Source organism: Pseudomonas sp. 30_B (assembly GCF_017491605.1).
GTDB lineage: Bacteria > Pseudomonadota > Gammaproteobacteria > Pseudomonadales > Pseudomonadaceae > Pseudomonas.
In genome coordinates this window covers 113215-170336 of the sequence record NZ_JAFGYY010000002.1, presented here as the reverse complement: position 1 = coordinate 170336, position 57122 = coordinate 113215, and the positions used below count along the sequence as shown (strand labels likewise).

The window sequence follows — 57122 nt, the reverse complement described above, 5'->3', positions numbered from 1 at the left end:
AATCTCAGCCGGCGCCTGTCCAGCTACTGCCAGATCCGCCGGATCAACCCCGACTATCCCAGCGAAGAGCATGCCTTCGTGCTGGCCGACGACTGCGGCCTGCTATTGCGCCCGGAACCGGGTGACCATGCCGGCTATGCCCACTACAACAACCCTGGCCGCACCCGCCAGCTGCTGGAACAGTTCGAACAGACCTGGAATACCAGCCTCCTCGACCCGAACCTGCGGAGCTTCCTGCTTTGACCCGACACCCTCTCGCCCTGCTCCTCGCCTGCGGCATCAGCCTGGCTGCCATTGCCGATCCGCGCACCGAGGTCATCCCGCTCAACTACCGCACCGCCGAAGAGATGCTGCCGGTAGCGCAATCGGTAGTGGGCAACGAAGGCCGGGTCACCGCCTATGGCAACCAGCTGATCGTCAATGCCGAGCTGACGAAGATCCGCGAGCTGCAAGGCGTTCTCAGCCAACTGGACACCCGCCCCCACCAGCTGCTGATCAGCGTCGACACCAGCGACGGCAGCCGGAGCGACCAGAGCGGCTACTCGGTGAACGGCTCGGTCAGCGCCGGCAACGTGGAAATCCAGACCGGCCGAGGCGAGGTGAATGGCCGCGACCAGGTGCGCATCATCAACCGCTCCACCAACAGCCGCGGCGGCGGCACCCAGCAGGTGCGCGCCACCGAGGGCTCGCCGGCGTTCATCCAGATCGGCCAGAGCCAGCCCGTGACCAACGCCGGCATCGGCCCCTACGGCCAGGTCTACAGCCAGACCGAGTACCGCGACGCCAACCAGGGCATGTACGTGACCGCCAGCCTCACCGGCAACCTCGTGCACATCACCCTGAGCACCCGCAACGACCGCTTCAACGGCAACTATCAGGGTTCGATGAACACCAGCTCGACCGAGACCAGCATCAGCGGCCCGCTCGGCCAGTGGATCGAAGTCGGCGGCGTCAGCCAGAGCAACCAGAGCACCCAGAGCGGCTTCGCCCGCCAGTACAGCACCCAGGGCCGCAACGACAGCAACCTGCGAGTGAAGGTCGACGTCGTCGACTAAGCCTTCCGTAGGTGACTTGCCAGTCCCCCTTAGACCTTCGTGTAGTAGTCCAAAAAAAACACTACAAAACGTTTGACGAACGCTCGTTTGAACGTGCATGATGGCCTCGCTCCCGCTAACCAGAGGGCCTCAAAGCCCTCCGGACCGCGCCAGCGACGTACCTGTCGCGCCGGTTCGTGTTGTTAAGCCCACAAGGCGGATCGACGAGGTTGCGACTGGCAAGAGGTTGTCCTGAGGGACGGGGAAGCAAGCCTGAGTAACAGCACGACGTGACGGATTCAGCCGTCCACCATCGCCCAACGGCTGCCACGAGCCGGCAAGCGATTCTGGATGCCACCGCTGCAGTCACCCGTCTGTACCGCCGCGCCACCCCACTCCTCCAGCGTCACTCCTTCTTTCGGTCGCCCCTTCGCCATCCCGCGGCGAGCAACCCGCAGTCAGTACCGTTCAGGTGCGGTTTCATGTGGGTAGTCGGTGCTTAACCAAACACATTCTTTTGAAGGATTGGCCATGTCCGCATATCAGAACGAGATCAAAGCAGTCGCCGCGCTCAAAGAGAAGAACGGCAACAGCTGGAGCGCGATCAACCCCGAGTACGCTGCCCGCATGCGCGTCCAGAACCGCTTCAAGACCGGTCTGGAAATCGCCAAGTACACCGCAGCCATCATGCGCAAGGACATGGCTGAGTACGATGCGGACGCTTCCGTCTACACCCAGTCCCTGGGCTGCTGGCACGGCTTCATTGGTCAGCAGAAGCTGATCTCCATCAAGAAGCACCTGAAGACCACCAACAAGCGCTACCTCTACCTGTCCGGCTGGATGGTTGCCGCCCTGCGCTCCGACTTCGGCCCGCTGCCGGACCAGTCGATGCACGAGAAGACCGCTGTTGCCGGCCTGATCGAAGAGCTCTACACCTTCCTGCGCCAGGCTGACGCCCGCGAACTGGACCTGCTGTTCACCGCCCTGGACTCCGCCCGCGCTGCCGGCGACAAGGCCAAGGAAGCCGAAGTACAGGCCCAGATCGACAACTTCGAAACCCACGTGGTACCGATCATCGCCGACATCGACGCCGGTTTCGGTAACGCCGAGGCGACCTATCTGCTGGCCAAGAAGATGATCGAAGCCGGTGCCTGCTGCATCCAGATCGAGAACCAGGTTTCCGACGAGAAGCAGTGCGGCCACCAGGACGGCAAAGTGACCGTTCCGCACGAAGACTTCCTCGCCAAGATCAACGCCGTTCGCTACGCGTTCCTCGAGCTGGGCATCGACGACGGCGTGATCGTCGCTCGTACCGACTCCCTGGGCGCCGGCCTGACCAAGCAGATCGCCGTGACCCGCGAGCCGGGCGACCTGGGCGACCAGTACAACGCTTTCCTGGATTGCGAAGAAATCTCCGCTTCCGACCTGCAGAACGGCGACGTGGTGATCAACCGCGGCGGCAAGCTGCTGCGTCCCAAGCGCCTGGCTTCCAACCTGTTCCAGTTCCGCAAGGGCACCGGTGAAGACCGTTGCGTCCTCGACTGCATCACCTCGCTGCAGAACGGCGCCGACCTGCTGTGGATCGAAACCGAGAAGCCGCACGTTGGCCAGATCAAGGGCATGGTTGACCGCATCCGTCAGGTCATCCCGAACGCCAAGCTGGTGTACAACAACAGCCCGTCGTTCAACTGGACCCTGAACTTCCGCCAGCAGGTGTTCGATGCGTTCGTCGCCGAAGGCAAGGACGTTTCCGCCTACGACCGCGCCAAGCTGATGAGCGTCGAGTATGACGAGACCGAACTGGCTCAGATCGCTGACGAGAAGATCCGTACCTTCCAGCGTGACGGCTCCGCCCACGCCGGCATCTTCCACCACCTGATCACCCTGCCGACCTACCACACCGCCGCGCTGTCCACCGACAACCTGGCCAAGGGCTACTTCGCCGACCAGGGCATGCTGGCCTACGTGAAGGGCGTGCAGCGTCAGGAACTGCGTCAGGGCATCGCCTGCGTCAAGCACCAGAACATGGCTGGCTCGGACATCGGCGACAACCACAAAGAGTACTTCGCTGGCGAAGCCGCTCTGAAAGCCTCGGGTAAAGACAACACCATGAACCAGTTCCACTAAGAACTGGCTCACCGGCCCCTCGGGGCCGGCAGGCACCGCAGAACCCCGGCTTCGGCCGGGGTTCTGCTTTTTGCACTTGGCCCAGTTGCCAGCAGCCCTCCTCCCGCCCGCCAAGGGCATATCCGCGACGACATGCCAGCCTCGGGCCCCCTTTCACAAGAACTGGAAAGCCCATGCCCACGCGCAACCGCCTTGCCCTCGCTGCCCACCTCATCCAGCGCCTGCCGCGCCAGTTTCACGAGCCACTACTGAGTCGCCTGTTCTGCTCTCAGGTGCGCTTCGCCGGCACTGCCAACGTACGCATCCAGAAGCTCTCCTGCGATGAAGTGCGGATGAGCCTTGCCAACCGGCGCCGCGTGCGCAACCACATCGGCGGCGTGCACGCGGCCGCCATGGCACTGCTTGCCGAATCCGCCAGCGGCTGCATGGTCGGCATGAACCTGCCCGATCACAAGCTGCCGCTGATCAAGCACCTCAAGGTCGACTACCTGCGCCGCGCCAGCGGCGGACTGCGAGCCATTGCCACGCTGACGACGGACCAGCGTCGCGCGATGCTTGAGGAGGACAAGGGCGAAGCCGTGATTCAGGTAACCGTGATCGACGCCGCCGGCGGCGAGCCGATTCGCTGCGAAATGCACTGGGTATGGGTCACAAAAAAGAAATGAATCCACCCCAAATGAGGGGCGACGGACAAAACCGCACGGAGATAATTGAATGCCGCAGAAGTGGCGAAAGAAAAGGCTCGCCGCTTATATGTAGTAAAGTTACGGATATACGACACTGCAAATGATAATATTTATCATTTATGGAATTCCGATTTATTACTGCCGTATACCTCCAAAGTACCATTCGACCAAAGCCCAAGTGCCGGCACACTAGGCGCCCAGGACCGCACGAGCAAAGGGCTCACGGAAATGCAAAAGCCTTTTGCCCGTTTTAGAAGCGTCTGTTTGTGTTGGAAAAATTTACTTGCAGAAGGCTTTGGGCATAAAATTGGAAAGATGACCTGAACCCTTAGCTCACTATCCTTGAGTTGTCGGGTTCGCGCAGTCGGGCCATTGCAGCCCGGAACCCAAGACAATCGTTTTTGTAGGAAGGAGTATCGGCATGCCCAATCCAGCTGAACTTGCAGCTCAACACTGGGGACTCGCCGCCTTCCTTTTAGGAGTGCTGGGCCTGCTCGGCTTCATGCTAGGGGTTTCCAGCCTGCTTGGCAGTAAGGCATTTGGTCGCAGCAAGAACGAACCCTTCGAATCCGGGATCGTTCCTACCGGCAGCGCACGCCTGCGCCTGTCGGCAAAATTCTATCTGGTCGCGATGCTCTTTGTGATCTTCGACGTCGAAGCCCTCTTCCTCTTCGCCTGGTCCGTGTCCGTCCGTGAAAGCGGTTGGGCAGGTCTGATCGAGGCAACCATTTTCATAGCAATTCTGTTGGCAGGTCTTGTCTACCTGTGGCGTATCGGCGCGCTCGATTGGGCACCGGCGGCACGTCGCGCACGGCAGGCGAAGCTAAAACAATGAGGCTTTGGCGATGCAATACAAACTTACCCGGATCGACCCGGATGCGCCCAATGATCAATACCCGATCGGACAGCGCGAAACGGTAGAAGACCCGCTCATCGAAGGGCAGGTCCACAAGAACATCTTCATGGGCAAGCTGGAGGATGTTCTCAACGGTGCAGTCAACTGGGGTCGCAAGAACTCCCTGTGGCCGTACAACTTCGGCCTGTCCTGCTGCTACGTGGAGATGACCACGGCGTTCACCGCGCCGCACGACATCGCCCGTTTCGGCGCCGAAGTGATCCGTGCATCGCCGCGTCAGGCCGACTTCATGGTCATCGCCGGCACCTGCTTCATCAAGATGGCTCCGGTCATCCAGCGCCTGTACGAGCAGATGCTGGAACCCAAGTGGGTGATCTCGATGGGGTCGTGCGCCAACTCCGGCGGCATGTACGACATCTACTCGGTCGTTCAGGGGGTCGACAAGTTCCTCCCCGTGGACGTGTACATCCCCGGCTGCCCGCCCCGTCCGGAGGCGTTCCTGCAAGGCCTGATGCTGCTGCAGGAATCCATCGGCCAGGAGCGTCGTCCGTTGTCCTGGGTCGTAGGCGACCAAGGCGTCTATCGCGCCGACATGCCTGCCCAGAAGGATCTCAAGCGCGAACAGCGCATTGCGGTCACCAACCTGCGCAGCCCCGACGAAGTGTGATCCGGCCCTCCACGAGAGGCCCGTTTTCACTCCACCGTTGACCGAGTGACTTAAAGACTATGAATGCAGACTCCGCTCTGTACATCCCGCCTTACAAGGCAGACGACCAAGACATCGTCGTCGAACTGAATTCCCGCTTTGGCGCCGAGACCTTCACCGTCCAGGCCACCCGCACCGGCATGCCGGTGCTCTGGGTTGCCCGTGAGCGCCTGATCGACGTCCTCACCTTCCTGCGCAATATGCCCAAGCCGTACGTCATGCTCTATGACCTGCACGGTGTCGACGAGCGCCTGCGCACTCACCGTCGCGGCCTGCCGGGCGCCGACTTCAGCGTGTTCTACCACCTGATGTCGCTCGAGCGTAATAGTGACGTGATGATCAAGGTGGCCTTGTCCGAGGGCGACCTCAACCTGCCCACCGCCACCCGTATCTGGCCGAACGCCAACTGGTACGAGCGTGAGGTCTGGGACATGTACGGGATCACCTTCAATGGTCACCCGCACCTGACCCGCATGCTGATGCCGCCGACCTGGGAAGGCCACCCGCTGCGCAAGGACTACCCGGCGCGCGCCACCGAGTTCGACCCTTACGCGCTGTCCGCCGCCAAGCAGGACCTCGAGCAGGAAGCCCTGCGCTTCAAGCCCGAAGACTGGGGCATGAAGCGCCACGGCGAGAACGAGGACTTCATGTTCCTCAACCTCGGCCCGAACCACCCGTCCGCCCACGGTGCGTTCCGCATCATCCTGCAGCTGGACGGCGAAGAGATCCTCGATTGCGTTCCGGAAATCGGCTACCACCACCGTGGCGCCGAGAAGATGGCCGAGCGCCAGTCCTGGCACAGCTTCATCCCCTACACCGACCGCATCGACTACCTCGGCGGCGTGATGAACAACCTGCCGTACGTGCTCTCGGTCGAGAAGCTCGCCGGCATCAAGGTGCCGCAACGCGTCGACGTCATCCGCATCATGATGTCGGAGTTCTTCCGCATCCTGAACCACCTCCTCTACCTGGGTACCTACATCCAGGACGTGGGCGCAATGACCCCGGTGTTCTTCACCTTCACCGACCGCCAGCGCGCCTACAAGGTCGTCGAAGCCATCACCGGCTTCCGCCTGCACCCGGCCTGGTACCGCATCGGCGGCGTCGCCCACGACCTGCCGCGCGGCTGGGACAAGCTGGTCCGCGAATTCCTCGACTGGATGCCCAAGCGCCTGGACGAGTATGAAACCGCCGCCCTGAAGAACAGCATCCTGCGTGGCCGTACCATCGGCGTTGCCCAGTACAACACCAAGGAAGCGCTGGAATGGGGCACCACCGGCGCCGGCCTGCGCGCCACCGGTTGCGACTTCGACCTGCGTAAAGCGCGTCCGTACTCCGGCTACGAGAACTTCGAGTTCGAAGTCCCGCTGGCCCACAACGGCGACGCCTACGACCGCTGCATGGTCAAGATGGGCGAAATGCGCCAGAGCCTGCGCATCATCGAGCAGTGCCTGAAGAACATGCCGGAAGGCCCGTACAAGGCCGACCACCCGCTGACCACGCCGCCGCCGAAAGAGCGCACGCTGCAGCACATCGAAACCCTGATCACCCACTTCCTGCAGGTTTCCTGGGGCCCGGTCATGCCGGCCAACGAAGCCTTCCAGATGGTGGAAGCGACCAAGGGCATCAACAGCTACTACCTGACGAGCGATGGCAGCACCATGAGCTACCGGACCCGTATCCGGACGCCCAGCTTCGCGCACCTGCAGCAGATTCCGTCGGTGATCAACGGCAGCATGATCGCTGACCTGATCGCCTATCTGGGCAGTATCGACTTCGTTATGGCCGACGTGGACCGCTGATCATGAGTACCCTTATCCAGACTGATCGTTTCGAACTCAGCGAAACCGAGCGCTCGGCCATCGAGCACGAGATGCATCACTACGAGGACTCCCGCGCGGCGTCCATCGAAGCCCTGAAGATCGTCCAGAAGCAGCGCGGCTGGGTGCCGGACGGCGCCATTCCGGCCATCGCCGACATCCTCGGCATTCCGGACAGCGACGTCGAAGGTGTTGCTACCTTCTATAGCCAGATCTTCCGCCAGCCGGTCGGCCGCCACATCATCCGCGTCTGCGACAGCATGGTCTGCTACATCGGCGGCCACGAGTCCGTGGTTGGCGAGATCCAGAAGCAGCTGGGCATCGGCCTCGGCCAGACCACCGCCGACGGCCGCTTCACCCTGCTGCCGGTTTGTTGCCTGGGCAACTGCGACAAGGCCCCGGCGATGATGATCGACGACGACACCTTCGGCGACCTGCGTCCCGACGGCGTCGCCAAACTGCTGGAGGCCTACGCATGAGTCGCCTCACCTCCTACGGCACGCCCAACCGCACCGCGCGCGCGGCCGAAACCCATCCGCTGACCTGGCGCCTGCGCGACGACGGCGCCCCGGTCTGGCTGGAGGAGTACCAGTCGAAGAACGGCTACGCCGCCGCGCGCAAGGCGCTGGCGCAGATGGCCGCCGACGACATCGTCCAGACCGTCAAGGACTCCGGCCTCAAGGGCCGCGGCGGTGCGGGCTTCCCCACCGGCGTGAAGTGGGGCCTGATGCCCAAGGACGAATCCCTCAACATCCGCTACCTGCTGTGCAACGCGGACGAGATGGAGCCCAATACCTGGAAGGACCGCATGCTCATGGAGCAGCTGCCGCACCTGCTGGTGGAAGGCATGCTGATCTCCGCGCGCGCCCTCAAGGCCTACCGCGGCTACATTTTCCTGCGCGGCGAGTACGTCGACGCCGCCCGCAACCTGAATCGCGCCATCGAGGAAGCCAAGGCCGCCGGCCTCTTGGGCAAGAACATCCTCGGCAGCGGTTTCGATTTCGAGCTGTTCGTGCACACCGGCGCCGGCCGCTACATCTGTGGCGAAGAGACCGCGCTGATCAACTCGCTGGAAGGCCGCCGCGCCAACCCGCGCTCCAAGCCGCCCTTCCCCGCCGCCGTCGGCGTCTGGGGCAAGCCTACGTGCGTGAACAACGTCGAGACCCTGTGCAACGTACCGGCGATCGTCGAGCACGGCGTCGACTGGTACAAGGGCCTCGCCCGTCCGGGCAGCGAGGACATGGGCACCAAGCTCATGGGCTTCTCCGGCAAGGTGAAGAACCCCGGTATCTGGGAACTGCCCTTCGGCCTGCCGGCCCGCGAACTGTTCGAGGACTACGCCGGCGGCATGCGCGACGGCTACAAGCTCAAGTGCTGGCAGCCGGGCGGCGCCGGTACCGGCTTCCTCCTGCCGGAACACCTCGATGCCCTGTTCTACGCCGGCGGCGTCGCCAAGGTCGGCACCCGTATGGGTACCGGTCTGGCCATGGCGGTGGACGACAGCGTCAACATGGTTTCCCTGCTGCGCAACATGGAAGAGTTCTTCGCCCGCGAATCCTGCGGCTGGTGCACGCCGTGCCGCGATGGCCTGCCGTGGAGCGTGAAGGTCCTGCGCGCACTGGAGAAAGGCGAAGGTGCCCAGGGCGACCTGGAAACCCTCGAGCAGCTCGTCAACTTCCTCGGCCCAGGCAAGACCTTCTGTGCCCACGCACCGGGCGCCGTCGAGCCGCTGGGCAGCGCACTGAAGTATTTCCGTCCCGAGTTCGAAGCGGGCATTTCCCGCCAGGCTCAGGCCGTACAAGCACCGCAGACCGTCGGCGCTTGATGCTTTGTTCGCCGGGCGCACGCGCCCGGCGTTGTTTCGTTGCAGTGCCGCGGCATGCCGACGGCCCGATGAAACCGTGATTTCTATTAGCCACGCCCGCTGACAACGGGCCAACGAAGACTTAGACCCATGGCCACGATTCACGTAGACGGCAAGACGTTAGAAGTCGATGGAGCGGACAACCTGTTGCAGGCCTGTCTCTCCCTCGGTCTCGACATCCCCTACTTCTGCTGGCACCCGGCGCTCGGTAGCGTCGGCGCATGCCGCCAGTGCGCGGTCAAGCAGTACACCGACGAGAACGACAAACGCGGTCGTCTCGTCATGTCCTGCATGACCCCCGCCACCGACAACACCTGGATTTCCATCGAAGACGAAGAGGCCAAGCAGTTCCGCGCCAGCGTCGTCGAATGGCTGATGACCAACCACCCGCACGACTGCCCGGTCTGCGAGGAAGGCGGTCACTGCCACCTGCAGGACATGACGGTGATGACCGGCCACAACCAGCGCCGGTACCGCTTCACCAAGCGCACCCACCAGAACCAGGAGCTCGGCCCGTTCATCGCCCACGAGATGAACCGCTGCATCGCCTGCTACCGCTGCGTCCGTTACTACAAGGACTACGCCGGCGGCACCGACCTGGGCGTGTATGGCGCGCACGACAACGTCTATTTCGGCCGCATCGAGGACGGCGTGCTGGAGAGCGAATTCTCCGGCAACCTGACCGAGGTCTGCCCGACCGGCGTGTTCACCGACAAGACCCACTCCGAGCGCTACAACCGCAAGTGGGACATGCAGTTCGCCCCGAGCATCTGCCAGGGCTGCTCCAGCGGCTGCAATATCAGCCCCGGCGAGCGCTACGGTGAAATCCGCCGCATCGAGAACCGCTACAACGGCTCGGTGAACCACTACTTCCTGTGCGACCGCGGCCGCTTCGGCTACGGCTACGTCAACCGCGAAGACCGCCCGCGCCAGCCGCAGCTGATGCTGAGCAAGCAGAAGCTCTCGCTGGATGGCGCCCTGGACCAGACCGCTGCCCTGCTGAAGGGTCGCAAGGTCATCGGTATCGGCTCGCCGCGCGCCAGCCTGGAAAGCAACTACGCCCTGTCCGCACTGGTCGGCGCGCAGAACTTCTACAGCGGCATCTCCGCTGACGAATTGCAGCGCCTGCAGCTGGTCCTGAAAGTCATGCAGGACGGCCCGCTGCCGGTGCCGACTATCCGTGACATCGAAGACCACGACGCGGTATTCGTGCTCGGCGAAGACCTGACCCAGACCGCTGCCCGTATCGCCCTGGCCCTGCGCCAGTCGGTGAAGGGCAAGGGCGAGGACATGGCCGCCGCGATGAAGATCCAGCCGTGGCTCGACGCCGCGGTGAAGACCATCGCCCAGCACGAAATGAACCCGCTGTTCATCGCCAGCCTGGATGAAACCCGCCTGGACGACGTTGCCGCCGAGTGCGTGCACGCCGCTACCGAAGACCTGGCGCGCCTGGGCTTCGCCGTGGCCCACGCCATCGACCCGAGCGCCCCGGCCGTGGCCGGCCTCGACGCCGAAGCCGCCGCCCTGGCCCAGCGCATCGCCGATGCCCTGGTGGCCGCCAAGCGTCCGCTGGTCATCTCCGGCACCTCGCTGGGCAGCAACGCCCTGATCGAAGCCGCGGCCAACATTGCCAGCGCGCTGAAGAACCGCGAGAAGAACGGCTCCCTGAGCCTGGTGGTTCCGGAAGCCAACAGCCTGGGCCTGGCCCTCTTCGGCGGTGAATCCGTCGAGAAAGCGCTGGAGCAACTGACCTCCGGCGCCGCCGATGCCGTGGTGATCCTGGAGAACGACCTGTACCGCCGCGCCGACGCTGCCGCTGTCGATGCCGCCCTGGCCGCCGCGAAGATCGTCGTGGTCGCCGATCACCAGCAGACCGCCACCACCGCCAAGGCCACCGTGTTGTTGCCGGCCGCCAGCTTCGCCGAAGGCGATGGCACCCTGGTCAGCCAGGAAGGCCGCGCCCAGCGCTTCTTCCAGGTCTTCGATCCGACCTACTACAACGCCGACAACCTGGTCCGCGAAGGCTGGCGCTGGCTGCATGCGCTGCACAGCACCCTCGAAGGCAAGCGTGTCGACTGGACCCAGCTGGACCACGTGATCGACGCTGTCGTCGCTGACAAGCCGCAACTGGCTGGCATCCGCGACGCTGCGCCGAACGCCGCGTTCCGCATCAAGGGCCTGAAGCTGGCGCGCGAGCCGCACCGCTACTCCGGCCGTACCGCCATGCGCGCCAACATCAATGTCAGCGAGCCGCGTCAGCCGCAGGACATCGACTCCGCGTTCGCCTTCTCCATGGAAGGCTACGCCGGCAGCGCCGAACCGCGTCAGCAGATTCCGTTCGCCTGGTCCCCGGGCTGGAACTCGCCGCAGGCCTGGAACAAGTTCCAGGACGAAGTCGGTGGTCATCTGCGCGCCGGCGATCCGGGCGTGCGCCTGATCGAGGCCAAGGGCCAGGCCCTGTGGTTCAGCGAGATTCCCGCGCCGTTCCACACCGCCGCCAGTCAGTTCAAGGTGGTGCCCTTCTATCACCTGTTCGGCAGCGAGGAGAACTCCGCCAAGGCCGCCCCGGTGCAGGAGCGCATCCCGCAGACCTACGTCGCCCTGGCCAAGTCCGAGGCTGACCGTCTGGGCGTCAACGAAGGCGCGATCATCCGCCTGACCGTCAAGGGCCAGGAGCTGCGCCTGCCGCTGCGCGTGAGCGAAGAGCTCGGCGCCGGCCTGGTCGCCCTGCCGATCGGTCTGCAAGGCATCCCCGCCGGTGTCATCGGCGCCGTCGCTGAAGGTCTGCAGGAGGCTGCGCAATGAGCTGGCTGACACCCGCCATCGTCGACATCCTGATCGAGGTCATCAAGGCCATCGTCATCCTGCTCGCCGTGGTCGTCTGCGGCGCGCTGCTCAGCTGGGTCGAGCGTCGCCTGCTCGGCCTCTGGCAGGACCGCTACGGTCCGAACCGGGTCGGCCCCTTCGGGGCCTTCCAGCTCGGCGCCGACATGCTGAAGATGTTCTTCAAGGAAGACTGGACCCCGCCGTTCGCCGACAAGATGATCTTCACCCTCGCCCCCATGATTGCCATGGGCGCGCTGCTGGTGGCCTTCGTCGTCATCCCGATCACCCCGACCTGGGGCGTGGCGGACCTGAACATCGGCATCCTGTTCTTCTTCGCCATGGCTGGCCTGACCGTCTATGCGGTGCTGTTCGCCGGCTGGTCGAGCAACAACAAGTTCGCCCTCCTCGGCAGCCTGCGCGCCTCGGCCCAGACCATCTCCTACGAGGTGTTCCTGGCCCTGTCGCTGATGGGCATCGTGGCTCAGGTCGGTTCGTTCAGCCTGCGCGACATCGTCGATTACCAGGCCGAGCACATGTGGTTCATCATCCCGCAGTTCTTCGGTTTCATGACCTTCTTCGTCGCCGGCGTCGCCGTGACTCACCGTCACCCGTTCGACCAGCCCGAAGCCGAGCAGGAACTGGCCGACGGTTACCACATCGAGTACGCCGGCATGAAATGGGGCATGTTCTTCGTTGGCGAGTACATCGGCATCGTGCTGGTGTCCGCGCTGCTGGCGACCCTGTTCTTCGGCGGCTGGCACGGCCCCTTCGGCATCCTGCCGCAGATCCCGTTCATCTGGTTCGCCCTGAAAACCGGCTTCTTCATCATGATGTTCATTCTGCTGCGGGCCTCCATCCCACGCCCGCGCTATGACCAGGTGATGGCCTTCAGCTGGAAGTTCTGCCTCCCGCTGACCCTGATCAACCTGCTGGTGACCGGCGCTGTCGTGCTGGCCAGCCAGTAAGGAGTACGACCATGATCAAGTACATTTTCGACGTGGTGCACGGCACCTACACCCAGTTGCGCAGCCTGGTGATGATCTTCGGTCACGCCTTCCGCAAGCGTGACACCCTGCAATACCCGGAAGAGCCCGTGTACCTGCCGCCGCGCTACCGCGGCCGCATCGTGCTCACCCGCGACCCCGATGGCGAGGAGCGCTGCGTTGCGTGCAACCTGTGCGCCGTGGCCTGCCCGGTCGGCTGCATCTCCCTGCAGAAGGCCGAGACCGACGACGGTCGCTGGTACCCCGAGTTCTTCCGCATCAACTTCTCCCGCTGCATCTTCTGCGGCCTGTGCGAAGAAGCCTGCCCGACCACCGCGATCCAGCTGACCCCGGATTTCGAGATGGGCGAGTTCAAGCGCCAGGACCTGGTCTACGAGAAGGAAGACCTGCTGATCTCCGGCCCCGGCAAGAACCCGGACTACAACTTCTACCGCGTTGCCGGCATGGCGATTGCCGGCAAGCCGAAAGGCGCCGCGCAGAACGAAGCCGAACCGATCAACGTCAAGAGCCTGCTGCCGTAAGGAGACGTCGCGTGGAATTCGCTTTCTACTTCGCCGCCGGCGTCGCCGTGCTGGCAACCCTGCGGGTCATCACCAACAGCAATCCGGTGCATGCCCTGCTCTATCTCATCGTTTCGCTGCTCGCCGTATCGATGACCTTCTTCAGCCTCGGCGCCCCGTTCGCCGGTGCCCTGGAGATCATCGTCTACGCCGGCGCGATCATGGTGCTGTTCGTCTTCGTGGTGATGATGCTCAACCTCGGCCCGGCCATCGCCGAACAGGAACGCAAGTGGCTCAAGCCCGGCGTCTGGATCGGCCCCGGCGCGCTGTCCCTGGTGCTGATGGTCGAGCTGCTGTGGATGTTGTCGCGCACCCCCAGCGGTGCCGGCATCGGCCATACCATCGTGGACGCCAAGGCCGTGGGCATCAGCCTGTTCGGCCCGTACCTGCTGGTCGTCGAACTGGCCTCGATGCTGCTGCTGGCGGCACTGGTCGCCGCCTACCACCTCGGCCGCCACGAAGCGAAGGAATAACACCATGAATGCAATCCCTCTCGAACACGGACTGGCGCTCGCCGGTGTGCTGTTCTGCTTCGGCCTGGTGGGCCTGATGGTACGACGCAACATCCTGTTCGTACTGATGAGCCTGGAAGTGATGATGAACGCCGCCGCGCTGGCCTTCGTGGTCGCCGGTAGCCGCTGGGCCCAGCCCGACGGACAGGTGATGTTCATCCTGGTGCTCAGCCTGGCCGCGGCCGAGGCGAGCATCGGCCTGGCGATCCTGCTCCAGCTGTATCGCCGCTTCCATACCCTCGATATCGACGCTGCCAGCGAGATGCGCGGATGAACCTGCTGCCCCTTACATTCCTGTTCCCCCTGGTCGGCTTCCTGCTGCTGTCTTTCTCCCGCGGCAAGTGGTCGGAAAACTTCTCGGCACTGGTGGGTGTCGGCTCCGTGGGCCTCGCGGCCCTCTCCGCCTTCTGGGCGATCTGGAGCTTCCACAGCAACCCGCCCGAAGGTGGCGCCTACAGCCTGGTGCTGTGGCAGTGGATGAACGTTGGTGACTTCAAGACCAACTTCACCCTCTACCTGGACGGCCTGTCGGTCACCATGCTCGGCGTGGTCACCGGCGTCGGCTTCCTGATCCACCTGTTCGCCTCCTGGTACATGCGCGGTGAAGCCGGCTACTCGCGCTTCTTCGCCTACACCAACCTGTTCATCGCCAGCATGCTGTTCCTGGTGCTCGGCGATAACCTGCTGTTCGTGTACTTCGGCTGGGAAGGCGTGGGCCTGTGCTCCTACCTGCTGATCGGCTTCTACTTCAGCCACGTGCCCAACGGCAATGCGGCGCTGAAGGCGTTCATCGTGACCCGCGTGGGTGACGTGTTCTTCGCCATCGGCATGTTCATCCTGTTCCAGCACCTGGGCACGCTGAACATCCAGGAGCTGCTGGTCCTGGCTCCGCAGCACTTCGCCAAGGGCGACCTGTGGGTCAACCTGGCGGCCCTGATGCTGCTCGGCGGCGCCGTCGGCAAGTCCGCGCAGCTGCCGCTGCAGACCTGGTTGGCCGACGCGATGGCCGGCCCGACCCCGGTCTCCGCGCTGATCCACGCCGCCACCATGGTGACCGCGGGCGTCTACCTGATCGCCCGCTGCCACGGCCTGTTCGAGCTGGCTCCGAACGTCCTGGAGCTGGTCGGCATCGTCGGCGCCGTGACCCTGGTGCTGGCCGGCTTCGCCGCCCTGGTGCAGACCGACATCAAGCGCATCCTCGCCTACTCGACCATGAGCCAGATCGGCTACATGTTCCTGGCCCTGGGCGTGGGCGCCTGGGGTGGCGCGATCTTCCACCTGATGACCCACGCCTTCTTCAAGGCCCTGCTGTTCCTTGCTTCCGGTGCGGTGATCGTCGCCTGCCACCATGAGCAGAACATCTTCAAGATGGGTGGTCTGTGGAAGAAGCTGCCGCTGGCCTATGCGAGCTTCGTGGTCGGTGGTGCGGCCCTGGCCGCCCTCCCCTTCCTGACCGCCGGCTTCTACTCCAAGGACGAGATCCTCTGGGAAGCCTTCGCCAGTGGTCACCAGAACCTGCTGATCGCAGGGCTCGTCGGCGCGTTCATGACCTCGCTGTACACCTTCCGCCTGATCTTCATCGCCTTCCACGGCGAAGCGAAGACCGAAGCGCACGCCGGCCATGGCATCAGCCACTGGCTGCCGCTGGGCGTCCTGATCGTGCTGTCCACCTTCATCGGCGCGATGATCACCCCGCCGCTGGCCGGCGTCCTGCCGGAAAGCGCCGGTCACGCCGGCGGCGAAGCCAAGCACAGCCTGGAAATCGCCTCGGGCGCCATCGCCATCGCCGGTATCCTGCTGGCGGGCCTGCTGTTCCTCGGCAAGCGCCGCTTCGTCAGTGCCGTCGCCCAGAGCGCGCCGGGCCGCTTCTTCGGCACCTGGTGGTTCCATGCCTGGGGCTTCGACTGGGTGTACGACAAGCTGTTCGTGAAACCCTACCTGCTGATCTGCCGCCTGCTGGCTGCGGACCCGATCGACAAGTCGCTTGTCCTGGTTCCGCTCACCGCCCGCGGTGGTCACAAACTCCTCAGCCTCACCGAGAACGGCCGCCTGCGTTGGTACGCCGCTTCCCTGGTGGGCGGCGCCGCGCTGCTCCTCGGCGCGCTGCTGCTGGCTTAAAACTTCACGAATGAGATTGAGCCCGACATGATTCTGCCCTGGCTAATCCTGATCCCCTTCATCGGCGGCTTCCTTTGCTGGATCGCCGAGTACACCAGCAAGACCCTGCCCCGCTGGGTCGCGCTGGGGTCGATGACCCTGACCCTCGCCCTCAGCCTGTGGGTGTGGCACACCGGTGACTTCCAGCTGGCGCCCGCGCCGGGCGGCGAGCCGCAATGGACCCTCGAGTTCAAGCTGGCCTGGATCGAGCGCTTCGGTATCAGCGTGCACCTGGCGATGGACGGCCTGTCCCTGCTGATGGTCGCCCTGACCGGTCTGCTCGGCGTGCTCTCCGTGCTCTGCTCCTGGAACGAGATCCAGCGCCGCATCGGCTTCTTCCACCTGAACCTGCTGTGGATCCTGGGCGGCGTGATCGGCGTGTTCCTCGCCGTCGACCTGTTCCTGTTCTTCTTCTTCTGGGAAATGATGCTGGTGCCGATGTACTTCCTCATCGCGCTCTGGGGTCATAGCTCGGACGACGGCAAGAAGACCCGCATCTACGCCGCCACCAAATTCTTCATCTTCACCCAGGCCAGCGGCCTGGTGATGCTGGTGGCGATCCTGGGCCTGGTGTTCGTGCACTACAACAGCACCGGCGTACTGACCTTCAACTACGCCGACCTGCTGAAGACCCAGATGCCGCCGCACACCGAGTGGCTGCTGATGCTCGGCTTCTTCGTCGCCTTCGCGGTGAAGATGCCGGTGGTACCGGTGCACTCCTGGCTGCCGGACGCCCACGCCCAGGCGCCGACCGCCGGTTCCGTGGACCTGGCAGGCATCCTGCTGAAGACCGCCGCCTACGGCCTGATCCGCTTCGGCCTGCCGCTGTTCCCCAACGCTTCCGCGGAGTTCGCTCCGGTTGCCATGACCCTCGGTCTGATCGGCATCTTCTACGGCGCCTTCCTGTCGTTCGCCCAGACCGACATCAAGCGCCTGGTCGCCTACTCCTCCGTGTCGCACATGGGCTTCGTCATCATCGGCATCTACTCCGGCAGCCCGCAGGCGCTGCAGGGCGTGGTGATCCAGATGATCGCCCACGGCCTCTCCGCCGCCGCGCTCTTCATCCTGTGCGGCCAGCTGTACGAGCGCCTGCACACCCGTGACATGCGCAAGATGGGTGGCCTGTGGTCGCGCATTCCGTACCTGCCGGCCGTGGCGCTGTTCTTCGCCACCGCCTCGCTGGGTCTGCCGGGCACCGGTAACTTCGTCGGCGAATTCCTGATCCTGCTGGGCAGCTTCAAGGTCGTTCCGGTGATCACCGTGATCGCCACCTTCGGCCTGGTGTTCGGCTCGGTCTACTCGCTGATCATGATTCACCGCGCGTACTTCGGCCCGTCCAAGTCCGACACCGCCATCGCCGGCCTGAACGCCCGCGAACTGCTCATGGTGCTCGGCCTGGCGGTGCTGCTGGTCCTGCTCGGTGTCTACCCGCAGCCGGTCCTCGACACCTCCGCGGCAACCATGCACGGCGTCCAGCAATGGCTGGGCTCCGCCCTCTCCACCCTGGCAGCACGGTAAGCGCGACATGACCTTCACGATCCAACACTTCATCGCGCTCCTGCCACTGCTCATCACCAGCGCCACCCTGGTGGTGGTGATGCTCGCGGTAGCCTGGAAGCGTAACCACTCGTTGACCGCCACCCTCTCGGTAATCGGTCTGAACCTGGCGTTGCTGTCGATCTTCCCGGTGCTGAAAGTCACCCCGATCGAAGTCACCCCGCTGATGCTGGTGGACAACTTCGCCTGCTTCTACATGGCCCTGATCCTGATCGGCGCCCTGGCCTGCACCACGCTCGCCCATGCCTACATGGAGAGCTACCCGGGCAACCGCGAAGAGCTCTACCTGCTCCTGCTGCTGGCCACCGCCGGCGGCCTGGTGCTGGTCAGCGCGCAGAACCTGGCCGGCCTGTTCATCGGCCTGGAACTGCTGTCGGTACCGGTCTACGGCATGGTGGCCTACGCCTTCTTCAACAAGCGCACCCTGGAAGCGGGCATCAAGTACACCGTACTGTCCGCCGCGGGTTCGGCCTTCCTGCTGTTCGGCATGGCCCTGCTCTACGCCGAATCCGGCAGCCTGGGCTTCTCCGCCATCGGCGCGTCCCTGGCCGAAGGCACCAGCCATGGTCCTCTGCTGTCCATCGGCGTCGGCATGATGGTCGTCGGCCTGGGCTTCAAGCTGTCGCTGGCACCCTTCCACCTGTGGACCCCGGACGTCTACGAAGGCGCCCCGGCCCCGGTGGCCGCGTTCCTCGCCACCGCCAGCAAGGTCGCCGTGTTCGCCGTGTTGCTGCGCCTGTTCCAGATCGCTCCGGCGGCCCTGAACAACGGTCTGCTGCATGACGCCATCGCGGTCATCGCCATCGCCTCGATCCTGATCGGCAACCTGCTGGCGCTGACCCAGAGCAACATCAAGCGTCTGCTCGGCTACTCCTCCATCGCGCACTTCGGCTACCTGCTGATCGCGCTGGTGGCGAGCAAGGGCCTGGCCGTGGAAACCGTCGGCGTCTACCTGACCACCTACGTAGTCACCACCCTCGGCGCCTTCGGCGTGGTCACCCTGATGTCCACTCCGTACAGCGGCCGCGACGCCGACGCGCTGTTCGAGTACCGCGGCCTGTTCTGGCGCCGTCCGGTGCTGACCGCGGTGATGACCGTGATGATGCTGTCCCTGGCCGGCATCCCGCTGACCGCTGGCTTCATCGGCAAGTTCTACGTGGTCGCCACTGGCGTCGAAGCCCACCTGTGGTGGCTGGTCGGCGCTCTGGTACTGGGCAGTGCCATCGGCCTGTTCTACTACCTGCGCGTCATGGTGACCATGTTCCTGGTCGAGCCGAACATGAAGCGCCACGACGCGCCCCTGGACTGGGCCCAGCGCGCTGGCGGCATGATGCTGGTGGCCATAGCCCTGCTCGCCTTCTTCCTCGGCGTGTACCCGCAGCCGCTGCTGGACATCCTGCAGCACACGGGTCTGGCCATCGCCGGCTGAGATCGACAGGCATGAAAAACCCCGCTTCGGCGGGGTTTTTTATTGGGCGGAATTCTTCGGCGGTGAGCTGCTCTGGCTTTTCGTAGGAGCGAGCTTGCTCGCGAACACACTCCGCTGCGGAGCCGGGTTCGCGAGCAAGCTCGCTCCTACAAGGTCCCTTCCCTACCCCGCTGGCGTGTGCGTTTCGCCTTCACGCCCGGTGAACAGGTCCCACGAGGCGATGAACAACGCGGCGATCAGCGGGCCGATGACGAAGCCGTTCAGCCCGAACAGCGACATGCCGCCAAGGGTGGAAATCAACACCACGTAGTCCGGCATCTTGGTGTCCTTGCCGACCAGGATCGGGCGCAGGATGTTGTCCACCAGGCCGATCACCAGCACGCAGAACAGCGTCAGCACCACGCCCTGCCAGATGGCCCCGGTGAGCAGGAAGTAGGCGGCCACCGGCACCCAGATCAGCCCCGCACCAATGGCCGGCAGCAGCGAGAGAAACGCCATCAGGGTGCCCCAGAGCAGCGAGCCCTGGATGCCGAGGAACCAGAAGATCAGCCCACCCAGCGCGCCCTGGGTCGCGGCCACGGCGATGTTGCCCTTCACCGTGGCGCGGATCACCGTGGTGAACTTGGTGAACAGGTGCTGCTTGTGATCGACGCTCAGCGGCACCGCCTGCTTGATGCGACGCCCCAGGGCCGGGCCGTCGCGCAGGAGGAAGAACAGCAGGTAGAGCATGATGCCGAAGCTGATGACGAAGTCGAAGGTGTTCTGGCCGATGCTGAAAGCCTTGGTCGCCACCAGTTGGCTGACCTGCATGGCGCCCTTGGACAGTTTCTCCTGCAGGCCGGAGAGATCGGTCAGGTCGAAACGCTCCAGCCAGTGGTAGGCCCAGCGCGGCAACGCATCCATCACTGCCTTGAAGTACGCGGCGAAATTGAGATCGCCCGACTTGAGCTGCTGGTAGACCGTCGTCCCCTCCTGCACCAGCGCTCCGGCAATGAAGATCATCGGCAGGATCACGATCAGCAGGCAGATCGTCAGCGAGATCAGTGCCGCCAGGTTGTTGCGCCCATTCAGGCGCACGCGCAGGCGGCGCTGTAGCGGAGCGAAGATGATCGCCAGGATGGTGCCCCAGAACACCGCGCCGTAGAACGGCAACAGCAACCAGGCAAAGGCGATGGTGACCACCGCCAGGAGGAGCAGGAACGTCCGGTATTCCAGTTTCGATTCGAACATGAGCAGGTCCGGAAGAAGGGGGAAACCTGCCCATTAGTCAGCAGTCGGCCTGCCGAGTGCAACTTTTGCGGTGCGAATGCCGCCTTACAGCACCATCGCCGCCGCCCAGCCGAAGGCCAGCAGCGGCAGGTTGTAGTGCAGGAAGGTCGGCACTACGGTGTCCCAGATATGGTTGTGCTGGCCGTCCACGTTGAGACCCGAGGTCGGACCCAGGGTGGAGTCCGACGCCGGCGAACCCGCATCCCCCAGCGCGCCGGCGGTGCCGACGATACTGACGATGGCCAGCGGGCCGAAGCCCAGTTGCACGGCCAACGGGACGAAGATGGCCGCGATGATCGGCACGGTGGAGAAGGACGAGCCGATGCCCATGGTCACCAGCAACCCCACCAGCAACATGAGGAATGCGCCCCAGGCCTTGCTGTGGCCGATCCAGGCGGCCGCCGCTTCGACCAGGGTGGCAACCTGCCCGGTCGCCTTCATCACCTCGGCGAAACCGGCGGCAGCGATCATGATGAAGCCGATCATCGCCATCATCTTCATGCCTTCGGTGAACAGGTCGTCGGCCTCCTTCCAGCGCACCACGCCAGACAGGGAAAACACCAGGAAGCCCACCAGCGCGCCGAGGATCATGGAGTCCAGCCACAGCTGCACGACGAATGCTGCCACCACCGCCACCCCTGCCACCGCCAGGCTCATCGGGCTGTAGGGCGTGCTCACCTGCTCGGCCTGCTCGATGCGCTCCAGGTCATAGCTGCGCTTGCGCCGGTAGCTGAACAGCACCGCGATCAGCAGGCCGCAGACCATGCCCAGCGCCGGGATCAGCATGGCCCGGCTGACGTCCACACCGCTGACATCCACGCCACTGCGCGCGACGTTGGCCAGCAGGATTTCATTGAGGAAGATGTTGCCGAAGCCTACCGGCAGGAACATGTAGGGCGTGATCAGGCCGAAGGTGATCACGCAGGCGATCAGCCGGCGGTCGATCTGCAGCCGGGTCAGTACGTAGAGCAGCGGCGGCACCAGCAGCGGGATGAAGGCGATATGGATCGGCAGGAGGTTCTGCGAAGCGATCGCCACCAGCAGCAGAAGCCCGATCAGCAGCCATTTGAAGCCGGCCGGCGCTTCGTCCTGGTGCCGTCCGAGCATCGCCAGTGCACGGTCGGCCAGCGCATGGGCCATGCCGGAGCGCGCGATGGCCACGGCAAAGGCACCCAGCATCGCGTAGGACAGCGCCACCGTCGCGCCGCCGCCCAGGCCGGCATTGAACGCCTTGAGCGTGCCCTCCATGCCCAGGCCGCCGAGCAGCCCGCCCGTCACGGCACCGGCGATCAGCGCCACCACCACATGCACGCGACACAGGCTCAGCACCAGCATCAAGCCAACGGCGATCAGCACCGCATTCATCTCATCTCTCCTTCACAACCGGGCCCGCAGGTCTTGCGGCGGGCAAAAGGCGCGTACTCTGCCGAACCCCTCCCGGCCTGTCAAAAAGCCTGTTGAATCAAAGCCTTTCGGATAACAGACGGCGCAATTTCGACAGGACTTTCGCCTTGGCGAGCACACTTTTTGCTGAGAAAACGCTGCCTGTGGAACGGGCACACCAGAATCGCCTGTTTTTTGGCGATTCCTCCTGCCACCGATCAAGAAGGGGCGGAAAAGGCCGATAACCCGGCAGCCCCGAGTTTTCCTGCTCAAGGACATGACCATGCTTCTCCGCCGCCTTTCCATCCAATGGAAGATCACGCTGCTCGCCGGCCTCTGCCTGCTGGGCGTGGTGTCGCTGTTGTCCGGCCTTTCCGTGTTCCGCACCCAGCACAGCACCGCGCTGGTCAAGGAATCCAGCACCCGCATGCTCGACGAAGCCGCCCAGGCGCGCCTGCGCTCGCGCGGTGAAGTCCAGGCGATGCGCATACAGCGCTACATCATGGACGCCTACCAGTACGGCAAGGGCTTCTCGCGGCAGGTGATGTTCCTGCGCGACCAGGCGCAGAAGCGTTTCCTCGATGCCTACGACCTGCGCGAGGACCTCACCCGCCAGGTGAAGACCGCCCTGGAAGGCAACCCCGAACTGCTGGGGCTCTACGTGGCCTTCGAACCCAACGCCCTGGACGGCAAGGACCAGCTGTTCGCCGGCCAGGCCGAGATCGGCAGCAACGACGCAGGGCGCTTCTCGCTGTACTGGTCGCAGGCGACGCCGGGCAAGCTCGAATCCGAAGCGACCAACGAAGCTACCCTCGCCGACACCAGCCCCGGCCCGAGCGGCGCACCCTACAACGCCTGGTTCACCTGCCCCAAGACCACCGGCCAGCCCTGTGTACTCGACCCGTATTTCGATCAGGTCGGCGACCGCAAGATGCTGATGACCAGCATCGCCTTCCCGCTGGAACTGGAGGGCAAGATCGTCGGCGTGATGGGCCTGGACATCAGCCTGGAAAAGCTCCAGGAGATCAGCCGCCAGGGCAGCCAGGAACTGTATGACGGCCAGAGCAAGGTCAGCATCGTCAGCGCCGCCGGCCTGCTCGCCGGACACAGCGCAGACGCCAAGCTGCTGGGCCAGAAGCTGCAGGAGGTCTATCCGCAGCAAGGCGCGCAGCTGATGCAGTCCATTGCCGGCAACCACGAACAGGTACTGCGTCAGGATGACCAGTTGCAGGTCATCGAGCCGCTGCAACCGATCCCCGGCTCCAAGCCCTGGGCCGTCCTCCTCGAAGTGCCGCAACAGACCCTGCTCGGCCCGGCCCTCGCCCTGCAGGAGCAGCTCGACGAGCAGCGCACCCAGGGCACCCTCTCCCAGCTTGGCTTCGGCCTGGTCGCGGTGCTGATCGGCCTGTTCGCCATGTGGCTCACCGCCCGTGGCGTGACCCGGCCGATCCTGGGCGTCGCCGCCATGCTGCGCAACATCGCCAGCGGCGAGGGCGACCTGACCCGGCGCCTGGATTACTCGGGCAAGGACGAACTGGGCGAGCTGGCCGGCTGGTTCAACCGCTTCCTCGACAAGCTGCAGCCGATCATCCGCGACGTGAAATCCTCGGTGCAGGACGCCCGTGCCACCGCCGACCAGTCCTCGGAAATCGCCAGCCAGACCAGCGCGGGCATGCAGCAGCAGTTCCGTGAAGTCGACCAGGTCGCCACCGCCTCCCAGGAAATGAGCGCCACCGCCCACGACGTTGCCAACAGCGCGGCCATGGCCGCCGAAGCCGCCCGGGGTGCCGACGGCGCGACCCGTGACGGTCTCAACGTGATCGACAACACCACCCGCCTGATCGACGAACTGGCCAGCGACATGAGCAGCGCCATGAGCCAGGTGGAAGGTCTCGCCGCCAGCAGCGAGCAAATCGGCTCGGTGCTGGAAGTGATACGCGGCATCGCCGAGCAGACCAACCTGCTGGCGCTCAACGCGGCCATCGAAGCGGCCCGCGCCGGCGAGGCGGGACGTGGCTTCGCGGTGGTTGCCGACGAGGTGCGCAACCTGGCGCGGCGCACCCAGGATTCGGTGGAGGAAATCCGCCAGGTCATCGAGGGCCTGCAGAACGGCACCCGCGATGTGGTCGGCGCGATGAATAACAGCCATCGCCAGGCGCAGGACAGCGTGAGCCAGGTCGAGCAGGCCGTGGCCGCGCTCAAGCGTATCGGTGACGCGGTCAGCGTGATCACCGACATGAACCTGCAGATCGCCAGCGCGGCCGAGGAGCAGAGCGCGGTGGCCGAGGAAATCAACCGCAACGTGGCGGGGATCCGCGACGTCACCGAGTCGCTGTCCAGCCAGGCGCAGGAATCGGCGCAGGTGAGCCAGTCGCTGAACAAGCTGGCGAATCACCAGCAGGGGTTGATGGATCAGTTCCGGGTTTGACGCCTATCGTCGGCGCTCTGGCTTTCCCCTCACCCCAGCCCTCTCCCGAGGGAGAGGGGGCAGTCCGCAGCAGTTGGTGAGGTTGCCGCTCTTCCTGCACCATTGTTTGCCGGCTAACGCCGATCCTTCCGTGCACGCCGAACGGTCCCCTCTCCCTCTGGGAGAGGGTTAGGGTGAGGGACAGCCCGAGCGGCGATCTATCCCGTAGGAGCGGACTCTGTCCGCGATCCGCCGGCAAGGCCGGCGTCAGGTCAGGTTCGCGAGCAAGGACTAGGTGTGATCTCTCGGTCCTACGAAGAGCAAGTCGGAGTTGCCTTGTAGGAGCGAGCTTGCTCGCGAACCGCACGGCACGGCGTCAATCGCGGACGGAGTCCGCTCCTACGAGAGCAACATCTCACGTCATGCGACGCGGCAATTCGACCACCACGCGTAACCCACCCAGCGCGCTCGATTCCAGCTTCAAACCGCCGCCACAAGCCGCCGCGATATCCCGCGCGATACCCAGTCCCAGGCCATGCCCCGCGACCTGCTCGTCCAATCGCGTGCCGCGTTCCAGCACACTTGCGCGCTGGTCCTCGGCGATCCCGGGGCCGTCATCGTCCACGCTCAGCCGATAGGTCTCGGCGCCCTTCTCCACCGCCAGCCGAACCCGGGCATCCGCCCACTTGCAGGCGTTGTCCAGCAGGTTGCCGAGCATCTCCAGCAGGTCCTCACGGTCGAACGGCAGCCGCAGGCCCGGCGTAGCCTGCCACTCGATATTCAGGTGTTCGCCATGGATCAGCCGCAACATCTCGCACAGGCTGGGCAGCTCCGCATCGCAGTCGAAATGCGCGCCGGGCAGCGCTTCCCCCACCAAGCGGGCACGTCCCAGCTCGCGGGCCAGGCGCTGGTCGATCTGCTCCAGTTGCTCCTGCAGCACGCGGCGCAACTCCGGGTGCTCGCGCACCTCATCGCGGTCGGCAAGGCTGATCAGCACAGCCAGGGGCGTTTTCAGCGCATGGCCAAGGTTGCCCAGTGCATTGCGCGAGCGGCGCAGGGTGTCCTCGGTGTGCTGCAGCAGGTGGTTGACCTGCTCCACCAGCGGTTCCAGTTCCTGCGGCACCTGACGGTCAAGCTGGCTACGCTGCCCTTCCTGCAACTGCGCGATCTGCTGGCGCACGCGCTCCAGCGGACGCAGTGCGCGGCGGACGGTGAAACCCTGGAAGACCAAGATCAACAGCAAGGCCGCCGCACCTGCGCCCAGGCCAACGTTGCGCAGACGTTTGAAGCGCTTGAGGACCGGCGTGTAATCCTGCGCCACGACAATCCTCAGCTGCTTGCCATAGCGCTTGTAGTCGCCGCGATAGACCAGCAGGCGCTGCCCCTCCGGGCCCTTTTCCAGATCCCGGACCAGGCCCTTGTGTTCGGGCAATTCCAGCTCACGGTCCCACAGCGAACGGGAGCGCCAGGTGACGTCATCGAAGCGAATGACGAAATAGCGCCCGGAGAACAGGCGCTCGTAGACGGCGTCCACCCGCTGGTCATCCAGTTGCAGGCCGGCCGGCCCGCGCATGATGCCCACCAGCAGGCTTTCCGCTTCGTCCTGCAGGCCCTCGGCCAGGTAGCGACGCAGGCCCTGGTCGAACAGCCAGAGTCCGGTCTGCGCCAGTACCAGGCCGACCACCACCAGCACCACGCCGAGCCCGAGGCCGAGCCGGCGCTGGATCGACATCAACGGGCGGCTCCACCGGCAGTCCCGGTATAGCGGTAACCCTGGCCCCGGCGGGTCTCGATGATCTCGCGGCCGAGCTTGCGACGCAGGTGGTTGATGTGCACCTCGATGACGTTGGAGTCGCGTTCGGTCTCCCCGTCGTAGAGGTGTTCGGCGAGGTGCGACTTCGACAGCAACTGGCCGGGATGCAGCATGAAATAGCGCAGCAGGCGGAACTCGGCGGAGGTCAGATCGACATCCTTGCCATCCTGCTGCACGCATTGCCGCGCCTCATCCAAGGTCAACCCCGCCACTTCCAGCTGGCTCTGGTTGGCCAGGCCACGGGCGCGGCGCAGCAGCGCCTGGATGCGCAACAGCAATTCTTCGGGATGGAAGGGTTTGGTGAGGTAATCGTCGGCGCCGGCCTTCAGGCCGTCGATACGCTCCGCCCAGGAACCGCGCGCGGTGAGGATCAACACCGGCGTTACCAGCCCCAGTCCGCGCCATTCGCGCAGCACGTCCAGGCCAGGGCGGCCCGGCAGGCCGAGGTCGAGGATGATCAGGTCATAGGGCTCGCTGGCACCCTGCACGGCCGCGTCGCGGCCGTCGGCCAGCCAGTCGACGGCATAGCCCTGTCGCGCCAGGGTGGCCAGCAACTCATCGGCCAGGGGGACGTGGTCTTCCACCAGCAACAGACGCATCAGTCGTCTTCCTTATCCTTGAGGATGCGGCCATCGCGGGCATCCAGGTCCAGTTCGCGCACCACGCCATCGACGGTGAGCAACTCCACCTCATAAATGTAGGTGTCGTGTTCCTTCTCCAGCTCCGCCTCCAGCAGTTTCGAACCCGGGTAGCGGGCCTGGGCGATAGGCAGGATTTCCTCGAACGGACGGATCACCCCTTCACGACTCAACCGCAGGGCCTCGTCCTGGCTCAGGTCATGGGCCTGCGCGGCAGCGGCCGACAGGGCGAGCGCGATGGCCAGCAGGGCCCTGCGCGGCAAATCGATCTTCATCAGTCGTCCTGGCGATCCTTGATGATTGCGCCACTCACCGCATCGAGTTCGACATCCCATTTCACGCCCTGGGCGTCCTTGATATCGACCTTGTAGAGGTAGCGGCCATGTTCCAGTTCAAGCTCGCTATCGTACACCGATCCGCCCGGATGCTTGCCCAGGGCGGCCTGGTTGAGCGCTTCGAAGTCGCGGATGGTGCCGGCATCGCGCAAGCGCAGCGCTTCGTCCGGGCCGATGTCGTGGGCCATCGCCGCGGCGGCCCCGAGCAGCAGCGCGGTGGCGGCAGTCAGGAGGATCAGCGGTTTCATGGGCAAATACCTTGTCTGAAATGACATCGTCCTCAGACTAAGGTGAAGGACTTAATTCAAGCTGAATCGGCAAGCGTCATTCACCCGCTGAAGTATCCTTGCTTCCTGTACACAGGCTCTATAATCGCTGGCCTGCACCCGCGAGGCCCGCATGACCGCCATCCAGATCAAATCCCCCTCCCTCACCCTCAAGGCCGGCAGCCGCGCCCTCAAGCGCATCCGCGAGCAGGGCCTGGCCCCCGCCGACGTCGGCATCCTCCCGGGCGCCGCCGGCGGCCCGAAGGCGCTGGGAATCCAGGGCCTGGACCTGGCGCTGTTCGGCGAATGGCTGCCACGCGCCCCGCGCGAGCGCTCGCTGATTGGCGCCTCCATCGGCTCCTGGCGCTTCGCCAGCGCCTGCCTGCCTGACCCCGCCGAGGGTATCCGTCGCCTTGGCGAGCTCTATACCCAGCAGCGATTCGCCCGCAATGCGAGCATCACCGATGTCTCGAACAGCTGCGCGAAGATGCTCGACGACCTGCTCGACGGCCGCGACGCCAGCGTGCTGGACAACCCCTGGTACCGCCTCAACGTCGTGGTGGTGAAGAGCCACGGCCGCCTCTCCCAGGACGGCAAGGCCAACCTCGGCCTGGGGTTGGGCGCGGTGATTCGCGACAATCTGGTGGGCCGCCGCCACCTGCACCGGCACTTCGAGCGGCTGATCATCCATGACGCGCGTCGCGCGCCACCGCTGGAACCGCTGTCGGACTTCCCCTCGCGCTACCTACACCTGGACCTGGTCAACCTGCGCCACGCGCTGCTCGCCTCCGGCTCCATCCCGATGGTGATGGAAGGCGTGCGCGACATTCCCGGCGCCGGCCCCGGCACCTACCGCGACGGCGGCCTGCTCGACTATCACCTCGACCTGCCCTACCTGCCCGAAGGCGTGGTGCTCTATCCGCACTTCACCGACAAGGTGATCCCCGGCTGGTTCGACAAGGGCCTGCCCTGGCGCCGTGGCGACGCCGGCCGCCTGCAGGACGTGCTGCTGCTCGCGCCATCGAAGGAATACCTGGCGCGGCTGCCGCACAACAAACTGCCGGACCGCAAGGACTTCCACCGCTACCTGGGCGACGACGCCGGTCGCGAGCGTTACTGGCACAAGGCGATGGACGAGAGCCGGCGGATGGGCGACGAGTTTCTTGAACTGGTAGACAGCGGCCGGTTGGGAGAACGTCTGCAGCCGCTGACATAATCGACGCGATTACTTACTCGACAGGGACCTGCCATGCGCCGTCCAGCTTCACTCCTTTTCGCCGCGTTCCTGCTGGCCTGCACGGGCGCGCACGCGGCCCTCGATGCCAAGGCGCAACGGGAAATCACCCAACTGCTGGACTTTGTCGAGCACAGTGATTGCCGCTTCATCCGCAACGGCAGCGAGTACCCGGGCAACGAGGCCCGCGCGCATCTGCAGAAGAAGCTCGACTACCTGGAGAACAAGGACCTGGTGAGCAGCGCCGAAGACTTCATCGAGCGCGCCGCCAGCAAGAGCAGCATGAGCGGCAAGCCCTACCAGGTCAGTTGCCCAGGCGGTACGCAGGACACCTCTACCTGGTTGAACACCGAGCTCAAGCGCCTGCGTCAGGGGCAGTGAACTCCATCACGGCGGATAACGCTGCGCGTTATTCGCCCTACCTAGAGCAGAAGCATCGCGGACGGAGTCCGCTCCTACGGGGGCAACTCACCCCGGCTGCCCATCCACCCGCGGCTGCCAGAACATCGGCCCGTAATGCCAGGCGAACAGCAGGAAGGCTGCCACCCAGCAGGCGGCCGCCAGGCTCAGGCCCTGCATCGGCAGCCAGACCACCAGCAGCACCCGGCACAGCACACCCAAGTTCAGTAGCGCGAACGCCCAGGCCATGGCCTTCGGCGGCTGCAAGGGGCGGCCCGTGTGGCCGAGGCTGACACGGGCGATCATCGCCAGGATCAGGCCACCCACTCCACCGACCGTCAACGCGTGAAGCGGCAGGCTGACGGAGACCGGCACGCCGAAATTCCACGCCGCCATCCCCGCCGGGGCCAGCAGCATCCACAGATAGGCCAGGTGCAGCGACCACAGCAGCGGTAGGCCCCAGATGCCCTTGTCGCGCCAGCGCCACAGGCGGATCAGGTGGCCCAGCGCAAGTACCGCGAACAGCGCTCCCACCAACGGCTGCGGCGCGAGACCAAAGCCAGTCGCCGTCAGCACGGCCACCAGCATCGTGCCCGCCAGCAGCACATTGTCCAGCCACGGCCAGGCCGGCACCTGCGTGGTGCGCCCCAGGCCACGCTGGGTGAAGAAGGGAATGACCCGCCCGCCGATCAACCCCATCAGGGCCGCCACCAGCCAGAGCGCGGCCAGTACCCCACCGCGCTGCCAGTTCTCGTTGCCGCTCCAGAGGCCCAGCATCACCTGCGCGTCGGCCAGGGTGAGCAGCGTCAGCACCGCAATCACCGGGTAGTTGCGCACCTGCTTCACCTGCCACAGGCTGCGTCCGACGAAGAACGCCAGCGCCGGCAGGAAGGCCAGTTCCAGCGGGGTAACCAGCCACGGCGGCGCACCGCCGAGCCAGGCGAGACGTGCCGCCAGCCAGAGGCAGGACAGGATCATCAGCGGACGCCCGCTGACGCCGGGCCGGCCGGTCCAGGTCTGCACGGCGGTCAACAGGAAGCCGGCAATGATGGCGCTGGCGAAGCCGAAGAGCATTTCATGACGGTGCCAGGCCAGCCAGCCGCCCAGCGGTTCCCAGGCCGGCAACAGGCCGAGCAGCACCGCCGCCCAGGCGGCGATGCCGATCAGCGCGAACAGTGCGCCGCCGAGGAAGAATGGGCGGAAGCCCAGGCGCCACAACGGCGCGATGGTCAACAGAGCTTTGCGATCAACCAGCAACACAGCATGCCTCCCAACCTTCCTTGCGCATCTGATGCTGGGCAATGAGCCGCAGCACATAACCCAGCTTCAGCGATGTAGGACCGAGGATGGTGAGCGCGTGGGACGCGACTATCGCCGGCAGCGACAGGCCGGCGTCGACGACGTAGGCTCCGGTAATGCCCACCAGAAACAGCGCGACCCCACTGCCGAGCAGACTCGACGACATCACCAGGTTCCGTCTGGGGCAAGCGAAAAGACCGTCCATCACACACCTCCTCGATTGGACCGGCCCGCGAGCGGGCCGGGTATTTCAGCTTCAGGCCTCCAGCACGCTGGCCGGGCCGAAGAACTCGTAGTGAGTCTGTTGCTCGGGCACGCCGAGCTCGCGCAGATGGCGCTTCACCTGGGCCATGAAGGGCTTGGGCCCGAGGAAATAGGCGTCCAGGTCGCGGTTGGCCGGCAGCCACTGGCCCAGCAGGTCGCGACTGAGAAAGCCCTCGGCATGTGCCTCGTCCTGCTCGCGCGGTTCGCTGTAGCAGAAGTAATGCAGCAGGTGCGGATGGGCCTCGGACTGCGCTTCGATCCAGTCGCGGAAGGCATGCACGCCGCCATGACGGGCGCAGTGGATGAAGTGCACCTCGCGTCCAGCGTCCAGGGCCTGCTTGAGCATCGCCAGGGCCGGGGTAATGCCCACGCCGGCGGTGATCAGCGCCAGCGGCTTCTGGCCGTCGCGCAGGAAGAAGTCGCCGGCCGGCGGGAACAGGTCGATCTCGTCGCCCACCTTCATCTCGTCGTGCAGATGGTTGGATACCTTGCCTTCCGCCTCACGCTTGACGCTGATGCGGTACTCGCGGCCGTTGGGCGCATCGGAGAGCGAATAGGTGCGACGCAGCTCCTCGCCATCCAGCTCCAGGCGCAAGCCAATGTACTGGCCGGGCTGGAAGTCCAGCAGCGCGCCACCGTCCACTGGCTGGAAGTAGAAGGAGGTGATCTCTTCGCTCTCGACATCCTTGCGGGCAATGCGGAAGCGCCGCGCACCACGCCAGCCGCCGGGCTGCTCGGCGTTCTGCTGGTACACCGATTCCTCGGCGCCGATCAGGATGTCGGCCAGTTGGCCGTAGGCCGCGGCCCAGGCATCGATCACCGCCTGGGTGGCGATTTCCTCGCCGAGGACTTCGCGGATCGCCCGCAGCAGGCAGCTGCCGACGATCGGGTAGTGCTCCGGCAGGATCTGCAGGGCGGCATGCTTGTTGACGATCTTCGCCACCAGCGGGCCGAGCTGCTCCAGTTCGTCGATGTGGCGGGCGTACATCAGGACACCGTTGGCCAGAGCGCGGGGCTGGTCGCCGGACGCCTGGTGCGCCTGGTTGAACAGCGGACGTACTTCCGGGTATTCGCTCAGCATCATCTTGTAGAAGTGCTGGGTCAGCGCCTCGCCGCCGGTCTCCAGCAGCGGGACGGTGGCCTTGACCAGGGTACGGTGTTCGGTGGACAGCATCGGTATCTCCTCGGGTTGGCCAGTTAGAGAGTGGTCTGCCTGTGCTTTCTGTCAGATGCATTTCAGAAAACGTGCCAACCCTGCAGCCCAGTATTTTCGGGACCTTTGGAAATTAATGGGTCATAATGACCAGAACATTTATGAGTCAAAGTGACTACAGAGAAGTCAAAATGACCCGCAACCCCTTGCTGGCCACCCTGCTCCCGCTGGTCGCCGATCTCTCCCGCGAGCTGCCCGACAGCGAACGCTATCGGCGCCTGCTGGAGGCGCTGCGCCAACTGCTGCCGTGCGACGCCACCGCCCTGCTGCGCCTGGAAGGCGACCAGTTGGTGCCGCTGGCCGTCGACGGACTCAGCCCCGACACCCTCGGCCGCCGTTTCAGGATCAGCGAGCACCCACGCCTGCGCGCACTCCTCGAACACCCCGGCCCGACCCGTTTCGCCGCCGACTGCGGCCTGCCGGACCCGTACGATGGCCTGGTGGAGGGCCTGCATGGCCACCTGGAAGTGCACGACTGCCTGGGTTGCCCTCTGTTCCTCGACGAGCAGCCCTGGGGGCTGCTGACCCTCGACGCCCTCGACCCGGAGCGTTTCTCCGTCGCTGACCTGGACAACCTGGAAGCCTTCGCCAGCCTCGCCGCCGCCACGGTGAAGGCCAGCCAGCGCATGCTCGACCTCGCCCTGCGTGCCGAACACCAGCAGCAGCGCGCCGATGCCTACCAGCGCGCCTCCGGCGACCAGCCGCGGGAACTGATCGGCCAGAGCAAGGCGCACCAGGCGCTGATGAGCGAAATCCAGGTGGTGGCCAGCAGCGACCTGGGCGTGCTGATCACCGGCGAGACCGGCGTGGGCAAGGAGCTGGTGGCGCAGTCGATCCACGCCAACTCCCTGCGCCGCGAGCAACCGCTGGTCAGCCTGAACTGCGCGGCGCTGCCGGAAACCCTGGTGGAGAGCGAGCTGTTCGGCCATGTGCGCGGCGCCTTTTCCGGCGCGGTGGGCGAACGGCGGGGCAAGTTCGAGCTGGCTGACGGCGGCACCCTGTTCCTCGACGAGGTCGGCGAGCTGCCACTGGCGATCCAGGCCAAGCTGTTGCGCGTACTGCAGAGCGGGCAGCTGCAACGGGTGGGCTCGGACCGTGAACACCATGTCGACGTGCGCCTGATCGCCGCGACCAACCGCGACCTGGCCGAAGAAGTGCGCGCCGGCCGCTTCCGCGCCGACCTCTATCACCGTCTGAGCGTCTACCCGCTGCGGGTACCGCCCTTGCGCGAGCGCGGCAATGACGTCCTGCTACTGGCCGGTTACTTCCTCGAAGAGAACCGCCCGCGACTGGGCCTGCGCAGCCTGCGCCTGACCCGCGAGGCCCAGGCCGCCCTGCTCGACTACGGCTGGCCGGGCAATGTGCGCGAGCTGGAACATCTGATCGGCCGCGCCTCGCTCAAGGCGCTGGCGAACCATCCGCAGCGTTCGCGCATCCTCAGCCTGGGGCTGGACGATCTCGGGCTGGAGCAGCAGAAACCGCCCGCGCCCACTGCAGCTCCCCATACGGAGGCGCGCGCTGAAGCAGACGTAGAAGGCGAACTGCGCCCGGCGGTCGATGCCTTCCAGCGCCGCATGATCCATCAGAGCCTGGAACGCCACGACGGCAACTGGGCGGCGGTCGCCCGCGAGCTGGGGCTGGACCGGGCCAACCTCAACCGCCTGGCGAAGCGCCTGGCGATCCGCTGAGCCATTGGCCGGAACGTCCGGCCTGGGTCATGGGTTGGTGGTAGACTAAGTGCCCATTTTCCGGCCGGCCCGTCTCCGGGCCGGCGATCGTCATAGAGCACGCAATTTTGGAACTGTTCAAGGAATTCACCTTCGAATCCGCCCACCGCTTGCCCCACGTTCCCGCCGGGCACCAGTGCGGTCGCCTGCACGGCCACTCCTTCCGGGCCGCCATCTACATCGAGGGTGAAGTCGATCCGCATACCGGCTGGATTCGCGACTTCGCCGAGATCAAGCAGATCTTCAAGCCGATCTACGACCAGCTCGACCACAACTACCTGAACGACATTCCGGGGCTGGAAAACCCCACCAGCGAAAACCTCTGCCGCTGGATCTGGCAACAGCTCAAGCCGCTGCTGCCGGAGCTGTCCAAGGTACGCGTGCACGAGACCTGCACCAGCGGTTGCGAGTATCGCGGGGACTGAACTGCTGGCACGACGCCGAATGCGTAGGAGCGAGCTTGCTCGCGAAGGCACTCCACCGACAGGGTCAGGTGCTAAACAGATTCGCGAGCAAGCTCGCTCCTACGAAAAGCAAGCGCGTTCCGTGCGAGACGCAAAGTCACCCGGCAAAAAGCCAAAGGCCCCTTTCGGGGCCTTTGTCGTTTCCGCTCTCAGCGCGAGGCCTTGCGGCGCAATGCCGAGGGGCTGAAGTTGGAATCGTCCGGCGCCGCCTGGCTGAAGTCGGCGGTGCCGGGCTCTTCGTTGTCCAGCCACTGGATGCTGTAGCGATGGGCCTGGAGGTCGTGGAAGGTGTCCAGCGCCGTCCACACCATCGGCTGCTCGTAGAAGCTCTTCAGGTAGGCCTGGGATACGCGCCACAGCTCGCCACGGCCGTCGTACTGGTCCACCACGGCGGCGCCCCAGCTGTCCTCGTCGAGGTACAGGGTGCGGCGCGAGTAGATATGCCGCGCGCCGGGCTTCAGCTTGCCGTCCACCACCCAGACGCGGTGCAGCTCGTAGCGGGTGTACTTGGGATTGACGTGGCCGGGGGTGAGCAGGTCCTTGTACTTAACCTCGGGGCTGGTGACCTGGTAGTTGTTGTAGGGAATGTAGATTTCCTTCTTGCCCACCAGCGTCCAGTCGTAGCGGTCCGGCGCGCCGTTGTACATGTCGGTGTCGTCGGCAGTGCGCAGGCCATCGGAGTCTTCGATGGGGGTGTCGTAGGCCAGGGTCGGAGCACGGCGCACGCGGCGCTGGCCAGGGTTGTAGCCCCAGGCCTGGCGCGGCTCCTTGACCTGGTCGAGGGTCTCCTGCACCAGCGCGCCGTTGCCGGCCAGGCGCGCCGGCGCGGTGGTGAAGGTCATGTAGTAGAACAGCGTGTTGCCGAGCTTGTCGTAGCTGCCCTTGGGATCGTAGAAGCGGAACAGCGCCTCGTCCTGGCTGGTCACCAGCGAGTAGGCGCCGTTGCGCTGCACACCGGCCTGGGACGAGCGCCGCACGATATAGGTGCCGCGGTAGCGGGCGATGTGGTTCCACACCGCCTCCACGCCGTTCTGCGGGATGGGGAAAGGTACGCCGCCGTATGCGTCGGAGAAACCGTTGCCGCCCTCCACCAGCTTGGCGCTGGTGGCGTTCCTGAAGATGTTGTCGTAGACCCACTGCGGCGCGGAGCCCGTACGGTGGGTGGCGTAGACCGGCATCTGGAAGCTGTCCGGGTAGGCATTGAACAGCGCGATCTGCCCCGCCGTCAGGTTGGCCTTGTACTGGTCGAGGTTGGCCTTGGTAATGACGAACTGCGGCTTCTCCCCGGCGAAGGGATCGACATGGTGCGCGCCCGGCCCCTTGTAGCCGGCCGGTGCCGAAGTCAGTCCTCCCGTCCAGGCCGGGATGGTGCCGGCGGCGTTGCCGGCCTTCTCCGCACCCATCGGGGTCAGGCTGCTCTTGAGTTTGGCCGCCTGGTCAGCCGAAACCGCCGCGCGGGCGTCGGTCACGGCCAGTGCCGCCAGGGTCGCAAGGACGATCAGGGAACTCTTCTTGTACATGGTTCTCTCCGGATCAGAACGAGTATTTCGCGGTGACCGAGACGTTGTCCCGGTCGCGCATGGAGTTGCTGGAGCCGGCGCCGTAGTAGCTGGTGTACTGGGTGCCGACCTCGAAGGTGTTCAGGTAGCTGGCGTCGATACCCAGGGTGTAGGCCTTGCGCCCCTCGATGAAGTTGCCGGTACGGTCGGAGTTGCCGCTGAAGTCCTCCTGGTAGACGACGTAGGGCGCGAGCTTCACCCCAGCGTAGACATCGTTCCAGCTGCCGGTGAGCAGCAGGGTGTAGCCGTAGCTGTCGCGATCGATCTGCACGTCGTCGTCGGCGCCGCCGACGTACGCCTTGTCCTGGGCGCCGACGAACTTGCGCTCGCTGCCGTCCCAGGCGGTGTATTTCAGGCTGCTACCACGGATGTGCTCGGAGGCCACCTCGGCGACGCCGGTCATGGAGTCGAAGGACAGGTGCGGGCCGAAGTTGTAGATGGTCGACAGCGAGATGTTGTAGGTCTCGGCGCGCTCGTAGTTCTCGAACAGCTCGCCCCGGCACAGCTGTTTGCCGGCCACCGGTGCACAGGCCTGGCTGGCCGGGACGCTGTCGTCGTACAGGTTGGTCTTGCCGAGCACACCCTGGGTCAACAGGTCGCCGAGCAGGTCATCGGTGGCGGAGATGCTGATCGGCATGTTCGGCCGGTAGGCAATCTCGCCGGACACCGAGGCATCGCCCAGAGTGGTATTGAAGCTGAAGCCATACATGCGGATGTCTTCCACATAGTCGCGACGGGCTTCAGCATTGCTGGCCATGTCTAGGGTCGACAGCCCCGGCACCGCCTCGCCCAGCCCCAGCGGCCCGAGCAGCGAGTTCAGCGCCGCCACGTCTACGCCCTGGTAGTCGCGCAGGTCGACGGCGATCTGCGGCTCCTTGGAGTGGTAGTTGACGAAGTAGAAGCCGAACTCGGTGGAGTTCAGTTCCTCGGCGATATAGCGGAAGGCCACGCCGAACTGGCCGTCGTCACGGGCATCGATATCCTTGCCGACGTTGGCGACCTTGAAGGTACCGGTGTTCGGGTCGAGGAAGGCGTTCGGGCCGTGCGGGCCGTTGCCCAGCAGGCCGAGGGAAGCCACGGTCGGGTAGCCGGCCAGCAGCTCCTTGATCTGAGGGTTGTCCTCGGTGGTATAGGCGGTATTGCCGCCGTCGCTGAACAGGTCGGTGTCGGAGAAGTAGGTGCCCACCGAGTCCAGACGGGTTTCCTTCCACTTCCACTGGTAGAAGGTCTCCATGGACAGGTCCTCGGTCAGGCCGAAGTTGAGACTCAGCGCCTCGGTCGGCACCAGCACTTCCTTGAGTTCCGAGCCCGGCAGGTGGAAGCGCGCGGCATCCACCGGGTTGATGGTATTCACCCCGCCCCGGTAGAACACGCCCTCCCCCCAGTTCAGCACCTGGCGGCCGACGCGGCCGGTGAGCGGGTGATCGGCGACATCCCAGCTGCCGGAGAGGTAGGCATCCAGCAACTCGGCCTTGCGCCCGGCGATGTGCCGCGTGTCTTCGGTGAAGTGATCGTCCTGGGGATACGACTGGCTGGGCCGCACCACGCCATCGGTGGTGTCGTAGTAGTCGTTGCGCTTGTCCATGATCTGCGTGTCGTAGTACGCGGTGCCACGCATGAACAGGCCGTAGTTCTGATACTTGGCCGAGAGGTCCGAAGTGAGCTTGAACACCTGGGAGACCAACCCGGTATCGAAGTTGCGGTTGCCGTCGTCGGCGTTGATGTCCGAGATGTTGCTCTTGTCGCGCCCCTGCACGCGCCACATCGCGCCATAGGACAGGGTGCTGTCCAGGGAACCGGTGACCTCGTTGTCCGCCAGCTTGAACTCCAGCGCCTGAGCCGAGCCTGCGACCAGCAGCGGCAAGAGTCCCATCAGCGCGCCTGCACGCCGGGGCGCCCAGAAAATGGACGAACGTCCCCCCATCCGACTGTTCATAGACAGCATTACCTCCTTGACCGCCAAGATTTATTGCCCGGTCGTTGCGACCGGTGCTGTTTTTATTCGTCTCTCGGCTGCTGATCGCCCGGCTCCTGCCGGACCACCACGCAGTAACTCGCCTGCTGGAGCGCTTGCGGGCGCCCCCGATACCCCTGTCGATTCTGACTGCACGCTCAATTTGGCACTATCGTGCAGGCAAAGTAACAAACTGTGTCCCGCCTGCCAATCCGAAGGACGCAATCCAGGTTTTTTCGTAGGCGAGGAAAAGTCCGACCTGTTGGCGGCCATAGCTCGCCTGACGCGGTCGCGTGGCTCTGACCGCGCCCCCACGAGAGAACCTGGGGTCATGCTCGCACCCGACAAATCGCCCGAGCGGCATGGCACACCCCATGGAGCGACAGGAACTGTCGCTAACGGATAAGCAAGGGGGTGAGGTCAATGTGCTATCATTCGCCACCTGAGCGCTTTCCCATGAACAGCCAGCAACTCTCCATGGACGGCGTACCCCTCCAGGGCCGGCCTTGAGCCGCCAGACGCCAGATGACGGCGTCAGCCCCCGCACAACTCCGCCCGACTGCCTGCCCCGGCGCCCATGCTGTCCATTACCCGATTCGTGTTTCCTATGTTTGCCATCCATCGCTGCATCGCTCTCACGACCAACTGCGAAGATCGGGCTCCGCGTACCCGCCAGGAATACACGACGGGTCCAATACCCCCCTGATACTCATCCCGGTGGCTCTGTCGCCCGCTCATTCCCGAGCACGGCGCCACGCCCCCACGGCTCTTTGAAACCCCAGACATGATGAAAGCGCATCGAATTGCACGGACGAACAAGGTAAACCCATGGAAGGAATGAGCAGCTTCTTCATCGACTCTGCGCATCACGCCTCTTTCGTACACGGAACGTACGACCCCGGCCTGGTGCTCCTGTCGCTTTTCGTGTCGATTTTCTCGTCCACGATGGCGCTGCAATCGGCACAGATCGCCCGCAAGACCCGGAGTCCCCTCTATCGCCATACCGCGATCGGCACCGGCGCGATTGCCCTGGGTGGCGGCATCTGGACCATGCACTTCATCGGCATGCTGGCGTTCGAGTTGCCAACTCACGTGCATTACCTGACGGGAGTCACGCTGTTCTCGTTCGTGCCGGCCTGCGTTGCCTCCTGGTTCGCCCTGCACAGGTTGGTTCAACACAACGTCAGCTTGTCGCAGCTGGTCATCAGCGGCGTGATCGTCGGCTCGGGCATCGGCGCCATGCACTACACCGGCATGGCGGCCATGCAGACGCCCTTGCAGATGCGCTACGAGCCGGTGATGTTCTCACTGTCCATCGCGGTCGCCGTCAGCCTGGCAATCCTGGCGCTGTGGATTCGCTACGGCATACAGCAGACGCGACTCGGCCGCCTGCAGCGCTTCTATGTCAGCGGTATCGTCATGGGGCTGGCCATCGCGGGCATGCACTACACCGGCATGGCCGCCGTACGCTTCATTGGCGAAACCGGCGTTGCCGACAATGGCCTGATGCTCAATACCACCTTCGCCTCCCTCGGGCTTTCCTCCTTCACCATCACCGTCACCGTGATGGTGGCAGCGCTCAACGGGCTGATCCGCTCCCGTGAGCTGTACGTGGAGGCGGATGAAAACCGGTCAAGACTGCGCGCCACACTCGACACCGCGATCGACGGCATCATCACCATCGACAGCAAAGGGATGATCCGGGCGTTCAACCCGGCGGCGGAACGGCTGTTCGGCTGGAGCGCAGAGGAAGTCGTCGGACGCAATATCAAGATGCTGATGCCCGAGCCACACCACTCCAGTCATGACGGCTATCTGCACAACTACCTGACCTCGGGGCAGCCCAGGATCATCGGGACCAGCCGCGAGATCATGGGCCGCTGCAAGAACGGCAACCTGGTGCCGGTGCGCCTGGCCGTCGGCCGCGTCGAGCTGCCCGGCGAGCTGCTGTTCGTCGGCTTCGTCACCGACATCAGCGAACGCCATGCCCTGGAGGCGTCGCTGCGCGAGGCGGCCGAACGTGCCGAACAGGCCACGGCGGCAAAAAGCAGTTTCCTGGCAAACATGAGCCATGAAATCCGCACCCCGATGAACTCCATCATCGGCTTCACCGAACTGCTGCTGCAGTCCGACCTCGCGCCCGGCCAACGCAATCACCTCAACACCATCCGACAGTCTTCACGCTCGTTGCTGCGGCTGCTCAACGACATCCTGGACACGACCAAGATGGAAAAGGGCCAACTGGAGCTGGAACAGACCGTGTTCTCGCTCAAGGCCCTGGCCATGCAGGTCGAGTCGTCGCTGCGACTGGGCGCGCTGGCCAAGAACCTGACCTTGACGACGCACTACGCAACGGGCATGCCCGAGCACTTCCGGGCAGACCCGCTGCGCCTGCTGCAGATCCTGACCAACCTCATCGGCAATGCCATCAAGTTCACCGAACAGGGCGGCGTGGACGTCCTCTTCGCACAGAAGGAAGGGCTGGTCCATGTGCAGGTGCGCGACAGCGGCATCGGCATGACGCCCCAGCAGATCGAGTCCATCTTCTCGCCCTTCACCCAGGCCGATGCCTCCATCAGCCGGCGCTTCGGTGGTACCGGCCTGGGTACGACCATCGCGCGGCAACTCGCCGAACTCATGGGTGGCCGCATCGACGTCGAGAGCGAACCGGGGCGCGGCAGTACCTTCCATGTGTGGCTTCCGTTGGCAGTAGCGCCCGCGCCGGCCGCCTCGCCGGCCGACCCGATCTACACCAGCACCCTGCCACCGCTGCGCATTCTCGTCGCCGACGACGTGCCGCAGAACCTGGAGCTGCTGACACTGACGCTGCAGAACCATGGCCATTCGGTCACGGTGGCGCACGATGGCGCCGAAGCCGTGGAAATCCTGAGGACCGGCGATTTCGACGTGGCGCTGATGGACGTCCATATGCCCATCACCGACGGGCTGCAGGCCACCCGCCTGATCCGTCAGCATGAGCGCATGACCGGGCTGCCACGCATGCCCGTCATTGCCCTGACGGCCAGCGTCATGGCGGAAGACCGCCGGGCGGCCCTGCTGGCAGGCATGGATGGCTTCGCCATCAAGCCACTGGATGTTCCTCGCTTGTTCGAGGAGATCGCCATGGTCCTGGATCTCCAGAATCGGCCCGCACCTTCCGCCACGGCCCAGGCCCTCTCCCCGGCAGCCATCGACTGGGAACGCGGGGCGGTACTCTGGGGCCAGGAAAGCCGGCTGGTCAGCGCCCTGGAACAAATGCTGGATTCGGCGTCGAAAAAATACCTGGTACTCGCCACCGATGCCCGCGAGATCGATTGGGAAGAAGCCGGATTCAACCTGCACAGCCTTCGTGGCGTGGCCGGCAACCTTGCCCTGCCCGTGGTAGCCGAACTGGCCGGTAACCTGGAGGCCATGGTGAAGGCGGGGCGCACCGATGAAGCACGCGCACTGCTGCCGCAATTGCGCGCCAGCCTCGAGGCGGTCCGTGAGGAGCTCTCCAGGCGCCGCAGCGCCAGCAGCCCCGCAATGGCAGCGCCAGCCGAAGACCTGTTGCAGTCCATGCACCGGCTGCGTGAACTCCTTGCGCACAACGAACTGGATGACGAAATCCTGGAGAGCGTCTGCAACGGCCTGGAAACCAGCCTGCAACGCACCCATGCCCAGACCTTGCGCTCGACGACGGACGCCTTCGAGTTTCAGCAGGCCCATGCCCTGGTGCAACGGCTGATCAGCGAACACAGCATTCCGGGCGAGCCGTGAGCAGGACGACACCATGAACCATTTTCAACTGACCGACCCGCGCCCGACCCTGTTGCTGGTCGATGACGAGCCCACCAACCTGCATGTGCTGCGCCATACCCTGCAAGGCGACTACCGCCTGCTCTTCGCCAAGAACGGTCAGACGGCGCTGGAGCTGGCACGATCGGATCGCCCGGACCTGATCCTGCTGGACATCATGATGCCGGCCATGTCCGGCTACGAGGTCTGCCAGACCTTGAAGCAGGACCCGCATACGGCCGCGATTCCGGTGATCTTCGTGACCGCGCTGGCGGAAGCGGACAACGAGCATCAAGGCCTGGAACTGGGAGCGGTCGACTACATCACCAAGCCCTTCAACCCGCACATCGTCCGGGCCCGCGTGCGCACCCACCTGTCCCTGGTGCAGGCGCATGAACTGCAGGAAACCCGGCTGAAGATCGTCCAGTGCCTGGGGGCCGCCGCCGAATACAAGGACAACGAAACGGGCCTGCACGTCATCCGCATGAGCAACTACTCGAAGATCATCGCCCTGGCCGCCGGCTACAGCGAGCGCGCCGCCGATGACCTTCTGCACGCGGCGCCCATGCACGACGTGGGCAAGATCGGCATACCCGACGCTATCCTGCGCAAATCGAGCCGGCTGACGCCCGAGGAATGGGCGGTGATGCGCCAACACACCGAGATCGGCGCCAGGATCATCGGCAACCACGCCTCCGGCATGCTGAAAATGGCGGCGAACATCGCGCTGAACCACCACGAAAAATGGGACGGCAGCGGCTATCCGAACGGAATTGCCGGGGACGATATCCCCCACGCGGCCCGCATCGTGGCGATCGCCGATGTGTTCGATGCACTGACCAGTGTCCGTCCCTACAAGACGGCGTGGTCGGTGGAAGACGCCGTTGCCCACATCCGCAGCGAGAGCGGCAGGCATTTCGATCCGGAACTGGTGGAGATTTTCGCCGCTTGCCTGCCGCAGATCCTGCAAGTCCGGGCGCAATGGATGGACTCCGAGGCCGTGCCCGCTTAACGCCGGCTACACGGAGGCCCGTACTGTTCCTGTCGGCGAGCCCGACCGCATATCGGTCAGGGCTGGAAGCAGGCCAGAAAAAACGCCGCGACTCCCATGGAGCGCGGCGTATTTCTAAGGTGTACAGCGTCACGGGCAACCGACGGGCTTTCACCCAACCGGACTTACTCGACGGTGAAGGTCTTCTCCGCCAGCAGGCGATCGCCCTGGAACACCATGAAGCGCCATTGTCCCTGCACCACTTCGTGGTTCTCGGTGAACTGGTAGGCCATCACGTCGGTCGGCGCGCCGACCACCAGCTTCTGCACCACTTCCAGCTTGTCGTGGCGCTGGCCGTCCGGGGTGACCACGCCGGGGGTGAAGTACAGCAGGGTCAGCGGAGCGTCGCCTTCCTGCTTGCCGCTGAGCTGGTAACGCAGGCCGAACTTGGTGCCCAGCTTGGCCGGAACGCGAGTCGTGGCCTCGAGCTTTTCCTGGCTGCTGGTCAGCACGCGCTCGCCGGGCTGGTAATCCTTGTAATTGCTGACGAAGACGCCGTACTCGACCGGGCCGGTGACTCGCACTTCGGCAAAGGCAGAGGTGGCGAAGGCGGAAGCCAGGGTGAGGGCCAGGGCCGCTGGCAGGCGGGAAATGGACATGTCGCGCTCCTTGTTGGGGACCGCGCGAGGCTATGACATCGGCGTGACAGGCTGATGACAGGCAGCGTGCCGACGCGAATCGGGTCGGGGCGGCGGCAAGCGTCTATCATGCCCAGATCAGACCTGTTGGAAACGTCCATGAGCGACTCCCTGCTAAGCATCCGCCCACGCGCCGAAGACGTCGAAGGCGTTCCCATCCTGCGCCCCCTACCCTCCGCGCAATGCCGCAGCGTCGGCCCCTTCGTGTTCTTCGACCACATGCTCGAAAGCACCTTCGCCCCCGAGCACGGCATGGACATCCGCCAGCATCCGCATATCGGCCTGTCCACCCTCACCTACCTGTTCGAGGGCCAGGTGCAGCACAAGGACAGCCTGGGCTCGGACCAGCTGGTGCTGCCCGGAGACGTCAGCTGGATGACCGCCGGACGCGGCGTCGCCCACGTCGAACGCACGCCGGAAACCCTGCGCCACAACGGCTCGCGCCTGCACGGCCTGCAGGTCTGGCTGGCGTTGCCGCGCGAGCAGGAAGGCTGCGAGCCCAGCTACAGCCACCACCCCGCCGCCAGCCTGCCGGAAAGCGAGGCCCTGGGCGTGCGCATCCGCATGATCGCGGGCACGGGTTTCTGCCTCGAATCTCCGGTCCCGGTGCTCTCGCCGACGCTCTATGCGGAACTTGCCCTCAGCGCCGGCGCCACCCTGGCGATTCCCGACGAGCATCCGCAACGCGCACTGTACCTGCTCGACGGCGACGCCCTGCTCGACGATGAGCCGCTGCCGCTGCACGCACTGCTGGTGCTGCCCGAAGGCGCCACCTTCACCCTCTCCGCCTGCACCGACTGCCGCGCGGTGATCATCGGCGGCGCGCCGCTGGACGGGCCGCGACGGATGAACTGGAACTTCGTCGCCAGCGACCCGGCGCTGATCGACAACGCCCGCGCACGCTGGTCCGCCCGCGACTGGCCGACGGTGCCGGGCGAGTCGGAGCGCATCGAACTGCCGCGCTGAGCGCGGCCCCTCCCCGCCCAAGGAGTCCGCGATGGACCAATCGCACGCCAATCGCCATACCAGCGCCCTGACCGTGCTGACCCTGCTGTTCTTCATGTGGGGCCTGATCACCTCACTCAACGACATCCTCGTGCCGCACCTCAAGGCAGTCTTCACCCTGTCCTACGTGGAGGCGTCGCTGATCCAGTTCTGCTTCTTCGGTGCCTACTTCATCATGTCCTTCCCCTCCGGTCGGCTGGTGGAGAAGGTCGGCTACAAGAGCGGGATCATCGTCGGCCTGGCCACCGCCGGGATCGGTTGCCTGCTGTTCTACCCGGCAGCGAGCGCGCAGTCCTATCCCTTCTTCCTCGCCGCGCTGTTCATCCTCGCCTCCGGTATCACCCTGCTGCAGGTCGCGGCCAACCCCTACGTGAACGTGCTCGGCCCGGCGACCACCGCCGCCAGCCGCCTCAACCTGACCCAGGCGTTCAACTCCCTGGGCACCACGGTCGGGCCGCTGGTGGGGTCGGTGACCATCCTTGCCATCGGTGCCGGCGCGGCCTCGCAGATCGGCGGCTCCGCCGCCAGCGAGGCCGACTCGGTGAAGACGCCGTACCTGGTACTGGCCGGGCTGCTGTTCGCCATCGCCGTGCTGATCGCCCTGTTCCGCCTACCGAAGATCCACCACGGCGAGCCCAGCGACGGCGCCGCAGCGGGCCGGCATTCGCTGTTCGCCCATCGCCACCTGATCTTCGGGGTGATCGCGATCTTCGCCTACGTCGGCGCCGAAGTTTCCATCGGCAGCTACCTGGTCAGCCTGATGGGCCAGCCGGACATCGCCGGGCTGTCCCCTGAACATGCCGGCAAGTACCTGTCGTTCTACTGGGGCGGCGCGATGGTCGGCCGCTTCATCGGCAGCGCCCTGATGCGCGCCATTCCGGCCAACCGCATGCTGGCCTGCAATGCCCTGGTCATCACCCTGCTGATCGCCGTGGCGCTAAGCGTCGGCGGGCACGTGGCGATGTGGTCGCTGATCCTGATCGGGCTGTTCAACTCGATCATGTTCCCGACCATTTTCTCCCTCGCCCTGGAGGGCCTGGGCAACCTCACCAGCAAGGGCTCCGGCCTGCTCTGCATGGCCATCGTCGGGGGGGCCGTGATGCCGCTGGTGCAGGCCTTCTTCGCCGACCGCATCGGCCTGCTGCACTCCTTCGCCATCCCGCTGCTGTGCTACCTGTACATCGTCTGGTTCGGCGCCAAAGGCTACCGTGCCGACGAGCCCGCTGCGCAGCGTCCGGCCAACGCGCCCTGAGCAAGGTTTTTTGTAGGAGCGAGCTTGCTCGCGAACGACCTCCGCTGCGAGGCAGGGTTCGCGAGCAAGCTCGCTACAGAGAGAAGAGCAAACAAAAACGCCGCGCCTCCAATAGAGGCGCGGCGTTCTTGCTCATAGGGGGACTTCAGCCGCCGAAGCGCTCGTCCAGCAGGTCGAACATCGCGGCGAAGGCGCGGCGCGCCACCTTGGCGTCGTACTGCATCTTGCCCGGAATCTGCGCGTGCGGGTCGGTGAAGGAATGTGCGGCGCCGCCGTAGCTGGTCAGTGCCCAGTCGACCTTGGCATCGATCATCTCCCGGGCGAACTCGGTCAGCTGCTCACGCGGCACGAAGGGATCGATGGCGCCATCGAGGACCAGCACCGAGCCCTTGATGTTCTTCGCATCGGCCGGGTTCGGCGTATCCAGGGTGCCGTGGAAGGACACGGCAGCCGCCAGTGGCGCGCCATCGCGGGCCAGCTCCAGGGCGCAACAGCCGCCGAAGCAGAAGCCGAAGGTCGCCAGCCGGCTGGTGTCCAGCGGAGCCTTGCCGGCCTGTTCCAGCAGCGTGGCGAGCGAAAGCTGCATGCGTTTGCGCAGCAGCGCGCGGTCGTCCTTGAGCGGCATCATCGCAGCAGCGGCCTGTTCCGTGTCGTTGGGACGGACATCCTTGCCATAGAGGTCCGCCACCAGCACCACGTAGCCGCGCTCGGCGACCTTGCGGGCGATATCCACGGCGCCCTGGCTGACGCCCATCCAGTTCGGCGCCATCAGCAGGCCGGGGCGCTGCGCGTTGCTGGCAGTGTCGAATACCAACTGGCCTTCGAAGGAGACGCCGTCCTGGCTGTAGGCGACCGGTTGCACGCTGATCTGGCTCATTGGGTAATCCCCTTTTTGCTTGTCGGTTGGGTGGAGCGGATAAAGAAAGCACAAAGCCCGCCGAAGCGGGCTTTGTTTTTCAGGCGGCGGCTCAGGCGGACAGTTCCACCAGCAGCTTGTTCAGGCGGCGCACGTAGGCGGCCGGGTCTTTCAGGCTGTCTCCCGCGGCCAGGGCGGCCTGGTCGAAGAGGATGTGGGCCAGCTCGCCGAAGCGGTCTTCGTCGGGCTCGGCGTCCAGCTTCTCGATCAGCGGGTGAGCCGGGTTGAACTCGAAGATCGGCTTGGAGTCCGGTACCTTCTGTCCGCTGGCTTCGAGGATCTGGCGCATCTGCAGGCCCAGGTCCTGTTCGCCGATGGCGAGGATCGCCGGCGAGTCGGTCAGGCGGTGGGACACGCGCACCTCGGCGACTTCCTCGCCCAGCGCGGTCTTCAGGCGCTCGGCCAGGCCCTCTTTGGCCTTGGCGATTTCTTCCTGGGCCTTCTTGTCCTCGTCGGAGTCCAGGCTGCCCAGGTCCAGGTCGCCACGGGCGACGTCGACGAACTGCTTGCCGTCGAACTCTGGCAGGTAGCTCATCAGCCATTCGTCGATGCGGTCGGTGAGCAGCAGCACTTCGATGCCTTTCTTGCGGAAGACTTCCAGGTGCGGGCTGTTCTTCACCTGGGCGAAGCTCTCGCCGGTGAGGTAGTAGATCTTGTCCTGGCCCTCCTTCATCCGGCCGATGTAGTCGGCCAGGGAAACGCTCTGCTCGCCGCTCTCGTCGCTGGTGGAGGAGAAGCGCAGCAGGCCGGCGATCTTGTCCTTGTTGGCGAAGTCCTCGGCCGGGCCTTCCTTCAGCACCTGGCCGAAGTTCTTCCAGAAGCCCTTGTAGGCTTCTGCGTCGCTGCTCGCCAGCTTCTCCAGCATGTCCAGGGAGCGCTTGGTCAGCGCCGACTTCATCGAATCGACGATGGGGCCGGACTGCAGGATCTCGCGGGAGACGTTCAGCGACAGGTCGTTGGAGTCCACCACGCCCTTGATAAAGCGCAGGTACAGCGGCAGGAACTGATCAGCCTGGTCCATGATGAACACGCGCTGCACGTACAGCTTCAGGCCGCGCGGGGCCTCGCGGTGGTACAGGTCGAACGGCGCGCGGGCCGGGACGTAGAGCAGCGAGGTGTATTCCAGCTTGCCCTCGACCTTGTTGTGGCTCCAGGTCAGCGGATTCTCGAAGTCATGGGCGATGTGCTTGTAGAACTCCTGGTATTCCTCGTCCTTCACCTCGGTGCGCGGACGGGTCCACAGGGCGCTGGCACGGTTGACCACTTCCCACTCGGCCTCGGCCGGCTTGTCCTTCTCCTCGCCGTAATGCTCTTTCGGCAGTTCGATGGGCAACGCAATGTGGTCGGAGTACTTCTTGACGATGTTGCGCAGGCGCCAGCCGTCGGCGAACTCGTCTTCGCCGTCCTTCAGGTGCAGGACGATGCGAGTGCCGCGTTCGGGCTTGTCGATGCTCGACACATCGAACTCGCCCTCACCTTTGGACGACCAGTGCACGCCCTCGCTGGCCGGCGCACCGGCGCGGCGGGTGAAGACGTCCACCTTGTCGGCAACGATGAAGGCACTGTAGAAGCCCACGCCGAACTGGCCGATCAGGTGCGAGTCCTTCTTCTGGTCGCCCGACAGGTTCTTCAGGAAGTCGGCGGTGCCGGACTTGGCGATGGTGCCCAGGTGCGCGATCACTTCCTCGCGGCTCATGCCGATGCCGTTGTCTTCGAGGGTGACGGTCTTGGCGTCCTTGTCGAAGCTCACACGGATCTTCAGCTCGGCGCCGCCTTCGAGCAGCTCGGGCTTGGCCAGGGCCTCGAAACGCAGCTTGTCGGCCGCGTCGGAGGCGTTGGAAATCAGCTCGCGAAGGAAGATTTCCTTGTTCGAATACAGGGAATGAATCATCAGGTGAAGCAGCTGCTTCACTTCGGTCTGGAAGCCCAGTGTTTCTTTTTGAGTCTCCACGCTCATTGTTTCTCGCTCCGAGGATGACAAATGCCGCGTCGTGCGGCCGATGTCAGCGAGATGGGGGCTTCCTGAACGAATTCAAGGGTTTGCCCCGAAGACTCATTGCGCGAGCAATTCGATGCTGACCACTTCGCTGGGGCGCAGGACGTAGCTCGCCTCTCCCGCGCCGCTCAGGCTGTGGCGAATGACCAGGCGGCCGTCGCCATCCAGGCCGACGAAGGTCCCATCGGCCGTGCGCCCCTGCTCGGTCTGCACGCGCATGTGGCGATTGGCGAAACGCTCCGGCGCGGCTTGCAGACGCGGCATGGAGACCTGGCCGATCTCCGGCGCCACCGGGGGCTGGCCAGCCGCCTCGGCGGGTTGGGTCGATGGCTGCGCCGGGGCCGGCTTCGGGTTGTCGACCAGGCTCGGATACCGGTCACCCTTTACGCCCCAGCCTCGGGTTGCGGTCTTGGCCAGGGTCAGCGACACGCTCTGCGGCTCACCACCCACACTGAAGCTGACCGGCACCTCCAGCTGCGGGCGCGAGGTATCCAGCCGAGGCAACCTGCCCAGCTCGATATCGCGCCGGGCGAAGCGTCGCTGCAGGTAGTCGAGCAGCACGTAGGCCAGGGTGTCCTGGGAGTCGACGCGGGTGTCCACCTGCCCATCGCGGTAGCGCAGGTAATTGGTGTACAGCTCGACCTTTCCGCTCAGGGTGGTGCGCATCTGCGCGGGGAGCACCAGGTGGAAGACGCCGGCCATGCGATTGGGCGCCTCTGGCGCAAGATCCAGATGCAGGCTGTAGCCGCGCGCAAGCCGGACCGCTTCGGGCAGGTCCTGGCCGGTCGCCAGCCAGCTGATCTCGACCTCCGGCAAGGTGCCGGCATCATTGGGCAGCACATCGAGCCGCAGAGGCTTCTCTGTCGCCACGGGTGCGGGCAGGCGAATGCGTACTTCGCGGTGCGCGTAGAAGTCCTGCCCTTCCCGCAGGCTCAGTACCCCGTCGATCAGGTCGGCCTGCTCGGGCGCGAACGGCTTGCCGTTGAGCTCGCCACGCAGCTGGATCGCCAGCTCCGGCTTGACGGCCGGCTCGGGCCGCAACCACTCGAGGCGCAGAATGGCCTCCAGGCGCGCGCTGTCGTGGACCGCCAGCAGCGTCAGGCCGACCACCAGCGGAATGCAGCCCAGACCACCGAGTACCACAGCGCCACGTGCGTGCCTCCAGTGGCGCAGCATGAACACCAGCGCCAGGGGCGGCAGCAGGCTGGCGACCCCCCAGAACAGGCTGCGACCGAAAGCCTGCATGATCAGCCAGGCGTAGCCGGCGAGGATCAACAGCAGACCGAGCAGGATCAGCAGGGTATCCATTCAGGCGCCGTCGACCTTGAAGTGGGCCCGTGCGGTGGCGATGGGTTCAGCGCGGGTGGTCTGCCAGGCGGTGATCGCCACGTTGGCCACTCGCCGCCCCTGTCGCCAGACCTGGCATTGCGCATAGGTGTCGCGGAAATGCCCGGCGCGCAGGTAGTCGATGGAGAAGTCGATGATCTTGGGCATGTGCGGAATGCCCATGAACATCAGCAAGTGCAGCAGCGCGGCGTTCTCCATGAAACCGGCGATGACGCCGCCATGCAGGGCCGGCAGCGTCGGGTTGCCGATGTTGTCGGGGTTGGCCGGCAGGTGGAAGAGTGCCTCGTCGCCCAGCCGCAGGCAGCGGATGCCGATCAGCCTGGCGTAGGGAATCGATTCGATCAGCCCGTCGTAGTTCTTGCTCTCGTGGGCTTCACGCACCAGCTGCTCGATGCTCGGCGTGCTCATGCGGAAGCCTCCCCGTCGACGCTGCTCTTCACGCTGCCGGCGGAAACCGCCTTGCCCATGCGCATGAAGGTGCCGACCACATGGGCGATGGGTTCGGAAGGGTCGTCCTGGTAGGCGATGCCGCGGGTGAAGATGATGGTCGGGGTGACGCGGTAGCACTCGGCGAATCCGAACACATCCTTGCCGGGCTCGGCCGGGTGCATGTAGTCGATGCGCAGGTCCAGGGTCGGGCAGATCTCGAACTGCGGCAGCACGCAAAGGGTGGAGATGCCACAGGTGGTGTCCATCAGCGTGGTGATCGCGCCGCCGTGAATGACGCCGGTCTCCGGATTGCCGACGATGGCCTGGCTGTAAGGCAGGCGCAGCGTCAGGCCGGAAGCGTCGGCGGCATGGGTGCTGATGCCCAGCAATCGGCAATGCGGCAAGGCTGAGAGAAAGCGCTGGGCGCGCTCAAGAATGGGGGTTTCACTCATGGCGTGGGCGACCGAATGACTGCACGGGCCCGCATCATACCCCGCCCCCCGCCCCACCTACAGTGATGAAAACCTACGCTGTAGGAATATTCATTGAACTTATTCGAAGGGCGCGTGCTCAAAGGGCTATCAACAGGAAAGCCGCACATGGAGGCACCACATGAAAAAAACCCTTCCCCTCGCTCTGATGCTGATCGCCGGTCTGGGCCTTGCCGCCTGCGGCAAGAAAGAAGAGCCGAAAGCGCCGGCCGCCCCCGCCGCCACTGAGCAGCCGGCCACCCCGGCGCCGACGACTCCGCCGACGACTCCGCCGGCCCCCGAAGCCGCTCCGGCTGCACCGGCAGCCCCGGCTACCGCGCCGCAGGCACCCGCAGGTGAAGAGCAGAAGCAGCAGTAAGCCGCTTCTTCCGCTGTACAGCACAAGGCCCGCATTTGCGGGCCTTGTCGCATCGGGCGTTTGCTCAGGCCGGAATGTCGTCTTCGCGCGGGGTGTCCCCGTGGGACGTCGGCGTGTAGACCATCACGTGCAGCACGCGGGAATGGAACTCGCGCTGGTACAGCACCCCCACCACCCCGGCGGTCACCAGCATGAAGATCAGCGGGTTGATGAACCAGGCGAGCATCGCCAGGCCGAAATAGTAGGTACGCAGGCCCTGGTTGAACTGATGCGCCGCCAGCGACACCACACGCGCCGCCCGCTCGGCGTAGAGCTTGCGTTCCTGTTCGCCCACGCTGCGCTCCCCCACCATCGGCGCGGAGGCCACCAGCACGGCCGCGAAATTGTATTGGCGCATGCACCAGCTGAAGGTGAAGAAGGCGTACACGAACACTACCGCGAGGCAGAGCAGCTTCAACTCCGACAGGCCGCGGGTTGGCGGCGCCACGAACGGCAGGTCGGCCAGTACCGAGATGGTGCGCTCGGCGGAGCCCAGCAGAGTCAGGATACCGGCGAGGATGATCAGGGTGCTGGAGGCGAAGAACGACGCGTTGCGCTCCAGGTTACCGATCACGCTGGCGTCGGCCACGCGGTTGTCGCGCAGCAGCAGGCGGCGCATCCAGTCCTGGCGGTAGAGGTGCAGCACGCTGGCCAGGCACGCGGTGTCGCGGGCCTTGACCTTGGCATAGCGGGTGTAGCCGATCCAGCAGACGAGGAACCAGAGGATGGCGAACAGGTTCCACAGGTACTGGATATCGAACAGATCGACGACGTCGGTCATGCTTGTCCTTGCGCGGGGCCGTTAGGAAATTGCAGGAATACGCGGCGGATAGACGCCAGATTCGCGGAGAAAGACACGGCTCGATGCCCGCGTTCCAAGACCAACTGTAGGAGCGAGCTTGCTCGCGAACGCTTTTATACCGGGCGCAGAAGGTGCCAGGCGGTTCGCGAGCAAGCTCGCTCCTACAGACATGAAAAGGCCGCCTTGTGGGCGGCCTTGTTCATTGACGCGGCAGGTGTCAGGCCATGGCTTCCTGGGGTTTGCCCAGCAGGCGGTCGAGGACCGCCATCGCGGCCAGCATGGCCACCGACGGGATCAGCCAGGCGAGGCCCTGCTCGGCCAGCGGCAGGTGCTCCATCCAGCCCGGCATCCAGGCGTCGAGCTTGGCGCCCTTGAGGGCGTCGATGATGCCGAAGACGAAGGAGATCACCATCACCGGGGCGACGATGCGGGTCTGCGAACGCCACAGGCTGGCGCAGAAGCTCAGCGCCACCAGCACAATGCACGGCGGATAGATCGCCGTCAGCACAGGGATGGAGAACTGGATGAGCTTGGTCAGGCCCAGGTTCGACACCAGCAGCGAGAACGCCGCCAGGAGGATCACCAGGCTGCGGTACGACAGCGGCAGGATGCGGCAGAAGTACTCGGCGCAGGCACAGGTCAGGCCCACGGCGGTGACCAGGCAGGCCAGCGCGATCAGCACCGCGAGGAAGGTGCTGCCCAGCGAGCCGAAGGTGTGCTGCACGTAGGCATGCAGGACGGCCGCGCCGTTGCTGGCACCGGCGGCGATGTCGTGGCTGCCGGCGCCCAGGCGGAACAGGCTGATGTACACCAGCGCAAGCCCGACACCGGCGATCAGGCCGGCGATGATGGCGTAGCGGGTGATCAGGCGCGGCGACTGCACGCCACGGGAGCGGATCGCGTTGACGATGACGATACCGAAGACCAGCGCGCCGAGGGTGTCCATGGTCAGATAGCCATTGACGAAGCCTTGGGAGAACGCCGCGGCCTGGTAGGCCGGCTCAGCGACACCGATGGGGCCGGCCGGCAGCATGAAGGCGGCGATGCCGAGGGCGGCCAGGGCGATGATCTTCAGCGGCGCGAGGAAGCGGCCGACGGTATCGAGCAGCTTGCCCGGGTACAGCGAAATCACCAGCACCACCAGGAAGTACACCAGGCTGTAGAGGAACAGCGGCAGCGCGCCCTCCCCGGTCAGCGGCGCCAGGCCCACTTCGAAGGAGACGGTGGCAGTACGCGGGGTGGCGAACAGCGGCCCGACCGACAGGTAGCAGACGGCCGCCAGCAGCCCACCGGCGACACGGCCGATCGGGTGGCTGAGGGTGTCCATCGCACCACCGACCTTGGCCAGCGCGACGACGGTGATCACCGGCAGGCCGACCGCGGTGATCAGGAAGCCCAGCGCGGCCATCCACACGTGCGGCCCCGACTGCAGGCCCACGATCGGCGGGAAGATGATGTTGCCCGCGCCGACGAACAGCGCGAAGGTCATAAAACCCAGTGCCAGGATGTCCTGGCCTTTCAAGACGTTCATGAAGGGAAATACCACAGTGCTGAAACGGTTTCGTGGTCTCCCAAGGCAGATCGACCGTACAGACGTGACGAAGCCGCATCGGACGGGACTGGCCGACTCACTCGGGGCGAGCCTGCGCATCCTGTGATGCTGCTGTCATCGGTACGGTGATTTGTTCTTGGAAGTCCGATAGCAGAGGTTTTCCATGGGCTCGTGGCCCGGTTGCTCCTGCATTCTGTTTATCCCGCCATCCGTGACGGTCAGGAATCGCCGTCGCCTCCGGGTAGGAGTTGACGGTGAGCGAGCCTTCCCTTGTGGGGAACGCGGCGCTTCATATAGTTGCTAGCCTAACGATCTATTCCGATGAGCTGCACTGACGTACGTCAGATAGTCCTCGAAATGAACGGGAGTGTCGCGTGATCGACACTTTGTCCGGCGCAGGCAAAATGACAGGGGCCACCCGAAGGTGGCCCCTGCACAGCCAAGGGTTAAGTAAGCGGGCGCTTACTTGACCGCCCAGCCGGTCAGCTCGGCCAGGGCCTTGCCGATGTCAGCCAGGGAACGCACGGTTTTCACGCCGGCGTCCTGCAGGGCGGCGAACTTCTCGTCCGCAGTGCCCTTGCCACCGGAGATGATGGCGCCCGCGTGGCCCATGCGCTTGCCGGGCGGTGCGGTAACACCAGCGATGTAGGACACCACCGGCTTGGTCACGTTGGCCTTGATGTAGGCAGCCGCTTCTTCTTCGGCCGAACCACCAATTTCGCCGATCATGACGATGGCTTCGGTTTTCGGGTCTTCCTGGAACAGCTTCAGAATGTCGATGAAGTTGGAGCCCGGGATCGGGTCACCGCCGATGCCCACGCAAGTGGACTGGCCGAAGCCGGCGTCGGTGGTCTGCTTCACGGCTTCGTAGGTCAGGGTGCCGGAACGCGACACGATGCCTACCTTGCCCGGCAGGTGGATGTGACCCGGCATGATGCCGATCTTGCACTCGCCGGGAGTGATCACGCCCGGGCAGTTCGGGCCAATCAGGCGTACGCCCAGCTCGTCGCACTTGACCTTGGCTTCCAGCATGTCGATGGTCGGGATGCCTTCGGTGATGCAGACGATCAGCTTGATGCCGCCGAAGGCCGCTTCCAGGATCGAGTCCTTGCAGAACGGAGCCGGAACGTAGATGACCGAAGCGTCGGCGCCGGTCGCTTCCACGGCTTCCTTGACGGTGTTGAACACCGGCAGGCCCAGGTGGGTGGTGCCGCCCTTGCCGGGGGTCACGCCGCCAACCATCTTGGTGCCGTAGGCGATGGCTTGTTCGGAGTGGAAGGTACCCTGCGAGCCGGTGAAGCCCTGGCAGATGACTTTGGTGTCTTTATTGATCAGGACGCTCATTACTTACCCTCCGCGGCCTTGACGACTTGCTGGGCAGCGTCGGTCAGGCTGGTCGCCGCGATGATGTTCAGACCGCTCTCGGCCAGGACCTTGGCGCCGAGGTCGGCGTTGTTGCCTTCCAGACGAACGACAACCGGGATTTTCACGCCGACTTCTTTCACGGCGCCGATGATGCCTTCGGCAATCATGTCGCAGCGAACGATGCCGCCGAAGATGTTCACCAGAACGGCAGCCACGTTGCTGTCGGACAGGATGATCTTGAACGCTTCGGTCACGCGCTCTTTGGTGGCACCGCCGCCAACGTCGAGGAAGTTGGCCGGCTTGCCGCCGTGCAGGTTGACGATGTCCATGGTGCCCATGGCCAGGCCAGCGCCGTTGACCATGCAGCCGATGTTGCCTTCCAGCGCGACGTAGTTCAGCTCCCACTTCTGCGCATGGGCTTCACGAGCGTCGTCCTGGGACGGGTCGTGCATGGCGCGCAGCTTGGGCTGACGGTACATGGCGTTGGAGTCGATGTTGATCTTGGCGTCCAGGCAGTGCAGGTTGCCGTCTTTCTTGATCACCAGCGGGTTCACTTCCAGCAGCGCCAGGTCGTAGTCCTGGAACAGCTTGGCCAGGCCAACGAAGATGTGGGTGAACTGCTTGATCTGGTCGCCCTTCAGGCCCAGCTGGAAGGCCAGCTCGCGGCCCTGGAACGGCTGAGCGCCAACCAGCGGATCGATGGTGGCCTTCAGGATCTTCTCAGGGGTCTCGTGCGCAACTTTCTCGATGTCCACGCCACCTTCGGTGGAGGCCATGAAGACGATGCGACGGCTGGAACGGTCGACAACGGCGCCGAGGTACAGCTCCTTGTCGATGTCGGTGCAGGATTCCACCAGGATCTTGCTGACCGGCTGGCCGTTGGCGTCAGTCTGGTAGGTCACCAGACGCTTGCCCAGCCAGTTGGCGGCGAACGCCTTGGCGTCCTCTTTGCTCTTGACCAGCTTCACACCGCCCGCTTTACCGCGGCCACCAGCGTGTACCTGGGCCTTAACGACCCACTCGGTACCACCGATCTTTTCACAGGCTTCTGCGGCCTCTTCGGGTGTGTCGACGGCGAAGCCCTTGGATACGGGCAGGCCGTACTCAGCGAACAGCTGCTTACCCTGATATTCGTGGAGATTCATGCTTGTCTACCGTTTTCGTCTTGGGTATTGCGCATAAGGCGCGGCGCTCGTGGCACCACGCCACCTGTGACCGAGTCCCCCTCAGGGGAGAAACGATCCGGCGGAGTGGACGGCAGCCCCTCGCAAAAGACTGCCGCCCTCCCCGCCGTGGTCCCGTTCCTTAGCGCTTCTTGCGGTTGGCGATGTGGATGGCGTGGCCATTCACTGCCAGGGCCGCTTCGTGCAGCGCTTCGGACAGAGTCGGGTGGGAGAAGACCATCATGCCCAGGTCTTCGGCACTGGTACCGAATTCCATGCCGATCGCGCCCTGCTGAACCAGCTCGGCGGCGCTCGGGCCGATCACGTGGACGCCCAGTACGCGGTCGGTCTTGGCATCGGCGATGACCTTGACCAGGCCGGTGGTGTCGTTGGCAGCCATGGCGCGGCCGCTGGCGGCGAACGGGAAGGTACCGACGTTGACTTCGACGCCTTCACCCTTGAGCTGCTGCTCGGTCTTGCCGACCCATGCGATTTCCGGGTGGGTGTAGATCACCGACGGAATCAGGTCGTAGTTCATCTGGGCCTTGTGGCCGGCGATGCGCTCGGCAACCATCACGCCCTCTTCCGAGGCCTTGTGCGCCAGCATGGCGCCACGGACCACGTCACCGATGGCGTAGACGCCCGGAACGCTGGTCTTGCAGTGGTCGTCGACGTAGATGAAGCCACGCTCGTCCAGGGTCACGCCACTGTCGGCGGCCAGCAGGTCGGTGGTCACCGGGCGACGGCCCACGGCCACGATCAGCTTGTCGAAGGTTTCCTTCTGCTCGCCGTTGGCGTCGGTGAAGGTCACGGTGACCTGCTTCTTCTTCACTTCCGAACCGGTGACGCGAGCGCCCAGACGGATGTTCAGACCCTGCTTGGTCAGGACCTTCAGGGCTTCCTTGGCGACCTGCTCGTCGGCAGCCGGGAGGAACTTGTCCAGGGCTTCCAGGACGGTGACTTCAGCGCCCAGGCGAGCCCAGACCGAACCCAGTTCCAGACCGATGACGCCCGCGCCGATCACGCCCAGTTTCTTCGGCACGCTCTGGAATTCCAGGGCGCCGGTGGAGTCGACGATGACGTCTTCGGTCAGCGGGGCCGGCGGGATTTCAACCGGCTTGGAGCCCGATGCGATGATGATGTTGTCGGCTTCCAGCACCTGGGTCTTGCCGTCCAGGCCGGTCACTTCGACCTGCTTGTTGGCCAGGACCTTGCCGTGGCCTTCGAAGGAGGTCACGCCGTTGGCCTTGAACAGGGTGGCGATGCCGCCGGTCAGGTTCTTCACGATGTTGGCCTTGCGGGCAACCATCGCCGGAACGTCCATCTTCACGCCGCCGGTGGAGATACCGTGAACCTCGAAGCCCTCTTTGGCTTCCTTGTACTTCCAGGAGCTGTCCAGAAGCGCCTTGGACGGAATGCAGCCTACGTTCAGGCAGGTACCGCCGAGGGCGACCTTGCCCTCTTTACCGATGTACTTCTCGATGCAAGCGGTCTTCAGGCCGAGTTGGGCGGCACGGATGGCGGCTACGTAACCGCCGGGGCCGGCACCAATCACAACCACGTCGAATTTCTGGCTCAT

Annotated in this window: 50 protein-coding genes (1 of these 50 running past the window's edge); 28 read left to right on the top strand and 22 right to left on the bottom strand. The window is 64.9% G+C overall.

The features are described 5' to 3' along the window. From J5M67_RS02935 to nuoN, 18 genes are all read left to right on the top strand, one after another. Window positions 1-243: the 3' portion of a histone acetyltransferase HPA2 gene (locus tag J5M67_RS02935; protein ID WP_207883127.1), read on the top strand. Its footprint begins 384 nt before the window's first position; the window shows 243 of its 627 coding nt (coding positions 385-627); its start codon lies beyond the left edge, outside the window; the stop codon is at window positions 241-243. 17 nt (window positions 244-260) lie between these two features. After that, entirely contained in the window at window positions 261-1055 is a 795-nt protein-coding gene (locus J5M67_RS02930; RefSeq protein ID WP_243434466.1) for a secretin N-terminal domain-containing protein, read from the top strand. Between the two features lie 510 nt (window positions 1056-1565). After that, the gene (locus J5M67_RS02925) at window positions 1566-3161 is read left to right on the top strand and encodes an isocitrate lyase (RefSeq protein WP_207883123.1); all 1596 of its coding nucleotides are present in this window, start codon (window positions 1566-1568) and stop codon (window positions 3159-3161) included. 173 nt (window positions 3162-3334) lie between these two features. Next, window positions 3335-3826 carry a DUF4442 domain-containing protein gene (locus J5M67_RS02920; RefSeq protein ID WP_207883121.1) on the top strand — a complete coding sequence of 164 codons (492 nt, stop codon included), beginning with the start codon at window positions 3335-3337 and terminating at the stop codon, window positions 3824-3826. 45 nt (window positions 3827-3871) lie between these two features. Next, window positions 3872-4171 carry a hypothetical protein gene (locus tag J5M67_RS02915; RefSeq protein ID WP_207883120.1) on the top strand — a complete coding sequence of 100 codons (300 nt, stop codon included), beginning with the start codon at window positions 3872-3874 and terminating at the stop codon, window positions 4169-4171. A 97-nt stretch (window positions 4172-4268) separates the two neighbouring features. After that, window positions 4269-4682: an NADH-quinone oxidoreductase subunit A gene (ndhC, locus tag J5M67_RS02910; protein ID WP_015477476.1), complete on the top strand. Its 414-nt coding sequence runs from the start codon at window positions 4269-4271 to the stop codon at window positions 4680-4682. A gap of 10 nt (window positions 4683-4692) precedes the next feature. After that, window positions 4693-5370, top strand: a complete 678-nt coding sequence (locus J5M67_RS02905) for an NADH-quinone oxidoreductase subunit B family protein (protein WP_017517109.1) — start codon at window positions 4693-4695, stop codon at window positions 5368-5370. Between the two features lie 59 nt (window positions 5371-5429). Continuing rightward, window positions 5430-7211 (top strand): NADH-quinone oxidoreductase subunit C/D, encoded by a 1782-nt coding sequence (nuoC, locus tag J5M67_RS02900; protein ID WP_207883119.1) that lies wholly within the window; start codon window positions 5430-5432, stop codon window positions 7209-7211. After that, window positions 7208-7708 (top strand): NADH-quinone oxidoreductase subunit NuoE, encoded by a 501-nt coding sequence (gene nuoE / locus J5M67_RS02895; RefSeq protein WP_169887231.1) that lies wholly within the window; start codon window positions 7208-7210, stop codon window positions 7706-7708. Before nuoC ends, nuoE begins: the two co-directional genes overlap by 4 nt. Next, window positions 7705-9054 (top strand): NADH-quinone oxidoreductase subunit NuoF, encoded by a 1350-nt coding sequence (gene nuoF, locus J5M67_RS02890; RefSeq protein WP_207883118.1) that lies wholly within the window; start codon window positions 7705-7707, stop codon window positions 9052-9054. Before nuoE ends, nuoF begins: the two co-directional genes overlap by 4 nt. Before the next feature lie 129 nt (window positions 9055-9183). Beyond that, a complete protein-coding gene (gene nuoG / locus J5M67_RS02885) occupies window positions 9184-11898 on the top strand; it encodes an NADH-quinone oxidoreductase subunit NuoG (RefSeq protein WP_207883117.1) in 2715 nt (904 codons plus the stop codon). After that, window positions 11895-12884: an NADH-quinone oxidoreductase subunit NuoH gene (gene nuoH / locus J5M67_RS02880; protein ID WP_017517114.1), complete on the top strand. Its 990-nt coding sequence runs from the start codon at window positions 11895-11897 to the stop codon at window positions 12882-12884. Before nuoG ends, nuoH begins: the two co-directional genes overlap by 4 nt. Before the next feature lie 11 nt (window positions 12885-12895). Further along, window positions 12896-13444 carry an NADH-quinone oxidoreductase subunit NuoI gene (nuoI, locus tag J5M67_RS02875; protein WP_015477483.1) on the top strand — a complete coding sequence of 183 codons (549 nt, stop codon included), beginning with the start codon at window positions 12896-12898 and terminating at the stop codon, window positions 13442-13444. Window positions 13445-13455: 11 nt separating this feature from the next. Then, window positions 13456-13956: an NADH-quinone oxidoreductase subunit J gene (nuoJ, locus tag J5M67_RS02870; RefSeq protein ID WP_207883116.1), complete on the top strand. Its 501-nt coding sequence runs from the start codon at window positions 13456-13458 to the stop codon at window positions 13954-13956. Between the two features lie 4 nt (window positions 13957-13960). Further along, window positions 13961-14269: an NADH-quinone oxidoreductase subunit NuoK gene (gene nuoK / locus J5M67_RS02865; RefSeq protein ID WP_207883115.1), complete on the top strand. Its 309-nt coding sequence runs from the start codon at window positions 13961-13963 to the stop codon at window positions 14267-14269. Continuing rightward, window positions 14266-16113 carry an NADH-quinone oxidoreductase subunit L gene (nuoL, locus tag J5M67_RS02860; protein ID WP_207883114.1) on the top strand — a complete coding sequence of 616 codons (1848 nt, stop codon included), beginning with the start codon at window positions 14266-14268 and terminating at the stop codon, window positions 16111-16113. Before nuoK ends, nuoL begins: the two co-directional genes overlap by 4 nt. Before the next feature lie 27 nt (window positions 16114-16140). Then, window positions 16141-17670, top strand: coding sequence for an NADH-quinone oxidoreductase subunit M (nuoM, locus tag J5M67_RS02855; protein ID WP_207883112.1), 1530 nt, complete (start codon window positions 16141-16143; stop codon window positions 17668-17670). Window positions 17671-17677: 7 nt separating this feature from the next. Continuing rightward, a complete protein-coding gene (gene nuoN, locus J5M67_RS02850) occupies window positions 17678-19138 on the top strand; it encodes an NADH-quinone oxidoreductase subunit NuoN (RefSeq protein WP_207883110.1) in 1461 nt (486 codons plus the stop codon). 162 nt (window positions 19139-19300) lie between these two features. Here nuoN and J5M67_RS02845 read toward each other — a convergent pair whose 3' ends face one another. Together J5M67_RS02845 and J5M67_RS02840 are read right to left on the bottom strand one after the other, a co-directional pair. Next, window positions 19301-20368: an AI-2E family transporter gene (locus tag J5M67_RS02845; RefSeq protein ID WP_207883108.1), complete on the bottom strand. Its 1068-nt coding sequence runs from the start codon at window positions 20366-20368 to the stop codon at window positions 19301-19303. A gap of 84 nt (window positions 20369-20452) precedes the next feature. Then, complete coding sequence (locus J5M67_RS02840) at window positions 20453-21772, bottom strand: Na+/H+ antiporter family protein (protein WP_207883106.1); 1320 nt, start codon at window positions 21770-21772, stop codon at window positions 20453-20455. A 301-nt stretch (window positions 21773-22073) separates the two neighbouring features. Here J5M67_RS02840 and J5M67_RS02835 point away from each other — a divergent pair, with 301 nt between their 5' ends. After that, entirely contained in the window at window positions 22074-24218 is a 2145-nt protein-coding gene (locus J5M67_RS02835) for a methyl-accepting chemotaxis protein (protein ID WP_207883104.1), read from the top strand. Between the two features lie 394 nt (window positions 24219-24612). Here the strand turns inward: J5M67_RS02835 and J5M67_RS02830 are convergent, their stop codons facing one another. The 4 genes from J5M67_RS02830 to J5M67_RS02815 are packed head-to-tail and all read right to left on the bottom strand — an operon-like array spanning window position 24613 to window position 27231. Further along, complete coding sequence (locus J5M67_RS02830; protein WP_207883102.1) at window positions 24613-25932, bottom strand: sensor histidine kinase; 1320 nt, start codon at window positions 25930-25932, stop codon at window positions 24613-24615. After that, window positions 25929-26609 carry a response regulator transcription factor gene (locus J5M67_RS02825; protein WP_207883100.1) on the bottom strand — a complete coding sequence of 227 codons (681 nt, stop codon included), beginning with the start codon at window positions 26607-26609 and terminating at the stop codon, window positions 25929-25931. The genes J5M67_RS02830 and J5M67_RS02825 overlap by 4 nt, the downstream gene beginning before the upstream one ends. Next, window positions 26609-26923 (bottom strand): PepSY domain-containing protein, encoded by a 315-nt coding sequence (locus tag J5M67_RS02820; RefSeq protein WP_207883098.1) that lies wholly within the window; start codon window positions 26921-26923, stop codon window positions 26609-26611. The genes J5M67_RS02825 and J5M67_RS02820 overlap by 1 nt, the downstream gene beginning before the upstream one ends. Beyond that, window positions 26923-27231 carry a PepSY domain-containing protein gene (locus J5M67_RS02815; RefSeq protein ID WP_207883096.1) on the bottom strand — a complete coding sequence of 103 codons (309 nt, stop codon included), beginning with the start codon at window positions 27229-27231 and terminating at the stop codon, window positions 26923-26925. Before J5M67_RS02815 ends, J5M67_RS02820 begins: the two co-directional genes overlap by 1 nt. A 151-nt stretch (window positions 27232-27382) precedes the next feature. Between J5M67_RS02815 and J5M67_RS02810 the strand changes: the two genes are divergently transcribed. Both J5M67_RS02810 and J5M67_RS02805 read left to right on the top strand, forming a co-directional pair. Next, window positions 27383-28465, top strand: coding sequence for a patatin-like phospholipase family protein (locus J5M67_RS02810; RefSeq protein ID WP_207883093.1), 1083 nt, complete (start codon window positions 27383-27385; stop codon window positions 28463-28465). A gap of 33 nt (window positions 28466-28498) precedes the next feature. After that, window positions 28499-28864 carry a DUF5329 domain-containing protein gene (locus J5M67_RS02805; protein ID WP_207883091.1) on the top strand — a complete coding sequence of 122 codons (366 nt, stop codon included), beginning with the start codon at window positions 28499-28501 and terminating at the stop codon, window positions 28862-28864. An 87-nt stretch (window positions 28865-28951) separates the two neighbouring features. Here the strand turns inward: J5M67_RS02805 and J5M67_RS02800 are convergent, their stop codons facing one another. Genes J5M67_RS02800 through hmpA form a run of 3 tightly spaced genes read right to left on the bottom strand, consistent with a single transcriptional unit; the run spans window position 28952 to window position 31619 of the window. Then, complete coding sequence (locus tag J5M67_RS02800; protein WP_207883089.1) at window positions 28952-30142, bottom strand: NnrS family protein; 1191 nt, start codon at window positions 30140-30142, stop codon at window positions 28952-28954. Further along, window positions 30129-30386, bottom strand: coding sequence for a transmembrane sensor/regulator PpyR (locus J5M67_RS02795; protein ID WP_207883087.1), 258 nt, complete (start codon window positions 30384-30386; stop codon window positions 30129-30131). The genes J5M67_RS02800 and J5M67_RS02795 overlap by 14 nt, the downstream gene beginning before the upstream one ends. Window positions 30387-30437: 51 nt before the next feature. Then, entirely contained in the window at window positions 30438-31619 is a 1182-nt protein-coding gene (gene hmpA / locus J5M67_RS02790) for an NO-inducible flavohemoprotein (protein ID WP_207883085.1), read from the bottom strand. 170 nt (window positions 31620-31789) lie between these two features. Here hmpA and norR point away from each other — a divergent pair, with 170 nt between their 5' ends. Beyond that, window positions 31790-33346 carry a nitric oxide reductase transcriptional regulator NorR gene (gene norR, locus J5M67_RS02785; protein WP_207883084.1) on the top strand — a complete coding sequence of 519 codons (1557 nt, stop codon included), beginning with the start codon at window positions 31790-31792 and terminating at the stop codon, window positions 33344-33346. A gap of 107 nt (window positions 33347-33453) precedes the next feature. After that, the gene (queD, locus tag J5M67_RS02780) at window positions 33454-33810 is read left to right on the top strand and encodes a 6-carboxytetrahydropterin synthase QueD (RefSeq protein WP_017516521.1); all 357 of its coding nucleotides are present in this window, start codon (window positions 33454-33456) and stop codon (window positions 33808-33810) included. A gap of 188 nt (window positions 33811-33998) precedes the next feature. On the opposite strand, the gene J5M67_RS02775 is transcribed toward queD, so the two are convergent. After that, window positions 33999-35369 (bottom strand): DUF1329 domain-containing protein, encoded by a 1371-nt coding sequence (locus tag J5M67_RS02775; protein WP_207883082.1) that lies wholly within the window; start codon window positions 35367-35369, stop codon window positions 33999-34001. Between the two features lie 13 nt (window positions 35370-35382). Then, a complete protein-coding gene (locus tag J5M67_RS02770; protein ID WP_243434464.1) occupies window positions 35383-37332 on the bottom strand; it encodes a DUF1302 domain-containing protein in 1950 nt (649 codons plus the stop codon). An 858-nt stretch (window positions 37333-38190) separates the two neighbouring features. Here J5M67_RS02770 and J5M67_RS02765 point away from each other — a divergent pair. Then, a complete protein-coding gene (locus J5M67_RS02765) occupies window positions 38191-41121 on the top strand; it encodes an MHYT domain-containing protein (protein ID WP_207883078.1) in 2931 nt (976 codons plus the stop codon). 13 nt (window positions 41122-41134) lie between these two features. Continuing rightward, complete coding sequence (locus J5M67_RS02760; RefSeq protein ID WP_207883076.1) at window positions 41135-42151, top strand: two-component system response regulator; 1017 nt, start codon at window positions 41135-41137, stop codon at window positions 42149-42151. Between the two features lie 164 nt (window positions 42152-42315). Here the strand turns inward: J5M67_RS02760 and J5M67_RS02755 are convergent, their stop codons facing one another. Continuing rightward, window positions 42316-42789: a DUF3859 domain-containing protein gene (locus J5M67_RS02755; RefSeq protein WP_207883074.1), complete on the bottom strand. Its 474-nt coding sequence runs from the start codon at window positions 42787-42789 to the stop codon at window positions 42316-42318. 138 nt (window positions 42790-42927) lie between these two features. Between J5M67_RS02755 and J5M67_RS02750 the strand changes: the two genes are divergently transcribed. Further along, window positions 42928-43794, top strand: coding sequence for a pirin family protein (locus J5M67_RS02750; RefSeq protein ID WP_207883072.1), 867 nt, complete (start codon window positions 42928-42930; stop codon window positions 43792-43794). A gap of 31 nt (window positions 43795-43825) precedes the next feature. Further along, a complete protein-coding gene (locus J5M67_RS02745; RefSeq protein ID WP_207883070.1) occupies window positions 43826-45085 on the top strand; it encodes a sugar MFS transporter in 1260 nt (419 codons plus the stop codon). Window positions 45086-45230: 145 nt separating this feature from the next. Here the strand turns inward: J5M67_RS02745 and J5M67_RS02740 are convergent, their stop codons facing one another. The 5 genes from J5M67_RS02740 to J5M67_RS02720 all read right to left on the bottom strand — a co-directional run bounded on the left by J5M67_RS02740 (window position 45231) and on the right by J5M67_RS02720 (window position 50225). After that, window positions 45231-45962 (bottom strand): dienelactone hydrolase family protein, encoded by a 732-nt coding sequence (locus J5M67_RS02740; RefSeq protein WP_207883068.1) that lies wholly within the window; start codon window positions 45960-45962, stop codon window positions 45231-45233. Between the two features lie 91 nt (window positions 45963-46053). After that, window positions 46054-47958, bottom strand: a complete 1905-nt coding sequence (htpG, locus tag J5M67_RS02735) for a molecular chaperone HtpG (protein WP_207883066.1) — start codon at window positions 47956-47958, stop codon at window positions 46054-46056. A 96-nt stretch (window positions 47959-48054) separates the two neighbouring features. Beyond that, window positions 48055-49305, bottom strand: coding sequence for an MFS transporter (locus tag J5M67_RS02730; protein WP_207883064.1), 1251 nt, complete (start codon window positions 49303-49305; stop codon window positions 48055-48057). Then, window positions 49306-49752, bottom strand: a complete 447-nt coding sequence (locus J5M67_RS02725; RefSeq protein ID WP_207883062.1) for a PaaI family thioesterase — start codon at window positions 49750-49752, stop codon at window positions 49306-49308. Beyond that, window positions 49749-50225 (bottom strand): PaaI family thioesterase, encoded by a 477-nt coding sequence (locus J5M67_RS02720; protein ID WP_207883060.1) that lies wholly within the window; start codon window positions 50223-50225, stop codon window positions 49749-49751. The genes J5M67_RS02725 and J5M67_RS02720 overlap by 4 nt, the downstream gene beginning before the upstream one ends. A 160-nt stretch (window positions 50226-50385) precedes the next feature. Between J5M67_RS02720 and J5M67_RS02715 the strand changes: the two genes are divergently transcribed. Further along, window positions 50386-50622 carry a hypothetical protein gene (locus J5M67_RS02715; RefSeq protein ID WP_207883058.1) on the top strand — a complete coding sequence of 79 codons (237 nt, stop codon included), beginning with the start codon at window positions 50386-50388 and terminating at the stop codon, window positions 50620-50622. 64 nt (window positions 50623-50686) lie between these two features. On the opposite strand, the gene J5M67_RS02710 is transcribed toward J5M67_RS02715, so the two are convergent. The 5 genes from J5M67_RS02710 to lpdA all read right to left on the bottom strand — a co-directional run bounded on the left by J5M67_RS02710 (window position 50687) and on the right by lpdA (window position 57122). Then, on the bottom strand, window positions 50687-51442 hold the full coding sequence (locus tag J5M67_RS02710) for a DUF599 domain-containing protein (protein ID WP_207883056.1): 756 nt from the start codon (window positions 51440-51442) through the stop codon (window positions 50687-50689). Window positions 51443-51680: 238 nt separating this feature from the next. Further along, on the bottom strand, window positions 51681-52994 hold the full coding sequence (gene brnQ / locus J5M67_RS02705) for a branched-chain amino acid transport system II carrier protein (protein WP_207883054.1): 1314 nt from the start codon (window positions 52992-52994) through the stop codon (window positions 51681-51683). Window positions 52995-53477: 483 nt separating this feature from the next. Further along, complete coding sequence (gene sucD / locus J5M67_RS02700; protein WP_207883052.1) at window positions 53478-54359, bottom strand: succinate--CoA ligase subunit alpha; 882 nt, start codon at window positions 54357-54359, stop codon at window positions 53478-53480. Further along, window positions 54359-55525 carry an ADP-forming succinate--CoA ligase subunit beta gene (sucC, locus tag J5M67_RS02695; protein ID WP_017518067.1) on the bottom strand — a complete coding sequence of 389 codons (1167 nt, stop codon included), beginning with the start codon at window positions 55523-55525 and terminating at the stop codon, window positions 54359-54361. Before sucC ends, sucD begins: the two co-directional genes overlap by 1 nt. Before the next feature lie 160 nt (window positions 55526-55685). Further along, window positions 55686-57122, bottom strand: a complete 1437-nt coding sequence (gene lpdA / locus J5M67_RS02690) for a dihydrolipoyl dehydrogenase (protein WP_207883050.1) — start codon at window positions 57120-57122, stop codon at window positions 55686-55688.

What these genes read in the sequence shown, in the direction of transcription:
- J5M67_RS02925 (WP_207883123.1), top strand. Translation starts at nt 1,566, where the DNA reads ATGTCCGCATATCAGAACGAGATCAAAGCAGTCGCCGCGCTCAAAGAG.
- J5M67_RS02920 (WP_207883121.1), top strand. Translation starts at nt 3,335, where the DNA reads ATGCCCACGCGCAACCGCCTTGCCCTCGCTGCCCACCTCATCCAGCGC.
- ndhC (WP_015477476.1), top strand. Translation starts at nt 4,269, where the DNA reads ATGCCCAATCCAGCTGAACTTGCAGCTCAACACTGGGGACTCGCCGCC.
- J5M67_RS02905 (WP_017517109.1), top strand. Translation starts at nt 4,693, where the DNA reads ATGCAATACAAACTTACCCGGATCGACCCGGATGCGCCCAATGATCAA.
- nuoC (WP_207883119.1), top strand. Translation starts at nt 5,430, where the DNA reads ATGAATGCAGACTCCGCTCTGTACATCCCGCCTTACAAGGCAGACGAC.
- nuoF (WP_207883118.1), top strand. Translation starts at nt 7,705, where the DNA reads ATGAGTCGCCTCACCTCCTACGGCACGCCCAACCGCACCGCGCGCGCG.
- nuoG (WP_207883117.1), top strand. Translation starts at nt 9,184, where the DNA reads ATGGCCACGATTCACGTAGACGGCAAGACGTTAGAAGTCGATGGAGCG.
- nuoH (WP_017517114.1), top strand. Translation starts at nt 11,895, where the DNA reads ATGAGCTGGCTGACACCCGCCATCGTCGACATCCTGATCGAGGTCATC.
- nuoI (WP_015477483.1), top strand. Translation starts at nt 12,896, where the DNA reads ATGATCAAGTACATTTTCGACGTGGTGCACGGCACCTACACCCAGTTG.
- nuoK (WP_207883115.1), top strand. Translation starts at nt 13,961, where the DNA reads ATGAATGCAATCCCTCTCGAACACGGACTGGCGCTCGCCGGTGTGCTG.
- nuoL (WP_207883114.1), top strand. Translation starts at nt 14,266, where the DNA reads ATGAACCTGCTGCCCCTTACATTCCTGTTCCCCCTGGTCGGCTTCCTG.
- nuoM (WP_207883112.1), top strand. Translation starts at nt 16,141, where the DNA reads ATGATTCTGCCCTGGCTAATCCTGATCCCCTTCATCGGCGGCTTCCTT.
- nuoN (WP_207883110.1), top strand. Translation starts at nt 17,678, where the DNA reads ATGACCTTCACGATCCAACACTTCATCGCGCTCCTGCCACTGCTCATC.
- J5M67_RS02845 (WP_207883108.1), bottom strand. Translation starts at nt 20,368, where the DNA reads ATGTTCGAATCGAAACTGGAATACCGGACGTTCCTGCTCCTCCTGGCG.
- J5M67_RS02840 (WP_207883106.1), bottom strand. Translation starts at nt 21,772, where the DNA reads ATGAATGCGGTGCTGATCGCCGTTGGCTTGATGCTGGTGCTGAGCCTG.
- J5M67_RS02835 (WP_207883104.1), top strand. Translation starts at nt 22,074, where the DNA reads ATGCTTCTCCGCCGCCTTTCCATCCAATGGAAGATCACGCTGCTCGCC.
- J5M67_RS02825 (WP_207883100.1), bottom strand. Translation starts at nt 26,609, where the DNA reads ATGCGTCTGTTGCTGGTGGAAGACCACGTCCCCCTGGCCGATGAGTTG.
- J5M67_RS02820 (WP_207883098.1), bottom strand. Translation starts at nt 26,923, where the DNA reads ATGAAGATCGATTTGCCGCGCAGGGCCCTGCTGGCCATCGCGCTCGCC.
- J5M67_RS02815 (WP_207883096.1), bottom strand. Translation starts at nt 27,231, where the DNA reads ATGAAACCGCTGATCCTCCTGACTGCCGCCACCGCGCTGCTGCTCGGG.
- J5M67_RS02810 (WP_207883093.1), top strand. Translation starts at nt 27,383, where the DNA reads ATGACCGCCATCCAGATCAAATCCCCCTCCCTCACCCTCAAGGCCGGC.
- J5M67_RS02805 (WP_207883091.1), top strand. Translation starts at nt 28,499, where the DNA reads ATGCGCCGTCCAGCTTCACTCCTTTTCGCCGCGTTCCTGCTGGCCTGC.
- J5M67_RS02795 (WP_207883087.1), bottom strand. Translation starts at nt 30,386, where the DNA reads ATGGACGGTCTTTTCGCTTGCCCCAGACGGAACCTGGTGATGTCGTCG.
- hmpA (WP_207883085.1), bottom strand. Translation starts at nt 31,619, where the DNA reads ATGCTGTCCACCGAACACCGTACCCTGGTCAAGGCCACCGTCCCGCTG.
- norR (WP_207883084.1), top strand. Translation starts at nt 31,790, where the DNA reads ATGACCCGCAACCCCTTGCTGGCCACCCTGCTCCCGCTGGTCGCCGAT.
- J5M67_RS02775 (WP_207883082.1), bottom strand. Translation starts at nt 35,369, where the DNA reads ATGTACAAGAAGAGTTCCCTGATCGTCCTTGCGACCCTGGCGGCACTG.
- J5M67_RS02770 (WP_243434464.1), bottom strand. Translation starts at nt 37,332, where the DNA reads ATGGGGGGACGTTCGTCCATTTTCTGGGCGCCCCGGCGTGCAGGCGCG.
- J5M67_RS02765 (WP_207883078.1), top strand. Translation starts at nt 38,191, where the DNA reads ATGGAAGGAATGAGCAGCTTCTTCATCGACTCTGCGCATCACGCCTCT.
- J5M67_RS02760 (WP_207883076.1), top strand. Translation starts at nt 41,135, where the DNA reads ATGAACCATTTTCAACTGACCGACCCGCGCCCGACCCTGTTGCTGGTC.
- J5M67_RS02755 (WP_207883074.1), bottom strand. Translation starts at nt 42,789, where the DNA reads ATGTCCATTTCCCGCCTGCCAGCGGCCCTGGCCCTCACCCTGGCTTCC.
- J5M67_RS02750 (WP_207883072.1), top strand. Translation starts at nt 42,928, where the DNA reads ATGAGCGACTCCCTGCTAAGCATCCGCCCACGCGCCGAAGACGTCGAA.
- J5M67_RS02745 (WP_207883070.1), top strand. Translation starts at nt 43,826, where the DNA reads ATGGACCAATCGCACGCCAATCGCCATACCAGCGCCCTGACCGTGCTG.
- J5M67_RS02740 (WP_207883068.1), bottom strand. Translation starts at nt 45,962, where the DNA reads ATGAGCCAGATCAGCGTGCAACCGGTCGCCTACAGCCAGGACGGCGTC.
- htpG (WP_207883066.1), bottom strand. Translation starts at nt 47,958, where the DNA reads ATGAGCGTGGAGACTCAAAAAGAAACACTGGGCTTCCAGACCGAAGTG.
- J5M67_RS02730 (WP_207883064.1), bottom strand. Translation starts at nt 49,305, where the DNA reads ATGGATACCCTGCTGATCCTGCTCGGTCTGCTGTTGATCCTCGCCGGC.
- J5M67_RS02725 (WP_207883062.1), bottom strand. Translation starts at nt 49,752, where the DNA reads ATGAGCACGCCGAGCATCGAGCAGCTGGTGCGTGAAGCCCACGAGAGC.
- J5M67_RS02720 (WP_207883060.1), bottom strand. Translation starts at nt 50,225, where the DNA reads ATGAGTGAAACCCCCATTCTTGAGCGCGCCCAGCGCTTTCTCTCAGCC.
- J5M67_RS02715 (WP_207883058.1), top strand. Translation starts at nt 50,386, where the DNA reads ATGAAAAAAACCCTTCCCCTCGCTCTGATGCTGATCGCCGGTCTGGGC.
- J5M67_RS02710 (WP_207883056.1), bottom strand. Translation starts at nt 51,442, where the DNA reads ATGACCGACGTCGTCGATCTGTTCGATATCCAGTACCTGTGGAACCTG.
- brnQ (WP_207883054.1), bottom strand. Translation starts at nt 52,994, where the DNA reads ATGAACGTCTTGAAAGGCCAGGACATCCTGGCACTGGGTTTTATGACC.
- sucD (WP_207883052.1), bottom strand. Translation starts at nt 54,359, where the DNA reads ATGAGCGTCCTGATCAATAAAGACACCAAAGTCATCTGCCAGGGCTTC.
- sucC (WP_017518067.1), bottom strand. Translation starts at nt 55,525, where the DNA reads ATGAATCTCCACGAATATCAGGGTAAGCAGCTGTTCGCTGAGTACGGC.
- lpdA (WP_207883050.1), bottom strand. Translation starts at nt 57,122, where the DNA reads ATGAGCCAGAAATTCGACGTGGTTGTGATTGGTGCCGGCCCCGGCGGT.